Annotated in this window: 49 protein-coding genes and 1 tRNA gene (1 of these 50 running past the window's edge); 25 read left to right on the plus strand and 25 right to left on the minus strand. The window is 63.1% G+C overall.

Features of this window, described 5'->3' with window-relative positions; genetic code table 11:
- Positions 1-275 precede the first annotated feature (275 nt).
- The 10 genes from NTA49_RS14555 to NTA49_RS14600 all read right to left on the minus strand — a co-directional run bounded on the left by NTA49_RS14555 (position 276) and on the right by NTA49_RS14600 (position 9468).
- Positions 276-695: a hypothetical protein gene (locus tag NTA49_RS14555; protein ID WP_258295530.1), complete on the minus strand. Its 420-nt coding sequence runs from the start codon at positions 693-695 to the stop codon at positions 276-278.
- A 309-nt stretch (positions 696-1004) separates the two neighbouring features.
- A complete protein-coding gene (locus NTA49_RS14560; RefSeq protein WP_258295531.1) occupies positions 1005-1307 on the minus strand; it encodes a hypothetical protein in 303 nt (100 codons plus the stop codon).
- Between the two features lie 191 nt (positions 1308-1498).
- The gene (locus tag NTA49_RS14565) at positions 1499-2026 is read right to left on the minus strand and encodes a PA14 domain-containing protein (RefSeq protein ID WP_258295532.1); all 528 of its coding nucleotides are present in this window, start codon (positions 2024-2026) and stop codon (positions 1499-1501) included.
- Positions 2027-2152: 126 nt separating this feature from the next.
- Positions 2153-2890 (minus strand): polysaccharide deacetylase family protein, encoded by a 738-nt coding sequence (locus tag NTA49_RS14570; RefSeq protein WP_258295533.1) that lies wholly within the window; start codon positions 2888-2890, stop codon positions 2153-2155.
- Complete coding sequence (locus tag NTA49_RS14575) at positions 2874-4004, minus strand: glycosyltransferase family protein (RefSeq protein WP_258295534.1); 1131 nt, start codon at positions 4002-4004, stop codon at positions 2874-2876. Before NTA49_RS14575 ends, NTA49_RS14570 begins: the two co-directional genes overlap by 17 nt.
- The gene (locus NTA49_RS14580; RefSeq protein ID WP_258295535.1) at positions 4001-4582 is read right to left on the minus strand and encodes a histidine phosphatase family protein; all 582 of its coding nucleotides are present in this window, start codon (positions 4580-4582) and stop codon (positions 4001-4003) included. Before NTA49_RS14580 ends, NTA49_RS14575 begins: the two co-directional genes overlap by 4 nt.
- Complete coding sequence (locus NTA49_RS14585) at positions 4579-5646, minus strand: glycosyltransferase family 4 protein (protein WP_258295536.1); 1068 nt, start codon at positions 5644-5646, stop codon at positions 4579-4581. Before NTA49_RS14585 ends, NTA49_RS14580 begins: the two co-directional genes overlap by 4 nt.
- A complete protein-coding gene (locus NTA49_RS14590; RefSeq protein WP_258295537.1) occupies positions 5643-6887 on the minus strand; it encodes a glycosyltransferase family 4 protein in 1245 nt (414 codons plus the stop codon). The genes NTA49_RS14585 and NTA49_RS14590 overlap by 4 nt, the downstream gene beginning before the upstream one ends.
- Positions 6884-8119, minus strand: coding sequence for a glycosyltransferase family protein (locus tag NTA49_RS14595; RefSeq protein ID WP_258295538.1), 1236 nt, complete (start codon positions 8117-8119; stop codon positions 6884-6886). The genes NTA49_RS14590 and NTA49_RS14595 overlap by 4 nt, the downstream gene beginning before the upstream one ends.
- A gap of 23 nt (positions 8120-8142) precedes the next feature.
- On the minus strand, positions 8143-9468 hold the full coding sequence (locus NTA49_RS14600) for a nucleotide sugar dehydrogenase (RefSeq protein ID WP_258295539.1): 1326 nt from the start codon (positions 9466-9468) through the stop codon (positions 8143-8145).
- 171 nt (positions 9469-9639) lie between these two features.
- Between NTA49_RS14600 and NTA49_RS14605 the strand changes: the two genes are divergently transcribed.
- Both NTA49_RS14605 and NTA49_RS14610 read left to right on the plus strand, forming a co-directional pair.
- A complete protein-coding gene (locus NTA49_RS14605; RefSeq protein ID WP_258295540.1) occupies positions 9640-12045 on the plus strand; it encodes a mechanosensitive ion channel family protein in 2406 nt (801 codons plus the stop codon).
- Positions 12046-12271: 226 nt separating this feature from the next.
- Positions 12272-14548 carry a DEAD/DEAH box helicase gene (locus NTA49_RS14610; RefSeq protein WP_258295541.1) on the plus strand — a complete coding sequence of 759 codons (2277 nt, stop codon included), beginning with the start codon at positions 12272-12274 and terminating at the stop codon, positions 14546-14548.
- Between the two features lie 6 nt (positions 14549-14554).
- Here the strand turns inward: NTA49_RS14610 and NTA49_RS14615 are convergent, their stop codons facing one another.
- From NTA49_RS14615 to NTA49_RS14630, 4 genes are read right to left on the minus strand one after another with little or no spacing between them, the layout of a single operon-like run.
- On the minus strand, positions 14555-15709 hold the full coding sequence (locus NTA49_RS14615) for an ABC transporter permease (protein ID WP_258295542.1): 1155 nt from the start codon (positions 15707-15709) through the stop codon (positions 14555-14557).
- A complete protein-coding gene (locus tag NTA49_RS14620; RefSeq protein ID WP_258295543.1) occupies positions 15706-16734 on the minus strand; it encodes an ABC transporter permease in 1029 nt (342 codons plus the stop codon). Before NTA49_RS14620 ends, NTA49_RS14615 begins: the two co-directional genes overlap by 4 nt.
- Positions 16731-18671: an ABC transporter substrate-binding protein gene (locus NTA49_RS14625; protein WP_258295544.1), complete on the minus strand. Its 1941-nt coding sequence runs from the start codon at positions 18669-18671 to the stop codon at positions 16731-16733. The genes NTA49_RS14620 and NTA49_RS14625 overlap by 4 nt, the downstream gene beginning before the upstream one ends.
- Positions 18664-20433: an ABC transporter ATP-binding protein gene (locus NTA49_RS14630; protein ID WP_258295545.1), complete on the minus strand. Its 1770-nt coding sequence runs from the start codon at positions 20431-20433 to the stop codon at positions 18664-18666. The genes NTA49_RS14625 and NTA49_RS14630 overlap by 8 nt, the downstream gene beginning before the upstream one ends.
- A gap of 162 nt (positions 20434-20595) precedes the next feature.
- On the opposite strand from NTA49_RS14630, the gene NTA49_RS14635 reads away from it, so the two are divergent.
- The 7 genes from NTA49_RS14635 (at position 20596) to NTA49_RS14665 (ending at position 28380) form a co-directional block, all read left to right on the plus strand.
- Entirely contained in the window at positions 20596-21087 is a 492-nt protein-coding gene (locus tag NTA49_RS14635) for a class I SAM-dependent methyltransferase (protein WP_258295546.1), read from the plus strand.
- 198 nt (positions 21088-21285) lie between these two features.
- Positions 21286-23385: a 3-hydroxyacyl-CoA dehydrogenase NAD-binding domain-containing protein gene (locus NTA49_RS14640; protein ID WP_258295547.1), complete on the plus strand. Its 2100-nt coding sequence runs from the start codon at positions 21286-21288 to the stop codon at positions 23383-23385.
- Between the two features lie 20 nt (positions 23386-23405).
- The gene (locus NTA49_RS14645; RefSeq protein WP_258295548.1) at positions 23406-24605 is read left to right on the plus strand and encodes an acyl-CoA dehydrogenase family protein; all 1200 of its coding nucleotides are present in this window, start codon (positions 23406-23408) and stop codon (positions 24603-24605) included.
- Positions 24602-25699 carry an acyl-CoA dehydrogenase family protein gene (locus NTA49_RS14650; RefSeq protein WP_258295549.1) on the plus strand — a complete coding sequence of 366 codons (1098 nt, stop codon included), beginning with the start codon at positions 24602-24604 and terminating at the stop codon, positions 25697-25699. Before NTA49_RS14645 ends, NTA49_RS14650 begins: the two co-directional genes overlap by 4 nt.
- A 1-nt stretch (position 25700) precedes the next feature.
- The gene (locus tag NTA49_RS14655) at positions 25701-26117 is read left to right on the plus strand and encodes a PaaI family thioesterase (RefSeq protein ID WP_258295550.1); all 417 of its coding nucleotides are present in this window, start codon (positions 25701-25703) and stop codon (positions 26115-26117) included.
- A complete protein-coding gene (locus NTA49_RS14660; RefSeq protein WP_258295551.1) occupies positions 26114-26890 on the plus strand; it encodes an oxepin-CoA hydrolase, alternative type in 777 nt (258 codons plus the stop codon). The genes NTA49_RS14655 and NTA49_RS14660 overlap by 4 nt, the downstream gene beginning before the upstream one ends.
- Positions 26887-28380 (plus strand): class I adenylate-forming enzyme family protein, encoded by a 1494-nt coding sequence (locus tag NTA49_RS14665; protein ID WP_258295552.1) that lies wholly within the window; start codon positions 26887-26889, stop codon positions 28378-28380. The genes NTA49_RS14660 and NTA49_RS14665 overlap by 4 nt, the downstream gene beginning before the upstream one ends.
- A 12-nt stretch (positions 28381-28392) precedes the next feature.
- Here NTA49_RS14665 and rpe read toward each other — a convergent pair whose 3' ends face one another.
- A complete protein-coding gene (rpe, locus tag NTA49_RS14670; RefSeq protein ID WP_258295553.1) occupies positions 28393-29082 on the minus strand; it encodes a ribulose-phosphate 3-epimerase in 690 nt (229 codons plus the stop codon).
- A 104-nt stretch (positions 29083-29186) separates the two neighbouring features.
- A complete protein-coding gene (locus NTA49_RS14675) occupies positions 29187-30191 on the minus strand; it encodes an SDR family NAD(P)-dependent oxidoreductase (RefSeq protein WP_258295554.1) in 1005 nt (334 codons plus the stop codon).
- A 102-nt stretch (positions 30192-30293) separates the two neighbouring features.
- Here NTA49_RS14675 and xylB point away from each other — a divergent pair, with 102 nt between their 5' ends.
- Positions 30294-31745, plus strand: coding sequence for a xylulokinase (xylB, locus tag NTA49_RS14680; RefSeq protein ID WP_258295555.1), 1452 nt, complete (start codon positions 30294-30296; stop codon positions 31743-31745).
- Between the two features lie 49 nt (positions 31746-31794).
- The gene (locus NTA49_RS14685) at positions 31795-33105 is read left to right on the plus strand and encodes a cytochrome-c peroxidase (protein WP_261368350.1); all 1311 of its coding nucleotides are present in this window, start codon (positions 31795-31797) and stop codon (positions 33103-33105) included.
- Here the strand turns inward: NTA49_RS14685 and NTA49_RS14690 are convergent.
- Together NTA49_RS14690 and NTA49_RS14695 are read right to left on the minus strand one after the other, a co-directional pair.
- A complete protein-coding gene (locus tag NTA49_RS14690) occupies positions 33099-34598 on the minus strand; it encodes a CRTAC1 family protein (RefSeq protein ID WP_258295557.1) in 1500 nt (499 codons plus the stop codon). The two genes, NTA49_RS14685 and NTA49_RS14690, sit on opposite strands and share 7 nt — an antisense overlap.
- Positions 34588-35787, minus strand: a complete 1200-nt coding sequence (locus NTA49_RS14695; protein ID WP_258295558.1) for an ROK family transcriptional regulator — start codon at positions 35785-35787, stop codon at positions 34588-34590. Before NTA49_RS14695 ends, NTA49_RS14690 begins: the two co-directional genes overlap by 11 nt.
- 180 nt (positions 35788-35967) lie before the next feature.
- Here NTA49_RS14695 and NTA49_RS14700 point away from each other — a divergent pair, with 180 nt between their 5' ends.
- From NTA49_RS14700 to NTA49_RS14715, 4 genes are all read left to right on the plus strand, one after another.
- Positions 35968-36996, plus strand: a complete 1029-nt coding sequence (locus NTA49_RS14700) for a substrate-binding domain-containing protein (RefSeq protein WP_258295559.1) — start codon at positions 35968-35970, stop codon at positions 36994-36996.
- A 120-nt stretch (positions 36997-37116) separates the two neighbouring features.
- A complete protein-coding gene (locus NTA49_RS14705) occupies positions 37117-38445 on the plus strand; it encodes a sugar ABC transporter permease (protein ID WP_258295560.1) in 1329 nt (442 codons plus the stop codon).
- Complete coding sequence (locus tag NTA49_RS14710) at positions 38442-39209, plus strand: ATP-binding cassette domain-containing protein (protein WP_258295561.1); 768 nt, start codon at positions 38442-38444, stop codon at positions 39207-39209. The genes NTA49_RS14705 and NTA49_RS14710 overlap by 4 nt, the downstream gene beginning before the upstream one ends.
- Positions 39210-39211: 2 nt before the next feature.
- Complete coding sequence (locus NTA49_RS14715) at positions 39212-40093, plus strand: glucokinase (RefSeq protein ID WP_258295562.1); 882 nt, start codon at positions 39212-39214, stop codon at positions 40091-40093.
- 20 nt (positions 40094-40113) lie between these two features.
- Here the strand turns inward: NTA49_RS14715 and NTA49_RS14720 are convergent, their stop codons facing one another.
- The gene (locus tag NTA49_RS14720; protein WP_258295563.1) at positions 40114-41508 is read right to left on the minus strand and encodes a pyridoxal phosphate-dependent decarboxylase family protein; all 1395 of its coding nucleotides are present in this window, start codon (positions 41506-41508) and stop codon (positions 40114-40116) included.
- 200 nt (positions 41509-41708) lie between these two features.
- On the opposite strand from NTA49_RS14720, the gene hpaR reads away from it, so the two are divergent.
- From hpaR to NTA49_RS14765, 9 genes are all read left to right on the plus strand, one after another.
- Complete coding sequence (hpaR, locus tag NTA49_RS14725; protein ID WP_258295564.1) at positions 41709-42149, plus strand: homoprotocatechuate degradation operon regulator HpaR; 441 nt, start codon at positions 41709-41711, stop codon at positions 42147-42149.
- 141 nt (positions 42150-42290) lie between these two features.
- Positions 42291-43088: an IclR family transcriptional regulator gene (locus NTA49_RS14730; protein ID WP_258295565.1), complete on the plus strand. Its 798-nt coding sequence runs from the start codon at positions 42291-42293 to the stop codon at positions 43086-43088.
- Positions 43085-44440 carry an aminotransferase class III-fold pyridoxal phosphate-dependent enzyme gene (locus NTA49_RS14735; RefSeq protein WP_258295566.1) on the plus strand — a complete coding sequence of 452 codons (1356 nt, stop codon included), beginning with the start codon at positions 43085-43087 and terminating at the stop codon, positions 44438-44440. Before NTA49_RS14730 ends, NTA49_RS14735 begins: the two co-directional genes overlap by 4 nt.
- 109 nt (positions 44441-44549) lie before the next feature.
- Positions 44550-45542, plus strand: coding sequence for an NADPH:quinone reductase (locus NTA49_RS14740; RefSeq protein WP_258295567.1), 993 nt, complete (start codon positions 44550-44552; stop codon positions 45540-45542).
- A complete protein-coding gene (locus NTA49_RS14745) occupies positions 45539-46852 on the plus strand; it encodes a mechanosensitive ion channel family protein (RefSeq protein ID WP_258295568.1) in 1314 nt (437 codons plus the stop codon). Before NTA49_RS14740 ends, NTA49_RS14745 begins: the two co-directional genes overlap by 4 nt.
- Positions 46853-46924: 72 nt before the next feature.
- Positions 46925-46999, plus strand: a tRNA-Gln gene (locus NTA49_RS14750).
- A gap of 369 nt (positions 47000-47368) precedes the next feature.
- Entirely contained in the window at positions 47369-48376 is a 1008-nt protein-coding gene (locus NTA49_RS14755) for an ABC transporter substrate-binding protein (RefSeq protein ID WP_258295569.1), read from the plus strand.
- 52 nt (positions 48377-48428) lie between these two features.
- Positions 48429-49217, plus strand: coding sequence for an ABC transporter ATP-binding protein (locus NTA49_RS14760; protein ID WP_258295570.1), 789 nt, complete (start codon positions 48429-48431; stop codon positions 49215-49217).
- Positions 49217-49981, plus strand: a complete 765-nt coding sequence (locus NTA49_RS14765; protein WP_258295571.1) for an ABC transporter permease — start codon at positions 49217-49219, stop codon at positions 49979-49981. The genes NTA49_RS14760 and NTA49_RS14765 overlap by 1 nt, the downstream gene beginning before the upstream one ends.
- Positions 49982-50212: 231 nt before the next feature.
- On the opposite strand, the gene NTA49_RS14770 is transcribed toward NTA49_RS14765, so the two are convergent.
- From NTA49_RS14770 to NTA49_RS14795, 6 genes are read right to left on the minus strand one after another with little or no spacing between them, the layout of a single operon-like run.
- The gene (locus NTA49_RS14770) at positions 50213-51349 is read right to left on the minus strand and encodes an alpha-hydroxy acid oxidase (RefSeq protein ID WP_258295572.1); all 1137 of its coding nucleotides are present in this window, start codon (positions 51347-51349) and stop codon (positions 50213-50215) included.
- Positions 51349-52092 (minus strand): SDR family oxidoreductase, encoded by a 744-nt coding sequence (locus NTA49_RS14775; RefSeq protein WP_258295573.1) that lies wholly within the window; start codon positions 52090-52092, stop codon positions 51349-51351. The genes NTA49_RS14770 and NTA49_RS14775 overlap by 1 nt, the downstream gene beginning before the upstream one ends.
- An 11-nt stretch (positions 52093-52103) precedes the next feature.
- On the minus strand, positions 52104-52868 hold the full coding sequence (locus NTA49_RS14780; RefSeq protein ID WP_258295574.1) for an SDR family oxidoreductase: 765 nt from the start codon (positions 52866-52868) through the stop codon (positions 52104-52106).
- 2 nt (positions 52869-52870) lie between these two features.
- A complete protein-coding gene (locus tag NTA49_RS14785) occupies positions 52871-54169 on the minus strand; it encodes a M24 family metallopeptidase (RefSeq protein ID WP_258295575.1) in 1299 nt (432 codons plus the stop codon).
- Positions 54170-54229: 60 nt separating this feature from the next.
- The gene (locus tag NTA49_RS14790) at positions 54230-55039 is read right to left on the minus strand and encodes an SDR family NAD(P)-dependent oxidoreductase (protein WP_258295576.1); all 810 of its coding nucleotides are present in this window, start codon (positions 55037-55039) and stop codon (positions 54230-54232) included.
- Positions 55040-55061: 22 nt separating this feature from the next.
- On the minus strand, positions 55062-56801 hold the full coding sequence (locus tag NTA49_RS14795) for an ABC transporter substrate-binding protein (protein WP_258295577.1): 1740 nt from the start codon (positions 56799-56801) through the stop codon (positions 55062-55064).
- Between the two features lie 313 nt (positions 56802-57114).
- Here NTA49_RS14795 and NTA49_RS14800 point away from each other — a divergent pair, with 313 nt between their 5' ends.
- Positions 57115-57671 carry the 5' portion of a sugar ABC transporter substrate-binding protein gene (locus NTA49_RS14800; protein ID WP_258295578.1) on the plus strand. It continues 391 nt past the right edge of the window, so the window shows 557 of its 948 coding nt (coding positions 1-557); it begins with the start codon at positions 57115-57117; the stop codon falls past the right edge of the window.

Genomic DNA, 57671 nt, shown 5'->3' on the forward strand with positions numbered 1-57671 from the left:
GAGAGCCCCAAGCCCTTCAAATGGACCAAAACCGCCGAGGATATTCTCACCCGGGAACGCCGCGCCTTGGATAAGCTCGATCAAATCCGAGGGAACCGGTAAGATACGTCAGACTCAGAGCACTAGATGAAAGAACTTTATTCAAAACCCTGCCAAGAAGAAAAGCTGTTAAAATTCCTAATCCTGCAATTGACGCGCCAAGTATTAGCGGGCGAAATCTGTTAAACGTATTTATTTCCTCGCTAGAAACGTAAAGTGCTTCACCTATGTGATTTTCAGATCTCAATTGTATAGTGGGTGTTACGACTGTTTTTGCTTTGGCAAAAGTTTGTATCCTTACAACTTCCCCAGTACGCAACTCCGGAAATGAAATTTTTTATTTGACTATTTTCTAGTGTAGCCTTTGAGAGCTTGTAATCAGTATTGCCTACCCATGCTACTTGTATGTCATCAATACTATCTGAATATCGCAAAAAAATTTCGATCGCGCTAATTTTCTCGGGTAGTAGGTTTTCAACTCGAAATGTTTGAGAGGAAAGTATCTCCCCGGTGTACTCAAGTGAAGCAGTGGCTTCGGTTGTAAGAATCAGACGCTCCTTTGGTTTAACCCAATCCGTGTAGTGGAATATGAAGAGTCCACCTAACACTGCGACGATAAGTGGTGCTATGAGATACGAAATGATTTTGTTAAACATTTTTGACGGCTTTCAGAAAATATAGTGCTAATGCTAGCTTAATAGCTTCGCACCGGAAACTAGTAAATTTTCTAATTTGTCGCGCCTAAATTATCATCATCTTGCGAAGAGCATGGATGTTGCGTAACGCGAGTGATTTAAACGCGCTCAGGTTCCACTCGAAACGCCCCCCTCAGTTCCAACGCACCCAACAGCACCCACACCCTAAACCTCCGCCAGTTCGACCGTGAAACTGTCCTCCGGACAGTTTTGCGAGGTGGGTCTTACCCCACCCACACCCCGTCACCGCTCCCCACTTCACCCCTCCACCTACTCGACGACCGGATAGGTCCACGCCTCCCCCACCACCTCCATCCGGTCAAAGGCGCTGTCCAGCCGGGCCGCCGCGACACGGCGGTTCGTGTCCACCTGCAACCTGTGGATCAACTCGTTGACGTCGCGCCCCTGCACCTCGCCCAGCACATGCGCGTCGCGCATCGGGATCACCGCGCAGACCGGGCGGCGGTAGCGGGTCAGCCACAGGTTGCCGCCGTCGCGGATCACGAAGCGCAGCAGCGGGCCGCTGTTTGCGCGGAAATCTGAAAAAGAAACTGAGTGAATGGCCGGTAGCATATCGTCGCACCTCGCGCGGCTGTTGCGGTTTCGTACAAAACCGGCCCGAATATGTACAAGACCCTGAAAACGGGGCCAAAACGCCCCGTCTCGCCCCTTCGGTCCTGTACGTATCTCGCCCGGATATGTACGCAATCCACCCTACAGCGGCGGCCTGCGCGTGCGGTTAACCCACCGTGCGCCCGGTTAGGTCAGTGACCAAAGGCCGCGTCTTCCATCCATTCCATTTCGCCCTGTCCCGCGCGCATGTGCAGGCAGGCAGAGCCGGTGCGCTGGAAGTAGAGCGCCTCAATTTCATACCATCCGGGGACGGGCACATTGACCTCGACGGCCTCGGATTCCTCGCAGGGATGACGCCCGTCAAAGTACACGACTTCCTGCCCTCCGATGCTGGCCTGAAGCCCATCATTGCTCAGGAAATCAATGACATAGGTGCCGGACGCGTCGAACCTGACATAGCCCGAAATCCCCGCCACAACATTGTGCGCCTGGGCAGACGTCAGGGTCAGATCCCCGTCCGCGGTGTCGCGGTAATCCAGCCCGCTCAGCGGCGTGCCGGGCGTCGCATCCTCGACCAGCCGCGCGGCCTGCTCCAGCGACTTCACGTCCGGCGGATAGGCATAGCGCACCGCAAGACCGGGGTTCAGATCGCCAGGCTGCGGGTCGGCAGGCACCAGTTCCAGCGGCGCGGACCAGAGGGTGGATGCAAGGCAAGTCATTGTTATCGTGGAAAGAAACAGCTTCATCTCGGGCCCCTCGGCGGATCGGAATGCCCCCAGATTACGCGGTTGCAGGGGCCGCGCAAAGCACTTCTTCAAGGCGCTGGCGAAATGAATCGCGACGCATCACACCAGTGCCCCGGCAATGTCGAATTTGGTGGCGCCACCGTCCTGCAATTCCGCGATGAAACGGGCGGCAAATTCCCACACTTCGGCGGTGTGAACCAGGTGATGGGTCAACAGGCCCAGCGGCTCCTCGCTGCCCGATTCCATATGTTTTACAGCGGCTTGGATGATCCAGTCGGTGTCCGCCAACCCCTGGTCGCCCTTCCAGAATATCGGATCAACATGGGTGTTGAAGACGCGCAGACCTCGCACGTTTTCGGCCCCGCGCGTCCCGAATGTCGACAGCCCCCGATACCCCTGCGTCGCCAGCTGCGCGGTCAGCCTGTCCCCGATCCGATTCCACGGCGGCACGAACATCGGCACCAGCCCCGATACGAAAAATTCCCCCATACGCACAAGGCTTTTTGCAGTCTCTTCGGCGGCCTCTGGACGGTCCCGCTGGAATTCGGATTTCTTCGCTCCGGGGGCCGATGTGTCGGCATGTGCCCAGCCATGGACCAGCGGGATCAGATAGGGCGAACCTGCTGAAAACGCAGCCAATTCCCGCGTTGCATGGGCCGGGATAACCGCGATGTGAACGGGCACATCCGCAGCGCGTGCCATCGCCTCCAGCCGCTCCAGATCAGGCGTTACCGCCACCGCATCATCGTCGCGCCACCAGAATTGCAGGGGGCGTTTCTGCGCCCGCCGGTCGCGCAGTGCTACGCGCAAAGGGTGCCAGTCAACCTGCATTTCCACTCACAATCTCCCGTGCAATCCGCACAGTTTGCGCTGCCCCGTCTATACCGGTCGTTAACGGCGCGCGCGGTGCTGCGGCAAGCGTTTCATTCACCGCATCCAGCAGGCGCTGCGGCGTCATAACCCCCGACCGCAAAACGGAAATTCCCGATTGTTCCGCCAGCGCATCGGCGCGCAGGCCCTGCTCAACCTCATCGCCCTTGTCGAAGGGGACAAACACCGCGCGCACCCCGGTTTGCAGCACGTCCAGCGCGGTATTATAGCCGCACATCGACACGGAAACCGCCGCCCCGCACAGCATCTGGCGAAAGTCGGGGCGGGCCGGTTCGACGGTGCAATTCGCGGGGGCCTGTGCGCGCAATTCAGCGATGCCTGTCGCGCCTCCGCCCACCAGAATGCGCCAGGCGCGGACCCCGTCCAAAGCCGCAGCGCCCAGGGCTGCGGCAAAGAGGTCACCGCCCACGCTGCCGCCTCCTGCGCTGACCAGAACCTCGCCCTGGCCGGTGCCATCGGGATGGGGCAGGGGCGCCGCAGGGGCGACAAAGCCTGTATAAAACAGATGCTTGCGCAGCGCGTCCGACACCGGCCAACTGATGTCGAGCGGTGCGATGTCTGCGACCGAATGGACCAGAACACCGCTGTAGAACGCAGCGATCAGCGTTTCGGCAAGCGCCGCCTTGGCGGGTTTCGAAGGCGGGGCAAGGATGTCGCGGACCGACGACAGCACGGGGATGTCTGCCTCTCTCGCGGCTTCAAGCAAGGCCGTGAATTCAGCGCGCAGGATGCGGCGGCCAAAGGGGAAAAGCTCGGTGATCAGCAGCTCGGGCGCGGCCCCGGCAAAGGCGTCCAGCAACATCTGCCGACGTGCCGCCAGATAGGGCGCATCGGCCTCGATGTTGTCCACGGTCAACAACCGGCTGAAGTCGACGCCATCGGACTTCAGCGGCGGCAGTTGCACCAGATCGACACCGGCAAAATCCAGATGTGCGACAGTCACACCACCGCTGACCAGCACCACGCTGTCGCCCGCCGCGGCAAAGGCACGGGCCAGTGTCAGGGCGCGGGTCAGATGGCCTGTGCCCAAAAGATGCGTGACGACGATCATCACCTTCATGGCCGCGCCTCCAGCCGGATAGGTGTGCCGTCGTAGGTCCAGTCGGCACCGGAAATATTGATCATATACAATCGGTTACGCTTGATGGAAAACGGTGCAGGCCCGTCGAAATTCCAGCCCGTCGCATGGGCCAGCAGCACCCGCATCACGCCGATATGGCAGACGGCAACGCTGTCGCGGGTCAGCGCATTGGCCCATGGCACCAGCCGTGCGCGCAGCTCTGCGGGGCTTTCGCCACCCGGCGGCGCATAGGACCAGCCCCAATCCTCGATGTCGCGAAACCCGCTGTCGGGGTCGGCGCGCAGATCGGCTCCGCGCTGTCCTTCCCACGCGCCCCAGTCCATCTCCATCAGTGCCGGATCGGTCAGCGGCGCATGGCCTGTCAGCAGTTCGGCGGTCTGCACGGCGCGTTGCAGGGGGCTGGACCACAGTTGCGCATCGTCCCATGGGGCGGGCAGGCGCAAGGCGCGCAGCCCCGCGATGGCGTCGTCGTCCAGCGCGATATCGGTGCGCCCCTGAATGCGGTGGGCGCGGTTCCACGCGGTGTGTCCGTGGCGCAAAAGGGCAAGACGGATCATGGTGCGCAGTCCCTCAAGGCCTGGTCCAACACGCGCGCGGCAGCAGGCAGCAGGTGGTGCGCTGCAACCTCGGCACGGGCCGCGGCCCCTGCGGTGGCGCGCACGTCAGCATCGGCCAGCAGTGCGTCAACGTCGCGCGCCAGCGCGGCGGGGCCATCATCGGGCGCGGGGTGCCGACCCACCACCACGTCGCGCACGCCGTCGCGGTCTTGCGCGACGACGGGAATACCTGCGGCCTGCGCTTCGAGATAGGTCAGCCCAAAGGCTTCGTTGACGCCGGGCCACAGCAGCAGCGACGCCCGCGCATAGAAGGCATCAAGGTCCGCACCGGTCTTGAGCCCATGCAACTGCACACGGTCGCCAAAGGGTGCCATCAGGGCGGCGACATCGTCACGGGCAGTGCCGTCGCCCACGATATCCAGCCGCCAATCCGGGTGCTGCATCAACGCAAGTGTCTGGGAAATCAGCGTATAACTGGCCAGCTTGTCGCCGTGCCGCATCATGCCCACCGACAGCATCGGCCCCGACAGGTCTGACGCCGCAGGCAGCGCGGTGCGGGCCAGAAACGGCGGCAGGTGGGTCAGCCGCTGCCCTTCGGGCGCATCCCGGCGCAGGGTCTGGCTGTCGCGTTCGGTCAGGTACAGCACCGCGTCGGCGGCATCGCAGGCCGCTTCGGACGCGGCGGCAAAGGCGGCCCAAGGGCCGACCAGCCGTTTGCGCGCACGGGTCGATTCCACTTGCAGATAGGGAATGCCAAGCGCGCCGCAGACCACCGGACCGATCAGGTCGGGAGCCTTGTAATAGTTGTGATAGGTCAGCCAATGGGTCCAGCTCGCCGCCTGGTCCGAGGTCAGCAGGCGGTCGATTTCCATCTGCGCCTTGGCCATCAGATCGGCCTGAAGCTCGGCATCGCCGCGCCCGTCGTAAAGGCGCAAGCCCGATACCACCTGCGTGTCATGGCCCGCCATCTCAAGCGCCGCGATCAGCGCCCGCGCCATCGCCCTGTCGCCCGACGGCACCGGATGATCCGGTGCCTTGAGCGGAGCATAGACAGCGACGGTCACGCAGCCCCCGCCAGCAGGGCGCGCAGGCGTGTCGCCAGATGGTCGATACCGGGCTGCATGGTGAACTCGGCGCGCAGGCGGGCGTGGGCCGCCTCGGCCAGCTTCGGCCCCAGCGCAGGCTCACGTGCCACGCGGGTCATCGCATCGGCAAGCGCCTGGGGCGCGTCGTCGCTCAGGATGCCATGGGTGCCGTCGGTGATGAACTCGGGGATGGCCGAGACCGGCGTGGACAGGATCGGCAGTTTCTGGCTGGCGGCTTCCATCAGCACGTTGGGCAGCCCGTCGCGGTCGCCGTCATCCGCCACGCGGCTGGGCAGCACGAACAGATCGGCGTCGCGCATGGCGGCGATGACTTCGGGCTGGTCGCAGGCACCGCGCCATGTGATCCGGTCATCGACGCCTGCGGCCTCTGCTTGCGCACGCAGCGTGTCTTTCAGCCCGCCGCCGCCGATATGGGTCCAGTGCCACGCCATATCCTTGGGCAGCAGCGCCAGCGCCGCGATCAACCGGTCAAAGCCCTTTTTCTCGACCAGACGCCCGACGCTCATCATCCGCAGCGGGGCATCGGCAGCACGCAAGACCCGATCGGGGGCAGGCGGGAACCGGTTCAGGTCCAGCCCGTGATAGACCAGATCGACAGGGGTGCCAGCCGACAGCCCGTTCAGATGGTCCGCGCCGAAAGCGGTGCAGGTGGCACCAAGGGCGGCGCCATGGGTTGCTGGCGAAAGCTTGTCGCGCAGATCCCATTCGGGCGAGGTCCAGATGTCCTTGGCATGGGCCGAAAAGCTCCAGGGCAGGCCGCGCAGGATCGCGGCATAGCGCGTGACCGATGCAGGCGTGTGCAGGAAATGCGCATAAAGCGCGCCAGTGTCTTCGGGCAGTTCATGCGCCATGACGCAGGCCTGACCGAAACGGCGGATGCGGTTGCGGGTGGCGTCTCGTTTGTAGTCGGCACGGAAGGCCGCCCAGGCCGCCGCCCATCCCGGCAATCGGCGCGCATGCAGCAGGGCACGGGCAACGCGGGATGGCTCATTGCGCAGGTATTCCGGCAGATAGCGCACCGGCCCGCCGAAACGGTCGTGCAGCGGGTGCGTCTTGGTGTCGGTCGGATGGCGCAGCGACCATATATCGAGCGCAAGGCCAGCCGCCTCAAGCGCCACCAGTTCCTGGGCGATGAACGTCTCGGACAGGCGCGGCCAGCCCTTGACCACCACCGCAAGGCGGGCAGGCGGCTGGGTCATTCCGCGGCGGACCGGGTATAGCTGCGCGACATCAGGATGTGGGCGCGTTCGTTGACGCAATCCAGCCCGTCCAGCAGTCCGTCTGCGCCTGCGTCCGACGGTTTGCCCTGCGATGGCAAGGCGCGGATGGCGTCGATCATCGACTGCGCGGTCATGCCGTCGCGGGTTTCATCCAGCATCCGCACAAGGCCCAGATCCTCGGCGCGGCTGGCGCGTATCCATTGTTCCAGGCGTGGCACGGTGCGCGGCACGATCACCGCGCGTTTGTCAAAAGACAGCACCTCGCAGAAGGTGTTGTAGCCGCCCATCGACACCACGCCCTCGGCCTTGGCAAACAGCGCCTCGATCCGGCTGTCAAAGCCCAGGGCGGTCACGCGCCCGTCCAGCTTGTCCACGCGCGCCTCGAAATCGTCGCGCACCTCGCCGGACAGGAACGGGCCGTAGACCAGCATCGCGCGCGGCTCCAGCGTCGGGTCCTGCTCGTAGGCGGCCAGCACCAGATTGACCATCGCCGCGCCGTCGCCCCCACCGCCGGGGGTTATCAGGACATAAGGATCGTCCGGCACCTCGTCGGACTCGACGCCCTCGCGGCGCAGGTAGCCGGTCCAGTACATCCGCGCGCGCAGATCGTCGGACAGGGCCAGCCCTTCTGTCGGATCATAGACGGAACGGACGCCGTAGACCCAGACCTCGTCATAGAATGTCTCGGTTGCGACCAGCGCGCCCTTGCGGTCCCATTCGGCGGCCAGAACCTCGGGTTCGTCCAGCACATCGCGCAGGCCCAGAACGGTGCGGGCGTGACCGGTCTCGCGGATCATCTCCAGCGTCGGCAGCAGCTCGCCGCGAAAGCCTGTGGGTTCCTTGTCCACGATCAGCAGATCGGGGTCATATTGCTCGACCGCCGCGCGGATCAGCGCCGCACGCAGGTTCGTGGTCTCGTCGATGTCCAGACCCAGCGTCTGGCTGACATATGATCCGTCGACCAGCTTGGTCACGCCGGGCAGGCGGATGTGGTCGACCCGCTCGGGAAAGGTGAACCGCCCAGCCACGGGCGATCCGGTCAGGATTATCGCAGAGGCATCAGGATTGGCCTGTGTCAGCGCCGCGGCCAGCGTGCGAGAGCGGCGCAAGTGGCCAAGACCAAAGGTGTCGTGGCTGTAGAGAACGATCCGTCGCGGACGATCGGGGGATCTGCTATGTGCCGGAGGCAGTGTCGTGTCGTGCGCCATCATGAGCCACCTTTGATATTTCGTGGTTACAGGCGCAAGTCGCTTCCGGATCGGCCAAACACCCCCTTGATGTCATAGACCAACGCACCCGGTTTGCCAAAGCTTCGGATGCCATCTGACCCCAGAGCGACGAATTCGCGGTGCCCAACTGCCACGATGATCGCATCGTAGGCACCTTGTTCAGGCACGGCGACGGTGTCGATGCCATGGCGGGCGCGCATCACCTCGGCGTCGACCCAGGGCTCGTGCACGTCCACCTGAACCGAATAATCCTGCAATTCGGCCACGATGTCCGCCACGCGGGTGTTGCGGGTGTCGGCGCAGTTTTCCTTGAACGTATAGCCCATGACCAGCACCCTCGCGCCCTGCACGACGTGACCCCGGCCCAGCATCGCCTTGATCAGCGATTGGGCGACATGCGCCCCCATGTGGTCGTTGATGCGCCGTCCGGCCAGGATGACTTCGGGATGATAGCCGACCTGCTGCGCCTTGTAGGTCAGGTAATAGGGATCGACCCCGATGCAGTGCCCGCCGACCAGTCCGGGCCGAAAGGGCAGGAAGTTCCACTTGGTGCCCGCCGCTTCCAGCACCTCCAGCGTGTCCAGGCCCAGCCGGTCGAAGATCAGCGCGAATTCGTTGACCAGTGCGATGTTCAGGTCGCGCTGGGTGTTCTCGATCACCTTAGCCGCCTCTGCCGTGGCGATGGAGGACGCACGATGCAATCCCGCCTTGACCACAGGGCTGTAGATCGCGTCGAGCCTGTCGAGCGTCTCGGGGTCCTGTGCCGCGATGATCTTGACCACGTTTTCCATTGAATGTTCGGCGTCGCCGGGGTTCACGCGTTCGGGGCTGTAGCCCAGCTTGATCTGGGTGCCTACGGTCAGGCCGCTGCCCGCGGCAAGGGCTGGGCCGCAGACCTCTTCGGTCACGCCCGGATAGACGGTGCTTTCCAGTACGACCAGCGCGCCGTCGGTCAGATGCGGCGCGATGGTGGCGCAGGCACCCAGCACGGGCCGCAAATCAGGTGTCTTGGCATCGGTGATGGGGGTCGGCACCGCGATGATGAAGTTGCGCGCGCCTGCCAGATCGGCGGCATCGGCGCTGAACCGCGCCGTGGTGTCGGCCAGCGAGGCATCGGCCACTTCGCCGTTGGGATCGTGACCGGCGCTTAAGGCTGCGATCATGTCCGCGTCGGTATCCAGACCCAGCACGTCGAACCCCGCACGCGCCAGTGCCAGTGCCAGCGGCAGGCCGACATAGCCAAGCCCGAGGACCGCGATTGGTCCGGTTTGGGCAGGATCGGCTTTTGCGGGATGGGCGGTTGTGGGGCCGGGCTGCGGGGCGTCTGTCATGGTAAGTCCTTGGTTAATGCGCAGGCGATGCCGCCCGTTTGAAAAAGAGCCCGCATAACAGGCAGCAATACATGCGTCACCGAAAACCACAGTTGGGGCCTTGCCATGCGAATTGCAATGAAGCCTGTTGTCCGCTAACATCTTCGTCAATAATATGACAAGGGCTTCAAGATGCGGCTGATCCTATGCTTGTGGCTCTTTGCGCTGACGTGCATCGGGGTCGCCCCGCACCCTGCCCAATCCCAAAGCCTGTTTTCGCCTCCCTCGGAAGACACCAGCGCCGAAGCCGATCCGCTGGCCGAGACCCTGCGTCAGGCGCGCGAGGCGGGGTTGAGCGTGATCGTGGTGGATGCCCAAGGCAACCTGATCACGACGCCAACTGCGGGCCTTAATGCAGGCACCATCGCAGACGCGCCTCCGGTCAACGCCGAAGGGTCGGCCCTGATGATGGCGCAAAAGCGCGGCGCAGAGTTTCGCGCCACCCTTCGCGAGCGGCTGGACGCATTGCCGGATTCCCTGAACGAAGTCCGCTATATCCTGCGCGCGACAAGCCCCGATGGCCGCATCATGACCTACGTGGAGGTGCTGGTCTTTGGCGCCTTGCTGTTCATTTTCGGCAGTCTGGTCATGCGCCATTTCCTTGGGCCATATGTGTTCAAAAGCGTGGTCACCTCGCGGGTCAGGGAAAACCCCCAAGGCTACCGTGAAAAGATGCCGTTCCTGGTGTTCCGGTTCTTTATCGGCATCGTCGGCACGCTGATTGCGATGATCATCGCCTATGCGCTTGGGGCGCTGATCTTTCCGCCGGTCACCGACACGTCAGTGCAGGTCACGATTTTGGCCATCAACGCCGCGTTTTTCGCCTGTCGGACGGTGGGGGATGTGTGGCGCATGGTGCTGTCGCCGTTCCTGACGCAATACCGCATCCCGCGTCTGTCCGACCGCGATGCCAAAAGGCTGTACCGCTGGGCCTTTTACGTGGGGGCGCTGGACATCTGCGTCGTCACCTTTGCCACCTGGCTGGAAGATTTCGGGCTGAACTACAACGTCTATGCAATCGTCTACGGCATTCTCAGCCTGTTCATGGCGCTGCTGAACATCCTGTTCCTGACGGTCAACCGCCGCATCATATCCGACGCCATCCGCAACGGGCGCAGCAAGGCCGAGGTGTCCTGGCTGATCCGCACCGTGTCGGTGGGGTGGCTGCCGGTGGCCATCGTCTATGTCATCTTCGGCTGGCTCGAACTGGCGTTCGACCTGGTTCTCGAAGTGCCCACGTCGATCCCGCTGATCGCGGGTGCCTACGGCGTGCTGGTCACGATCCTGGTGGTCTACGGGGTCACCAACTACGCGATCGAAGCCTACTTCGAGCGCGCGCGCCAGATTGCCGCGATGAACGCGCGAGACGACGACGAGGGCACGCCAGAAAACACGCCCGAAACCACATCCGAAACCATCGGGCCTGCCGCGGCCCACGCAGAGGATGCAGTTCCCGAACCCGCCTACAGACCCCGTCACGTGATGCACACCTACGAGCAGCTGGCGCGGCGGGTATCGGGGATTCTGGCCTTCGTCGCGGGGGCCTATGCGCTTTTGATGATCTGGGGCAGCGCCAACGACATGGTGGGCGACACCCTTCTGGGCAAGTCGCTGCTGGACATCATGGTGATCATATTCATCGGCTACATCATCTATCATGTGTTCCGCATCTGGATCGACCGCAAGATCGCGGATGAGCAGGGCGACATGGTCGAGGCCGAGCTGGGCGACGAAGGCAGCGGTGCGAGCAGTGCCAGCCGTCTGGCGACGCTGCTGCCGCTCTTTCGCAACATGATGCTCAGCGTGGTGCTGGTGACCATCGTGCTGATCATCCTGCTGGAAGTCGGCGTCAACGTCGGACCGCTCTTTGCGGGCGCGGGCTTTGTCGGGGTCGCCATCGGCTTTGGCAGTCAGTCGCTGGTGCGCGATGTCTTTGCCGGTGCGTTCTTTCTGTTCGACGATGCGTTTCGCAAGGGCGAATATATCGACGTGGGCGGGGTCAAGGGCACGGTGGAAAAGATCAGCGTGCGGTCGTTCCAGTTGCGCCACCATCTGGGGGCGCTGCACACCATGCCCTTTGGTGAAATTCAGGTCATCACCAACTATTCGCGCGATTGGGTCATCATGAAGCTGCCCTTGCGCGTCACCTATGACACCGACGTGGAAAAGGTGCGCAAGCTGATCAAGAAACTGGGCGTCGCACTGCTTGATGATCCGGTGATCGGCGAGAATTTCATCCAGCCGCTGAAATCCCAGGGCGTGATCCAGATGGAAGACAGCGCCATGATCATCCGGGTCAAGTTCATGACCAAGCCGGGCGATCAATGGCTGGTCCGCAAGAAGGTCTACGAGGAAATCCGCGCATTGTTCGAGCGTGAGGGCGTCCGCTTTGCCCACCGCGAGGTGACCGTGCGTCTGGCCGACGGCAAGGCCGCCGATCTGGATGATGATCAGCGCGAGGCGGTGACCGCCGCAGCACAGGCCGTGATCGACGAGGACATGCTGGACGCGGGCCAGCAGATGGCGGACGACAGATAAGCCAGGCGCGCAACGCGGGTTCCGAGCTGCAAACTGCACAAACCGCTTTGCATCGGGGCGCGTTGGCTCTATTGCTCGGGCAATATTGCATTCAGATGCGACAATGATGATGTTCTTCGATGCGCCGCAGCTTCTGCGGGCGCTGGAATGACGCAATTAAATCCCCTCGACAACACCTGTCAAAAGGCATAGGTCGCGTGCCTTACGCAAACGAAAGCCAAAACCTTTGAAACAGAGCCTTGCCGATGCGCTGACCCAGCGCGGATATGAAACCCTAACACCCGTACAGGAGGCCGTCACCGACCCGGCCCTCGAAGGGCAGGATCTGCTGGTCTCGGCCCAGACCGGATCGGGCAAGACCGTGGGCTTTGGCCTGGCGCTGGGCGAGACCCTGCTGGGCGAGGGCGAGAGTTTCGACCCGGCAAGCGCGCCGCTGGCCCTGGTGATCGCGCCGACCCGCGAGCTTGCCATGCAGGTGAAACGCGAACTCGCGTGGCTCTATGAAAAGGCGGGCGTCGTCATGGCGTCCTGTGTCGGTGGCATGGACATGCGCGACGAACGTCGTGCACTGGACCGCGGGGCACATATCGTTGTCGCCACGCCGGGCCGTCTGCGCGACCACATCATGCGCGGCTCGATCAACCTGGGTTCGATCCGTGGCGTCGTTCTGGACGAAGCCGACGAGATGCTTGATCTGGGGTTCCGCGACGATCTGGAATACATCCTTGGCGAATGCCCCGAGGATCGCCGCACCCTGATGTTCTCGGCCACGGTGCCGAAGTCCATTGCCGGTCTGGCGCAGAAATATCAACGCAACGCGCAGCGGGTCACGACCCTTTCGGGCACCTCGCAGCACGCCGATATCGAATATCGCGCCATGTCCGTGGCCAACCACGACGGCGAAAGCGCTATCATCAACACCCTGCGGTTCTTCGAGGCACCCAATGCCATCGTGTTCTGCAACACCCGTGCGATGGTCAACCGGATCACCACGCGCCTGTCGAACCGGGGTTTCTCGGTCGTGGCGCTGTCGGGCGAGCTGACACAGGCCGAACGCTCGCACGCGCTGCAGGCGATGCGTGACGGGCGCGCCCGTGTCTGCGTGGCGACAGATGTGGCCGCGCGCGGCATCGACCTGCCGAACCTCGATCTGGTCGTGCACGCCGAACTGCCGTCGAACCACGAGACACTGCTGCACCGCTCGGGCCGGACCGGCCGCGCCGGGCGCAAGGGTGTCAGCGCGCTGATCGTCACCGCCAAGGTGCGTGCGAAAGCGACGCGCATCCTGAAGATGGCCCAACTGGAAGCGACATGGGGCGAAGCGCCCGGTGCCGACGCCGTGCGCGCCGAGGACGAGGCACGCTTGCTGGCCGATCCGATGTGGTACGAACCCATCGTCGAAAGCGAAACTGATCTGGTCGCCAAATTGGTCGAGACCTATTCGCCCGAGCAGTTGGCCACCGCCACGGTGCGCGTACTGGCGCAACGCTATACCGCGCCCGAAGACCTGTCCGCTGCCACCAACGAGGCCCCCAAACCCCGCGCGGCCTTTGGCCCCAGCGTCTGGTTCTCGGTCTCAGGTGGGCGCAACCAGGGCGTCGAAGTGCGCCGCCTTCTGCCGATCCTGTGCAAGGCCGGTGACGTGACCAAGGACGACCTGGGCGCGATCCGCATTTCGGATGACGCATCTTTCGTCGAGGTTCTGCAATCCAGCGCCGACGGTTTTGCCGCTGCGCTGGGCAATGACATGACGGTCGAGGGTGGCCTGAAACTGGAACGTCTGGCGACACCGCCCGCCGAAGCCAACCGTCCGAAACCTGCATATAAGCCGCGCGAAGACCGCCCGCCCTACAAGGGCAACAAGCCCGACAACAAGGGTGGCAAGCCTGCGTACAAGGCCAAGGACCGCGACTTTGGCACGGCACCGGATCGCGCACCGCGTCCGCCCCGTGACGAAAAGCCGAAAAAGCAGTGGGACGACAAACCCAAGGCAGAGCCGGTCCTGAGCCGCGCGCCCGAGCCGAAGACGGAAAAGCCGAAATCTGATTACAAACCGAAGTCGGAGCATACTCCAAAGTCCGACTACAAGGAAAAGTCGGACTACAAACCGAAATCCGATTACAATCCGGACGACAAACCCGCGCGCAAGGGTCCGCCCAAGTCCGCTGGCCCAATCGACTGGAACGACACGTCGACCCCGCGTCGCAAGAAGCCCAAGGGCGACGGCAAGCCTACAGGCCCGCACAGCGCACACAAGAAAAAGCCGCGTTCGACCATGGACAACGCCCGTGCAGACGGTGCCGTGACCAGCCCGCGTGGCAAGCCGCGCTTTGGCGACAATGCGGGCGGTACGGGTGGCAAACCTGCCTACAAGGGCAAGGGCGCGCCTTCGGGTGGTCCGTCCAAGGGAAAACCTGCGGGCAAACCGACCGGAAAGCCTGCGGGCAAGCGTGGCTTCAGCGGTCCGGGCGGCAGCCAGCCGCCGCGCAAGCCGCGCGGGTAACGGCGTTCAAGACTTGTAGGGGTCGAGGCTGTCCCGCAGCCCGTCGCCCAGAAAGTTGAACGCCAGAACCACGATGATGATCGGCAGCATCGGGATCGCCGTCCACGGATAGATCTCGATGCTTGCCAGGTTTTGAGCGTCGTTCAGCATCACGCCCCAGCTGACCGCAGGCGCACGCAGGCCCAGCCCCAGAAACGACAGCGCGGTTTCGCCCAGGATCATCGCGGGGATCGACAGCGTGGCGCTGGCGATCAGGTGCGACGAGAAATTGGGCAGCAGGTGTCGGCGGATCACGCGGCCCGGTTTTGCCCCCATCATCTCGGCGGCGCGCACGTATTCTTCCTCGCGCAGGCTCAGGAATTTTGACCGCACCGCCCGTGCCAGTCCTGGCCAGTCAAGGATGCCGAGAATGATCGAGATGATGAAAAACACCGCCACCGGCCCCCAGTTCGACGGCACCGCCGCCGACAGCGCCAGCCACAGCGGCAATTCCGGCAGGCTGCGCAGGATTTCGATGGCGCGGTTGATGATCCAGTCGGTCTTGCCGCCGAAATAGCCCGCGATCGAGCCGAAAAAGATGCCAAGCGCGAACGACACGGTGATGCCGATGATGCCCACCGTCAGCGACAGTTGCGCGCCGTATAGGATGCGGCTGAATACGTCGCGGCCCAATCTGTCCGATCCAAAAAGGAACACGGTGGCTCCTTCGGGCGCGCAGAAAAGATGCGTGTCCGAGGGGATGAACCCGAGCAGATTGTAGGTGCCGCCCTCGCAGAAAATCTCCAAACGCATCGGGCGGTCAGTGTCGGCCTGGTATTGCCAGCGGAAATTGACCAGATCGGCCTGTCCGCTGGTGGCATAGACATAGGGCCCGATCAGCGCGCCGTCATGAAACCAGTGCACGGCCTGCGGCGGATGATAGAGGTTCTCGGCGCTGCGCTCATTCGGCGTGTAGGGGGCGATGAACCCCGCGAATGGCAGCATCAGATAGCTGAGCAGCAGGAACACCCCCGAGATCAGCCCCAGCTTGTGCCGCCGGAACCGCCGCCAGACCAGCAGCCACGCAGGCGCGTCCATGTCCTTGCGGTCAGGCGCGCTGAGGTCGATGTCGGGATCATAGGGCGCGTCATCGACATAGTGGGCATCGGGGGGCATGGTCATCCTTCGCGCGCTCCGTAGCGGATGCGCGGGTCAAGCAGCACCAGCAGCAGATCGGAAATCATCGTGCCGATCAGCGTCAGCAGCGCTACGAACATCAGCACGAAACCGGCCAGGAACTGATCCTGTGATTTCAGCGCCGCCAGCAGCGCGGGGCCGATGGTTTGCAGGCCCAGCACAACCGACACCAGTACCGACCCCGACACCATTGCGGGCAGCAGGTTGCCGATGTCGGCCACGAAGGGGTTGAACGCCATGCGCAGCGGATATTTCGCCATCAGACGGGCGGGGGCCATGCCCTTGGCTTTTGCGGTCTCGACGTAGGGTTTGCTCAGCTCGTCCAGCATGTTGGCGCGCAGCCGCTGCATCATCGCCGCCGCGCCCGAGGTGCCGATGACGAAGGTTGGCACGATCAGGTGGATCAAGATCGACTGCACCTTGGCGGGGCTCATCGGTTCGCCCTCGAACTCGGGGGCCATCAGCCCGCCGATGGGGAGGCCCATGTATTTGTTCCCGTAATAGAACAGCATCAGCGCCAGCAGAAAGTTCGGCGTGGCAAGACCCAGATAGCCGATAAAGGCCGCCGAATAATCCACCCAGGTCTCGGATTTCGCCGCCGCCAGCACGCCCAGCGGCAGGGCCACCACATAGACGAACAGAACCGCCGCAAGATTGACCAGAACCGTCAGCCACAGCGCATCACCGACGATTTCCGACACGGGCTGGTCGAACTCGAACGACCAGCCAAAGTCGCCCTGCAACATGCCGCTGAACCCTTGGGGCCCCGGTGCTGCACCGATCCAGATCAGGTATTGCATCCAAAGCGGGCGATCCAGCGCGTATTCGGTGCGCAGGAATTCGGCCTTGGCAACGCCCTCGGCCTGGCCGGTGGCGCGCAGTTCCGCGATCTGGTTCGACAGGTAATCGCCGGGCGGCAGGTTGATGATCGCAAAGACCAGGATCGACACCACCCCGAGCGTCAGCAGCATGGTCAGCAGACGGTAGCCTGCGTATTTCAGAAACATCATTCGCTTGCCCGTGCTGTCTGCGCAGGCAGATCGAACCAGAATTCATCCATCCGGTGCACGCCGAAATGCGCCCCCGGCTCCCACGACCATATCGCCACTTCGGGCACATTGCGCAGAGCATTGTTGACGACGACAGGCTGCGGCGCTTCGGCCAGTACGCCGATGCCGTATTGCTGGCTGGCGTGTATCTTCAGCATCTCGCGCCAGATCATGCTGCGGGTCTCGTCATCCTCGGCGGCGGTCCATTGCGCGGACAGAACCAGCAGCCGCTTGGCCGGTTCCATGTCCACCGCTTCGCCTGCGCCGCCGCGCGTCTGGTAGTGCTGGCCCCACATCGGCCAGGCCATGAAGTCCTGCTGCGTGGGTGCCAGATAGCCCGGCGGCGTATAGGGCTGGGGGAGGCCGTTGTCCCAACCGAACCAGACCGCTGCCATTGTGACGCCCGCATAGACACGGTTGCGCAGGATGTCGCGGTCAAGCGGGCGCATCACCAGCTTGATCCCAATCTCGCGCCAGGTGTCGGTGATGATGGCCAATGCGTTTTCGACCTCTTGCCGTTCGCCTGCCGTTTCGATCACGAACTCCATCGGGCGACCATCGGGCAGCTTGCGCAGGCCGGCAGGGGTGCGTTCGGTCAGGCCCATGTCGTCCAGCAGGGCGTTCGCGGCATCGGGGTCATAGGTGGCCCAGGCGTTCAGGTTTTCTGGGTCGAAGAAGGCACTTCCGGAAAGGGCCGCCATGCCGCCCTCCTTGCCCAGTCCGAAGTACAGCGCGCGGTTGATCATGTGCCGGTCGATCCCCATCGACAGCGCCCGGCGAAAGCGCACGTCGCGGATCACCTCGCGCCAGACCGGATCGGCAAAGTTCAGGTTGGGATAGATCGCGATCTGGCTGGCGGCTCCGTTGCCCCAGAGCAGCGTATGATAATTCTCGCCGTCGCTTTCGCCCTTCTTCAGGATCGAGATGTCGCGAAAATCAATGCCGCGCGCTTGCAGATCGGCCTCGCCCGCGTTGGATTTGGCCGCGATCAGACCGGCGCCCACCACGGTCATCTCGACCACGTCAATATAGGGCAGTTGCACCCCGCGCGCGTCGATCCGGTGGAAATAGGGATTGCGCACGAACAACTGCCGCGACGAACTGGTGGCGGTCGCGCTCATCCACGGCTGCAAGGTCGGCAGATCGGGGACGTCGAACTTATACATGTCGTCCAGACGGTTGTGCAGCGCCGCCCAGCTGCGCACGCGGCGCTTGTCGATTTGGGTCTGCAGGGTGTCGGGGTCCGCGTAGTCGATGTGGAACTGCTTGAGGAACTTTGACGGACGGTAGATGAATGGCGGGCGCGCTGCCGCAAGCTGTTGCAGGAATTCGGGGTTCGACACGGGCCATTCGATCACGACGGTCAGCGGATCAGGAAAGCGCATCGTGGCCAGTTGTTGCCCCACGCGCATCACGTCGGGGGGGCCGTTCGGGCTTAGCTCGGGGTGATTGGCGACGTCGTTCCACCAGTATTCGAAATCCGCCGAGGTGAAATCGGACCCGTCCGACCATTTGTGCCCTTCGCGCAGGTGCAGCGTAAAGCGGCGGCCTTCCTCGATGGTCACATCGCGCAAGATGTCCGGTTGCAGCTCGTAATTCTCGTCATAGCCCACCAGCCGCGCATAGCCATAGACCACCATCTGCCGCACGTCCTTGGACCGCGAAATCATGGTGCGCAATGTGCCGCCCTGGGTGCCGAAACTTCGGCCCTTGGCCTCCAGATCGACAATCAGTGGCTCGGCGGGGATGCGCCAGACGGCGGGGGGCATCAGGCCGCGTGAGACCTCATCGGCCCAGAACGTGCTTTCCTGTACGTCCGGTTGCGGAGTTTGGGCCGACAACGGGCTGGCCAGGACCAGCACAAGGGCCAGCAAAAGGGGGCGCAGGCGATCAAACATGGCAGCGCACCTGATGTCCGGGGCTTACTTCGGTCAAGGCAGGCGCGTCCGTGCCGACAAAGCGGAACATCTCGGGCCATGTTGCCGGCGCGCCAGCCCCACGGGCGACCAGCGCCAGATCAATGGGGCGCGACAGGTCGGGTTCGGGCTGCGCTGCGATCAGCGCCTTGGTGTAGGGGTGTTGCGGGCTGTAAAACAGCGTGTCGGGCGGGGCCTGCTCGACGATGACGCCCTGTCGCATCACGGCCACTTCGTCGGCGATGCGCGAGACCACGGCCAGATCGTGACTGATGAACAGATAGCTGAGGCCCATGCGCGCCTGGATGTCTTCGAGCAGGGTCAGGATCTGGTCCTGCACCGACACATCCAGCGCCGAGGTCGGCTCGTCGCAGACCAGCAGTTGCGGGTCCAGTGTCAGGGCACGGGCAATCGACAGGCGCTGGCGCTGGCCGCCGGAGAACGCATGGGGAAAGCGGCCCAGCATATCGGGCGAGAGACCTACCCAGCGCAGCATCTCGGCGGCCTTTTCGCGGCGGTCGGCGCGGGTGCCCAGCCCGTGAATTTCCATCGGCTCGGTCAGCGCCTCCTGAATGCGCATGCGCGGGGACAGCGACGAATAGGGGTCCTGGAACACCATCTGCGCAGACCGCTGAAACTGTGTGCGCTGGGCGCGGTCCATCGCGTGCACCGGCAGGGGGGCGTCGCTGCCCTTGCCGCGAAACAGCACGCGGCTGCCTGCGTCGGGCTTCTCTGCCCCCAGTGCGATGCGCGCGCATGTCGTCTTGCCCGAGCCGCTTTCGCCGACCACGGCCAGCGTGCGCCCACGCGGCAGCGACAGGTTCACGTCGATACAGGCGTGCACGTGCACCGGCGCTTTCCACGCACCGCCGCGCATCTGGTAGGTCTTGCTGACGCCCTGCATGTCCAGGATCAGATCGTCGTGCATCTGGGGCGCCGATGGGGCGGCAACCTGTGGGATCATCGGGGCTGCGGCAATAAGCCTGCGGGTATAGCCGTGCTGCGGCGCACTCAGGACCGCGGCGGCCGGGCCGCTTTCCATCACGCGGCCCTTGTTCATCACCACGACCTTTTCGGCCATGTTGGCGACCACGCCCAGATCGTGCGTGACCAGAATGACCGCCATGCCGGTGGCGCGCTGCAGATCCTTGATCAGCCCCAGAACCTGCGCCTGCGTGGTCACGTCCAGCGCCGTGGTCGGCTCGTCCGCGATCAGCAGATCGGGTTTCGCCACCATCGCCATCGCGATCATCGCGCGCTGCCGCATCCCCCCCGACAGCTCGAACGGATAGGCGCGAAAGACACGTTCGGGGTCGGCAAAGCCCACCTGCTCGAAGGTTTCGAGCACCTGTTTGCGCGCATCCGAGCCTGATTTCGAGCGGTGCAGTTTCAGCACCTCGGTCACCTGATTGCCGATCCGGTGCAGCGGCGACAGAGAGCGCATCGGCTCTTGGAAGATCATCGAGATGTGGTTGCCGCGAATGCTCCTCATCTTGCGCTCGGGCAGGCTCAGCAGGTCTTGCACCGCGCCCTCGCGGCCAAAGCGGATGCTGCCCGACCGCAGTTGCGCCGACCCCGGCAGGATGCGCAGCACCGACCGGCAGGTCAGCGTCTTGCCCGAGCCGCTTTCGCCGACCAAGGCCAGCGTCTCACCGGGGCGCACAGAAAAGCTGACGCGCTGCACCACGGGCTGGGCAGTGCCGAACCCGATGCTTAGATCTGCCACGTCAAGAAGTGGTGTCATGCCGTCCCCTGTCATGCCGGATAAGGCACACTGTGGTTTACAGTGAAACCTGATTTCGTGCCACAGGTCCAGTGATGGCGCGATTGTGTCGCGCTTGTGCTACACATTCGCCGCCAACTGCCCCATGTAGTCATGATCGCACCGCACGAGAGGACCGCGCGCATGAGCCGACTGGATATGTTTATCGACCGCATGGTGTCGCAGCGCGCCTGCATCGACCACGCCGCCGCGCTGCTGGCGGATGTGGCGGGGCCCGCGTTCGAGCTGGGTCTGGGCAATGGGCGCACCTATCACCACATGCGCAAGGTGCTGGACCCGCGCGACATCTACGTGTTCGAACGCGCGGTCGCGGCGCACCCCGACAGCACACCGCCCGACGACAGGCTGATCCTGGGCGACGTGTTCGAGACCCTGCCGCAGGCGCTGGACCGGTTCGGCCCTACTGCTGTATTGATCCATGCCGATCTTGGGGGGCACAACCGCGCCAAGAATGACGTGTTCGCGCGCAGCATCTCGCCCTACGTGCAGCCGCTGCTGGCGCCGGGTGGCCTGATGGTGTCCAGCGACCAGATGTATTTCGACGGATTCGAGGAATTGCCCCTGCCGGAACATGCGGTTCCGGGGCGCTGCTTCATCTACCGCGCGCCGCGCTGACATCCCGGTCTCGGCAGGTCGCCGCTGCGACGCCGTGGCGCGCCCCTTGTGACGTGGCGGCGTTTCATCTCCCGCCTATGTTCTCCTTGCAGGGTGTCGTACCCTGTGGCTATCTGGCCGCGCTGGAGCGGAATGCAGTTTCGCATCCCGAAACAGCGGCCAGCCCACACGTTGGTCGAACCGGAGGAGAGCCCACACATGAGCGACAAGATTGCATATTCACGCCACGGTGACATCGCCGTGCTTACGGTACAGAACCCGCCCGTCAACGCGCTGAGCCATGCCGTGCGTCAGGGGCTTTGGGACGGTATGGACCGCGCCGAAGCGGACGATGGTGTGAAGGCGGTCTTGATCGTCGGAGAGGGCCGTGCGTTTTTTGCCGGTGCAGACATCAAGGAATTCGGCAAGACGCCGAAAGAGCCGCACCTGCCGGTGCTGATCAACCGCATCGAGGCTTCGCCTCTGCTGGTGGTCGCGTCGATGCACGGCGTCAGCCTGGGTGGCGGGCTTGAGGTCGCGCTGGGGTGTCATTACCGCATCGCGGTGCCGTCGGCCCGCGTCGGCCTGCCCGAAGTGCACCTGGGCCTGATCCCCGGTGCCGGTGGTACGCAGCGGATGCCGCGTCTGACAGGTGTCGAGGCGGCGCTGGAAGTCATGACGACCGGCCGTCAGGTCAAGGCGGATGAAGCTGCCAAGATGGGTCTGATCGACGAGGTTCGCGACGGCGACCCCAAGCAGAACGGGATTGACTATACACAATCGCTGCTGGACGCGGACGCGCCGCGCCGCCCGGTATCAGAGATGGACACGCCCGCCGCGATCGACTGGGACGGTGCCTATGAAAGCATCCTGGCGCGAGGCCGCGGCCAAATTTCGCCCGCGCAATGCGTGCGTGCCGTGCAGGCCGGTGTCGAGCATCCCTTCGCCGAAGGTCTGGCCGCCGAGCGCAAGATCTTCATGGACCTGATGCAGACAGACCAGCGCGAGGGCATGATCCACGCCTTCTTCAGCGAACGTGCCGTGGGCAACCTGCCCGAGTTGAAGGACGTCGAGCCCCGCGCCTTGCAGCATATCGGTGTGATTGGCGGCGGCACGATGGGGGCGGGCATCGCCACATCCGCATTGCTGTCGGGTCTGCAGGTCACCCTGCTGGAGATGACGGCCGACGCGGGCGAAGCGGCGCGCAAGCGGATCGCGGGCAACCTCAGCGGCGCGTTGAAGCGCGGCAAGATCAGCCAGGACCAGCACGACAAGATCCTGACCAACATCCTGACGGTCGTGACCAACTATGACGCGCTGTCCGACGTTGATCTGGTGATCGAGGCGGTGTTCGAGGAAATGTCGGTGAAAAAGACCGTCTTCGGCGAGTTGGACCGCGTCTGCAAGAAGGGCGCGATCCTTGCGTCGAACACGTCCTATCTGGATGTGAACGAGATTGCCGCCAGCACCAGTCGTCCCGAAGACGTGATCGGGCTGCACTTCTTCTCGCCCGCGCATGTGATGAAGCTGCTGGAAATCGTCGTGGCCGACAAGACGGCTGCGGACGTGGTCGCCACCGGCTTCGAACTGGGCAAGCGCATGAGCAAGATCAGCGTGCGCGCCGGGGTCTGCGACGGCTTCATCGGCAACCGCATCCTGTCGACCTATCGCACCGCTGCCGATCACATGATCCTGGACGGCGCATCGCCCTATGAGATCGACAAGGCGCTGGAAGAGTTCGGCTTTGCAATGGGGCCCTTCGCGGTGGCCGACCTTGCCGGTCTGGATATCGGCTGGGCCGTGCGCAAACGCAAACGCGCCGAAGGCATCGACCCGGCGGCGCGCGACAGTTCCTATGCTGACAAGCTTTGCGAAGAGGGTCATTTTGGCCAGAAGACCGGCAAGGGCTATTACGACTATTCCGCCGGTGCCAAGGCGCGCGTACCGAACCCCGACGTCATGCCGCTGATCGAAGAGGAACGCGCGAAACAGGGCATCACCCCGCGCGACTTTACCTCGGAAGAAATCGTGCGCCGCTATATGGCGGCGATGGTCAACGAATCCGCCAAGGTGGTGGGCGAGGGCATCGCGCGGCGTCCGCTGGACGTGGATATGACGCTGCTCTTCGGCTACGGTTTCCCACGCTATCGCGGTGGTCCGCTCAAGTGGGCAGACATCGCGGGCCTGCCCGGACTGCTGGCCGACATGAAGGAATACCAGAAGGAAGATCCCCACTTCTGGCAGATCGCGCCGCTGTTCGAAGAGCTGGTGGCCGAAGGCAAGACATTCGACGACCTCAACAAGGCCGCTGCGGCCTGAACCCGATAAGGAGACCGGATATGGACCTGAGCTATACCGACGAAGAACTGGCATTCCGTGACGAAGTGCGTGCGTTCATGCGTGACGAGCTTCCCAAGGAGATGTCTGACAAGATCCGCCTTGGCGACGAGTTGGGCAAGGAAGGTCAGGAGAAATGGCACGCCATCCTGAACAGCAAGGGATGGCTTGCCCCGAACTGGCCCAAAAAGTTCGGTGGTGCCGAATGGAACGCCGTGCAGCGCCACATCTTCGAGGAAGAAGCTGCCGCACATCACGCGCCGCGCATCGTGCCGTTCGGTCTGTCAATGCTGGCCCCCGTGCTGCAAAAGTTCGGTTCGAAAGAGCAGCAGGATTACTGGCTGCCACGCCTGCTCGAGGGTAAGGACTGGTGGTGCCAGGGCTATTCCGAGCCGGGTGCCGGCTCTGACCTTGCATCGCTGAAAACCCGTGCCGTGCGCGAGGGCGATCATTATATCGTCAACGGTCAGAAGACCTGGACGACACTGGGCCAGCACGCCAACATGATTTTCTGCCTGGTGCGCACCGACCCCGACGTGAAGCAGCAAGAGGGCATTTCCTTTCTGCTGATCGACATGAACACCCCCGGCATCGAAGTGCGCCCGATCATCCTGCTGGATGGCACGCACGAGGTGAACGAGGTGTTCTTTGACGACGTCAAGGTGCCGGTCGAAAACCTTGTCGGCGAAGAAAACAAGGGCTGGACCTATGCCAAGTACCTGCTGACCCACGAGCGCACCAACATCGCGGGCGTCGGTTTCTCGCAGGCCGGCCTGAACACCGTCAAACGCATCGCGCGCGCCGAAATGGCCGGGGGCAAGCCGTTGATGGCGAATCCGCATTTCGCCGCCCGTGTGGCACAGGTCGAGATTGACCTGAAGGCGATGGCGACCAGCAACATGCGGATCATCTCGGCTGCAGCTGCCGGCGGTGCACCTGGCGTCGAGGCGTCGATGCTGAAGGTCAAGGGCACGATCATCCGTCAGGAAATCAACGATCTGGCACGCCGGGCCGTCGGCCCCTACGCGATGCCCTTTGCGTCCGAGGCGATCGAAGGCAGCAACGAAGCACTGCCCGATCCGCACGAGGCCGGTCCGGTCGCGGCGCAATATTTCAACAATCGCAAGCTGTCGATCTTTGGCGGCAGCAACGAAATCCAACGCGGCATCATCGCGAAGGTCATGATGGGAGGCGGTCAATGAACTTTGATCTGACGGAAGAGCGGCAAATGCTGCAAGACAGCCTGCGGCGCTACCTGCGGGAGAAATATTCGACGGCCACGCGCAACGAGATTCTCGAGCGCCCAAACGGCATGTCGGAAGAAGTCTGGACGCAACTGGCTGAACTGGGCGTCATTGGTGCGATGTTCACCGAAGAGCAGGGCGGTTTCGGCGGTGCGGGCTTCGACATCGCCGTGGTGTTCGAGGAGTTAGGCCGCGCGGGCGTGATCGAGCCGTTCATGGACAGCGCCCTGATCGGGGGCCGCATCCTGGCCGCTTGTGACAAGACCGATCTGGTCGAAGAGATGATCGGCGGTGGTCTGCAACTGGCCGTGGCGCATGGTGAGCCCACCAGCCGCTATGACATGAGCCATGTGCGTACTTCCGTTGACGGCGGCAAGCTGAACGGTCGCAAGGCCGTGGTGATGAACGCCGAAAACGCCGATCATCTGATCGTGTCGGCTCGGGCGTCGGGCGACGTGGCGGACGAGGCGGGCATCGCGCTCTATCTCGTGGCCAAGGATGCCGCGGGTCTGACCATCCAGGGCTATCCGCTGTTGGCCGGTGGCCGCGCCGCCGAAGTCACGCTGGACGGTGTCGAAGGCGAATTGCTGACCGAAGACGGCTTTGCCGTGCTGAGCGATGTGATGGCGCTGGCGACGATGGCACAATGTGCCGAAACACTGGGGGCGATGGACACGGCAACGCGGCTGACCAACGACTATCTGGGTACGCGCAAGCAGTTTGGCCGCCCGATCGGGACGTTCCAGGCACTGGCACACCGGATGGCCGACATGCTGATCGAAATGGAACAGGCGCGCAGTGCGGTGATCAATGCGGCGGGCAACCTGCGCGAAGAGACCCGCATCCGCGACATGAACATCTCGGCGGCGAAGAACCTGCTGGGTCGCGCCGGTCGTCTGATCGCAGAGGAATCGATCCAGATGCACGGTGGCATCGCCATGACGCAGGAATATGAGCTTGCCCATATCGCCAAGCGTATCACGATGGCCGATCACCGCTTTGGCGATACCGATCACCATCTGGAACGCTTTATCGCGCTGAGTGCAGCCTGATATGACGGACGGGCCAGGGATCATCCGCGACGAGACGGGCGCGCAAACGCTCTTGGGGTATGTGGTTGATATTTCGGCCGACGATGGAAAAGGACGCTGCGTGCTGGATATCGGCGCGCAGCACGGAAACCGACACGGGGCGCTGCACGGTGGCATCATCGCCTGCTTGCTCGACAATGCGATGGGCTACGGTGCCGCGATGCACACGTCCGAGGATGGCAGCGACAAGTTTCTGACCATTTCGATGAACACGCAGTTTATTGCCCCCGCGATGACGGGCCGCGTGATTGCCACCGGCAAGGTGACGGGGGGCGGGCGCAGCCTGATGTTCGTCGAGGGCGAATTGCACGACGACGATGGGCGTTTGCTGGCCACAGCCACAGGCGTCTACAAGAAAGTGCCGGAGGGGCGGGGATGAGCGATCCATATCTTGAGGATGCGGGCGACCGTCTGATCGTCTGGAACGGCAACGAGGACATGCGCGGTGCCCTGTCGCCCGAGCTTTACGCGGTGATCACGGACGCCTTTGCCAAGGCGCAGGAGCCACGCATTCGGGCCGTCGTGCTGACCTCGACCGGCGGGTTCTTTTGCGCTGGCGGCAACCTGAACGTGCTGATCGCGCGGCGCGACATGGCCGAGGACGCACGCCGCGCCAAGATCGACGAATTGCACGACCTGATCCGCCTGATCCGCAGCAGCCCGGTGCCGGTGATCGCCGCCGTCAAGGGCGGTGCCGCAGGGGCAGGCGCGTCGATTGCGCTGGCCTGCGACATGATCGTGGCCGAAGCGGGCGTGAAATTCACTGCATCCTACGTCAACGCGGGGCTGGTGCCCGATGGCGGGCTGACGGCGCATCTGGCGCGCATGGTGCCGCGTCAGCTGGCGATGGAAATGTGCGTGCTGGCGCAGCCAGTGACGGCGGACCGGATGCACGATCTGGGTGTGGTGTCGCAACTGTGTGCAGCGGGTGATGTTGTGGCTGCGGCGCTGGCGCTCGTCGACCGCATTGCCAAAGGCCCACGCGTCGCCCAAGGGCGCATTCGCGCGATGGTCTCGCGCGCCTACGATCAGGACGAGGCCGCACAACTGGACATGGAACGCGATGGTATGGCCTGGGCCGCAGGTGCTGACGAAGCCGCCGAGGGCATCGCCGCCTTCCTCGAAAAACGCGCACCGGAGTTCGATAGATGACAGGCCGTGTCGAGCATTATCTGTCCCACCAGGTCGCCACGCGCCCCAATGCGCTAGCGTTCGAGGACAACACCGGCGTGCGCGTCAGTTATCTAGAGCTGGACGTCTCTGCCAATGAGATCGGCGCGCGGCTGACTGATTTGGGTGTTGCGCCGGGCGACCGCGTGCTGATGCTGGCGGAAAACTGCGTCGCTGCCGTGGCGCTGTTGTTCGGGGCTTGGAAGATCGGGGCGACCGTGGTGCCCTTCAACGCGCGCCAGACGGCGGGCGAGGTGCAAAAGATCATCGACCATGCAGAACCGCGCGTTCTGGTCTGCACCAGTGCTGCGTCGCCCGATGCGGCCAGCCATGGCGCGCGGTTCGGCGCGATCGAGGCTGCGGGGCGCTTTGGCACGTTGGCCTTTGCTGCACTGGATGGCGGCATGCCGGAAGTTGAGACCGATGTGGCGATCCTGCTCTATACGACCGGGACCACTGGCACGCCGAAGGGCGTGATGCTGACCCATGAGAATGTACGTTTTGGCGGGCTGACTTCGGCCAATCTGCGGCGGATGACGCCCGACGATGTGATCTACGGCGTGTTGCCGCTGACCCATGTTTTCGGCATGTGCTCGGTCATGGCGGCGGCGGTTTATACCGGCGCACCGGTGCGGCTGGCTGCGCGGTTTGACGTGGCCGCGACCTATGAAGCCTTGCGCAGTGGCGTGACGCTCTGTTCGGCGGTGCCGCAGATGCATGCGCTGCTGATGGCCTATACGAAAAAGATGGGCTACGCGCGGCTCGACAGCCCGACGCTGCGCTACGTCTCGTCCGGTGCCGCTCCTCTGGACCCTGCGTGGAAACGGCAGGCTGAGGCGTTCTATGGCGTGGCCTTGCAAAACGGCTATGGCATGACCGAAACCAGCGCAGGCACCGCTGCCACCAGCAACGTGATCGGTGACCCGGACATCTCCGTGGGCCCCGCCCTGCCGGGGGTCGAAGTCGCGTTGGACATGGACGCGCCCGGATCGGGCGATGGCGTGGGCGAGGTGATCACCCGCGGCCCGCAGATCATGAAGGGCTATTACAAGAACCCCGAAGAGACCGCGCGCGTGCTTTCGGCGGATGGCTGGCTGCACACCGGCGATCTGGGGCGCATCGACGACAAGGGCCATTTGCACATCGTGGGTCGCTCGAAAGAGCTGATCATTCACGGCGGCTTCAACGTCTATCCACCCGAGGTCGAGGCGGCGCTGAACGATCATCCGCAGGTCATCCAGGCGGCGGTGATCGGTCACAAGGTCGGTGCCGATGAGAAGGTGCTGGCCTTCTGCCAAGTGGCGGACGACAGCGATGTCACCGTCGAAGAGCTGCGCGCCTTCGCCGCCGAACGGCTGGCGGGCTACAAGCGGCCCAGCCAGATCATTTTGGCGTCGTCCCTGCCTGCGGCACCCACGGGCAAGATCCTGAAACACAAGCTGCTCGAGGCCTTCGCCGATCAGATCGGCTAAGGCTTCGGGCTGTTACGTCCAGACACCTTCGGCGGCGGTGCGGATGGCGCGGATGTTCTCGCCGTATGGTGCCGGGTTCTGGACCGAGCCGCCCTTGAACACCGCAGAGCCTGCGACCAGCACATCGGCCCCGGCCTGCGCCACCAGCGGCGCCGTCCTGGGATCGACGCCGCCGTCGATTTCAATGTGCACGGGGCGGTCGCCGATCATGTCGCGCAGGGATTTGATCTTGGCGGGCATGTAGATGAACTTCTGCCCGCCGAAACCGGGGTTCACCGTCATCACACAGACCAGATCGACCATGTCCATCAGATCGGCAACTGCTGAAGCGGGCGTGCCGGGGTTCAGCGCCACACCGGCTTTGCAGCCCGCCGCGCGGATCGCCTGAAGCGTGCGGTGGATGTGAGGGCCTGCCTCGACGTGGGCGGTCAGAATGTCGGCACCGGCCTGCGCGAAGGCGTCGATATAGGCATCGACAGGAGAGATCATCAGGTGCACGTCCATCACGCCCTTGATGTGGGGCCGGATCGCGGCGCAGGTGGCAGGGCCGAACGTGATGTTGGGCACGAAATGCCCGTCCATCACGTCGACGTGAATCCAGTCCGCTCCTTGCGCTTCGGCAGCGGCGCATTCGGCCCCGAAGTTGGCGAAATCGGCGGCAAGGATGGAGGGGGCGATTTTGATGGCGCGGTCGAAGGTCATGAGGCAGCCTTTGTGGAGTTTTGGGGGTCGGACCTGTCTATAGCGGGCCGTACGATCTGTGGAAAGGGGCCCTCCGGGGGGAGTTTACCCGGCAAGATGAACTGTCAGATCTGGTAGTAGTCGCGATACCACGCGACGAAGGCGTCGATGCCGGTCTGGATCGGCGTGGCGGGGCGCTTGCCCGTCAGGGTTTCCAGCAGGGTCGCGTCGGCCCATGTGGCGGGGACGTCGCCGGGCTGCATGTCCTGGAAGTTGATCTGTGCGCGGGTGCCGCAAGCGGCCTCGATGGCCGCAATGAAATCCATCAGCTTGACCGGTGCGCCATTGCCGATGTTGACGATGCGGTGCGGCGCGACTGGGCTGAGGCTGTCGCCTGCCACTGGCGCGTCGCGTTGGGGCACCGCGTCAATCAGGGCGCTGATCGCGGCGGTGAGGTCGTCGATATAGGTAAAGTCGCGCATCATGTCGCCGTGGTTGTACACGTCGATGGGTTCATCGTTCAGGATCGCGCGGGTGAATTTGAAGTGGGCCATGTCTGGGCGGCCCCAGGGCCCGTAGACGGTGAAAAAGCGAAACATGGTGATCGGCAGATCGTAGAGATGCGCATAGCTGTGTGCCATGTTCTCGGTCGCCTTCTTGGTGGCGGCATAGAATGACATCTGGCTGTCGACCTTGTCGGCCTCGGTATAGGGCATCTGCGTGTTGGCGCCGTAGACCGATGAGGTCGAGGCCAACAGCATGTGGGCGGGCGGAAAGGCGCGGGCGGCTTCCAGCAGTTCGAAGGTGCCCACGAGGTTCGCCTCGACATAGGAGCGGGGATTGTCGATGGAATAGCGCACGCCTGCCTGAGCAGCCAGGTGAACGACCGCGTCGGGGCGGTGTGTCTGAAAGAGATCCATCAGCGTGCCGGGGGTTTCCAGCCGGTCGGTCACCGCCGTAAAGTCCGCGCTTTGGTTCAGCATCGCGTGGCGGCGTTCTTTCAGCGTGACATCGTAGTAATCGGACATTGCATCCAGGCCGATCACCTTCCAGCCTTCGTCGAGAAGACGGCGGGAGGTGAAGTAACCAATGAAGCCGGCCGAACCGGTGACGAGTGCTGTGCGTGTCATGGCCGGACTTTGCCGCAGTGCGGCGTCGATTGCCAGCGGTAGGTATTAGTTTGACAATAAAATTTATTGGGGGTCAGGATGCGCGAAAAAGGGGAGTGCGCCATGTATATCGGTTTGGATCTGGGAACGTCCGGTGTGCGGGCGTTGTTGGTGCGCGCGGATGGCGTGCCGGTAGGATCGCAGGAGGCGCATTATCAGGCCGCACATCCCGCACCCGGCTGGAGCGAACAGGACCCTGCGACCTGGGTTGCGGGGTGCAGATCCGCGCTGGCTGCGTTGCGGGCGGAGCATCCTGTGGAATACGGTGCCGTGCGCGGGATCGCGGTGGCGGGGCATATGCATGGTGCGGTCTTGCTGGACGCGGATGGCACGGTGCTGCGCCCTTGCATCCTTTGGAACGACACGCGCAGCCATGTTCAGGCGGCACGGCTGGACGCGGCGGATGGCGTGCGGGACATCAGCGGCAATATCGTCTTTCCGGGCTTTACCGCGCCCAAGCTGGCCTGGGTCGCGGAACACGAGCCGGACATCTTTTCCCGCGTCGCCAAGGTGGTCTTGCCGAAGGATTACGTGAGCCTGTGGATGAGCGGCATTTGCGCCAGCGAAATGTCGGATGCGGCAGGCACCGCCTGGCTGGACGTGGGCGGGCGCGACTGGTCCGACAGGTTGCTGGACGCTGGCGGAATGCGCCGTGATCAGATGCCTGCGCTGCACGAGGGGACGGGCGTTATTGGCCTGCTGCGTGACGCATTGGCGGACGAGATGGGCCTGCCGCGCGGTGTACAGGTGGTCGCGGGGGCTGCCGACAATGCGGCGGCGGCCTGCGGTGTCGGCGCGCTTAAGGAAGGCGACGGGTTCGTCTCGCTTGGCACGTCGGGTGTCGTGCTGGCGGCGCGGGATGGCTTTGCCCCCGATGCGGGCAGCGCGGTGCACACGTTTTGCCACGCGGTGCCGGGGCGCTGGTATCAGATGGGCGTGACGCTGGCCTGTACCGACAGTCTCAACTGGCTGGCGCGGATCACGGGGCAGGGCCCTGCAGCGCTGACCGCGGCCCTTGGCGACGCGGTGCGCGCGCCCGGCAGTTTGCGGTTCTATCCCTATTTGTCGGGCGAACGCACGCCGCACAACGACGCGCAGGTGCGTGGTGGGTTCAGCGGGCTGGACATCGGCCACGACGCGCCGGACATGACCCGCGCGGTGCTCGAAGGGGTGAGCTTTGCGCAGGCCGACAGTCTGCTTGCCCTGCGCGCGACGGGGGCCGATCCGCAGACGCTTCTGGCCATCGGGGGCGGGGCTGCGTCGTTGCATTGGGTGCAGATGCTGGCCAATACGCTGAACCTGCCGCTGGAAATCCCGGCGCGGGGCGAGTTCGGGGCGGCGCTGGGGGCTGCACGTCTGGCCATCTGCGGGGTGACGGGGGCCAATCCGTCCGAGGTGATGACCAAGCCCGAGATTGCGCGCACGGTCTATCCCGATGCGGCACTTGTCGGCGCGTTCGCCGAAGGGCACCAAGCCTATCGCGCCGCATATCCGATGCTGAAAGCATTGCAATGACGGGACATCCGGGGTGCACTGGTCGAAGCTAGGGAGGGATACTATGGCAATGGGTTGGTGTGACATGATGCGCGGGTTTTACGCGCTGGCGCTGTCGGGCGGCATAGCCATCGCGCAGGACCTGCCGTCGCCCGATGCCGTGTTTCCCGAGCCTTCGATGCCGCAGATCGAATTGGGGCGCTTGCTGTTCTATGATCCCATCCTGTCGGGCGGCAAAACGGTCAGTTGCGCCAGTTGCCACCACCCTGCCCATGCCACCGGCGATGCGGTGTCGCTGGGGCTGGGGGACGGGGCCGCAGGTCTGGGACCTGACCGCAAGGCTGATCCAGCCAACCTGCCCGAACAGCGCATTCCGCGCAACGCGCCTGCCCTCTTCAACGTCGGAGCGCTGGAATACCGGACGTTCTTTCACGATGGCAGGCTGGAGGTCGACGAGACCCGCAAGGGCGGCATCCGCACGCCGCTGGGCGCGGAGATGGAACAGGGATTTGCCAGCCTGCTGAGCGCGCAGACCATGTTTCCGGTGCTGTCGGGCGATGAAATGGCGGGCCACCTGGGCGAAAATGACGTGTCGAAGGCAGTGCGCCAAGGCGTGCTGACCGGCCCCGGCGGTGCCTGGGATATCCTGGCGCAGCGGGTGTCGGGCATTCCAGAGTACCGCGCGAGGTTCGATCAGGTCATCGGCAACAAGCCTGTGCATTTCACGGATATTTCGGATGCTATCGCTGCCTTTGTCGCCTTTGAATGGCGCGCGACGGACAGTGATTTTGACAGGTTCTTGCGTGGCGAGGGCGATCTGAGCGGTAACCAGAAGGTCGGGCTGGATCTGTTTTACGGCAAGGCGGGCTGTGCCAAATGTCATTCGGGTCTGTTCCAGACCGACCACGGGTTTCACGCCATCGCCATGCCGCAGATTGGACCCGGCAAGCGTGCCTCGTTTCAGCGGGGGGCGGCGGACGAGGGCCGCATGTTGGTGACGGGCGATCCCAAGGACGCGTTCAAGTTCCGCACGCCGTCCTTGCGCAACGTGGTGCAGACGTCACCGTATGGCCACGCGGGTGCTTACGCGCGGCTGGAGGACGCGGTTCGGCACCATTTGAACCCCCGTAAGCACCTTGCCGAATACGACCCGTCGCAGGCGGTGCTGCCCACGCTGGACACCGTCGATACCACCGTGATGGATGATCCGGCAGAGGTTGCGCGGATTTCTGCGGCGAATGAGTTGGCACCCAGCGCGCTGAGCCATGCGCAGGTGGATGCGATCCTCGCGTTTCTGGGCGCGCTGACCGATCAGGACAGCCTTGATGGCCGCTTGGGGGTGCCTGCGACCGTGCCAAGCGGGTTGCCCGTCGATCAGTAAGCCGCGGGTGCTGCATCGGGGCGCAGCATATAGCGCGCATTCGTCCCGACCGTGACCCAGTCCGACAGGGGCGCGTCGGGCCACTTTACGCGCACCCTGACCGAGGTTGCAGCGCCCAGGCCAAAGTGCTGCGGCGCGTCCGATCCGCCCGCGTGGCCGCCGCCCACCACCAGTTCGCGCGATTGCACCGATGTGCCGTCGTCTACCTCGATCCAGGCGCCGATGGCGCGGGTGTTGGGCGCGGGCTGGGTCAGATCCAGCGCCAGCCAGTTGCCGGTTGTGCCGCTGGTGTTCTGCCAGACCTCCATCGCGGCGCGGCGGTTGACCACGGCCAGATCCAGAAGGCCATCGTTGTTCAGATCGACCAGCGCCGCCCCGCGCCCGCGATGCAGCGATGCGACGCCAGCAGTCTCGCCAGCCTCGGCGAACGTGCCGTCGGGCTGCGCGATCAACAGGTTGTTGGGGTCTTCCATCGCCATTCCGGGCATCTGCTGCACGTTGCCCTTGGCGATGAATGCGTCGTCCAGCCCATCGTTCTGCACATCGCCGAACGCGATGTGCCAGCCTGTCGATGGCCGCCCGTCGCCACCGGTATAGGGCCGGTGCGCGGTCGATCCCACGTCGAAGGGCACGTCGGCATATCCGGGCCCGTCGCCGGTGGGCCGTTGCAGGCGTTGGTCGCCCATGGAACTTAGAAACACCTCGTCGCGGCCATCGCGGTCAAGGTCGCGGGTTGCGATGCCCATGCCCCAGATGAGGTGCGTGGCCCAGCCGTCTGCCTCGGTGTAAAGCCGTGGTTCAGGACCCATTTGCCACAGCTGTTCGGAACCACCGCTGACATAGTAATGCCGGTCGTTCGACAGCCGTAAATCGGCCTGCCCACTGCGAGCCCAGTCAGTAAACAGCGCCGAAAGGGGGCAATAGCCGGGTTCCAGTATCGTGTGCGTCCAGCCGTCGCCCTCGGGCCGCCAGAGGCTGTTGGTGTCGCAGGCCTGAAACGGGCCGTCGGGGTCAAAGCGATCGACGTAGTGGCCCATGGCCAGGGTCGGGCGGGTCTGGTCCTGTTCCCACGTGGCCGAGAATGCCGTGGTCCATTTGTCGGGAAAGTCGATCATCTCTGCGGGCGCAAAGCCGCAGGTGCCATCGCCCAGCCAGATCTGATCCGGCCCGACGCGCAGCAGCACCAGGTCAAGATGCGTGTCGTTGTCGATGTCCAGCGCATAGACACCCGTGGTGCCGGTGACGGGCAAGGTTTTCATTCGCAGGCGAATGGCTTCATCGCTTTCATTGACGAAGACGGCCGCCAGATTGCTGCCGCCTGCTGCAACCAGATCGGTGCGCCCGTCCGCGTTGCAATCCAGGGCGGCTAGACCGCCGCCCACAAAATGCTCCCAACCGCCGTCATACTGATGATGCGGCACCGCAACGGGGGTGAACTGCGGTTCGGCATGGGCCACGCCCACGCTCAGGATCAATGCCAGATTAGCCCGCATCGACACGCCCCTCGCGCGCGGCGCGCTCTTGCACGAACTCAAGCGCATAGGCGGCAGCGCCGCGCGCCCACATCAGGTTGCCCCATTTGTGAACCACGACCTCGGGCGGGGCAGCGTCGACCTGCACGATAGACTTGCGCAATTCGGCCATCACGGCGTCGGAATAGAGGTAATCGAACTGCATCTGCTCGCCTGCCAGTATGATCAGCTCGGGGTCGAAGATGTTGACGATGTTGGCGAGACCCATCGCAAACATGCGGCCTGCGCGCGCGACAATGGATGCGGCGGCGGCGTCGCCCCCTTCTGCGGCCTCCAGCAAGCGTGCGATCTGGTTGGCGACAGTGGTGTCCGGCCCCAGCGCGGTGTCCGCCTCGCGCAGCAGGGCGTATTCGGCGACATAGGCCTCAAGACAGCCGCGTTGTCCGCAACGGCACAACGCACCCTCAAGCTGAACCTTGGTGTGACCGAACTCGGCGCCGCAGCCGCGTGTTCCGCGATAGATTTCACCGCCAAGGATGATGCCCATGCCGACGCCGGCCTCCAGCGTGACGACGATGAAATCCGACCGCCCGCGCCCGAGGCCAAAGGCCTTTTCCGCCATCGCGACCAGGTTCGCGTCGTTGTCGAGATAGGCGGGCACGCCCATGCGGTCTGTCAGTACGGCAGCCAGATCGACATTGCGCACGTTCAGCGAGGGCGACCAGTGCACCGTGCCGGCACTGACATCGACGGTGCCCGCAAGGCCGACACCGACACCGGACAGGTCGCTTGTCGCATACCCCGCTTTGGCGGCAAGTGCTGCAACCGCATCGGCGATATGTCCGGCAAGGGCCGCAGGGCTGTGCCGCCCGGCGGGCAGGGGCACCTCGTGATCGGTCAGCTGCGTGCCCTCGAAGTCCATCAGGACCAGCGAGATCCGGGTGCCCGAAATCTTGACGCCCGCGACCAGATGGGCAGCACCTGCGATTTTCAGATCCACGCGGGGGCGGCCACGGGTCGCGGCTGCGCTGTCCTCGCGGGGGATTTCCTCGATCAGGCCGTCGCGCAGCAGGTCGGCGGTGATGGTCGTCACCGTCGCGCGACTGATTCCCGTGCGCTCTGCCAGGTCGATGCGCGGGATGCGGCCGCCTTGGGAAATCTCGCGCAGCAGGATCAGGCGGCTGTCTTCGCGTTGGTGTCCGAATGCCATTTATCTATCGCTTTCCCATGGGGTTAGATCCTGAATCCCACCCCGGTATGACCAGCAGGATGACGGTATTCTCCCCGCATGTCCAATTTAATTTGCTTTCCGAATTTAAATGCCTAATGATGACGACACCCAGATTGCGCATCCGGTGCGGCAGTTGGGCAAAAGTCTTGGGAGGACACAATGACATTTCTGAAAACGGTCGCCTTGGCGGCGACGATCTCCGTGACGGCCGTGGCCGCCTGGGCGCAGGACACCACCATCGGTGTCAGCTGGTCGAATTTCCAGGAAGAACGCTGGAAGACTGACGAAGCCGCGATGCAAGAGGCCATCGAGGCCGCCGGGGCCACCTATATTTCGGCAGACGCGCAGGCGTCGGCCGCCAAGCAGCTGACCGATATCGAGGCGCTGATCGCCCAAGGGGCCGATGCGCTGATCATCTTGTCGGTGGACAAGGATGCGATAGGGCCCGCCATCAACCAGGCCGAGAACGAAGGTATCCCGGTCGTGGGTTATGACCGTCTGATCGAAGACCCGCGCGCCTTTTACCTGACCTTCGACAACAAGGGTGTGGGCCGGATCATCGCGCAGACCGTCGTCGAAGCTCAGCCCGAGGGCAATTTCGCCATTCTCAAGGGCGACAAAGGCGACCCTAACGCGCTGTTTCTGCTGGAAGGCATGATGGAAGTCATCGGACCCGACGTGGAATCCGGCAAGATCAACATCGTCGGTGAAGCGTTCACCGATGGTTGGAAGCCCGACAACGCGCAGCGCAACATGGAGCAGATCCTGACCGCCAACGACAACAACGTCGATGCCGTTCTGGGCCAGAATGACGGTATCGCCGGTGGTGCGATTGCAGCCTTGCAGGCGCAGGGTCTGAACGTGCCGGTGGGTGGTCAGGACGGCGACCACGCGGCTCTGAACCGTGTGGCACGTGGCACACAGACCGTGTCTGTCTGGAAGGATTCGCGTCAGCTGGGCAAGAAAGCCGCCGAGATCGCATTGTCGCTGGCCGATGGTGCCGCGATGTCTGACATCGACGGTGCCGAAAGCTGGTCCGGTGGTGAAAAGGGCGTCGAGATGAGCGCGATCTTCCTCGAGCCCACACCCGTCACCAAGGAGAACATCTCTGCCGTGATCGACGCGGGCCACATCGAAAAGGATAAGGTTTGTGCCGGTGCGATGGACGGCGTCGACGGCTGTAACTAAGGGCTTTTCGGCACCGGCGGCGTGATCCGCCGGTGCCATCTTGCAAATTCTCATGACACTTCAGCCTGGTCCGCTGCGCAGCCTGCGCAAACAGGATCGGCTTATCTGACGGGTGCGGACATGACCGACACGAACGAACACGGCGCGAAATCGGCTGCCAAGAGCAGCAGGCCCGGACTAGTCCAGCGGTTCATGCGCGACACCGAACTGGACACACGGCTGCTGGGGATGCTGGGCGCGCTGGCGCTGATCTGGGTCGGCTTTCACGTCTACGGCGCACTCAGAAACGGCTTTGGCGCGTTCCTGACGCCGCGCAACCTGTGGAACCTCAGCGTTCAGACATCCTCTATCGGGATCATGGCCTGCGGCATGGTTCTGGTCATCATCACCCGCCACATCGACCTGAGCGTCGGGTCGGTTCTGGGCTTTTGCGCGGTGATCATGGGCATCACCCAGGTCTGGTTCCTGCCGCAACTGGTCGGGCTGGAGCATTGGAGCATCTGGATCATCGCCTGCATCGTCGGCATGATCGCGGGCACGATTGTGGGGGCCATCCACGGCTGGTTGATCGCCTATCTGTCGATCCCGGCCTTTATCGTGACCCTCGGCGGCCTGCTGGTCTGGCGCGGGGCTGCGTTTCTGATCACGCGCGGCGAGACGATTTCGCCGCTCGACAGCACGTTCAAGCTGCTTGGCGGCGGCCCGAACGGCGCGGTTGGCGCGATGGGCAGCTGGATCGTCGGCATCATTGCCGCGGTTGCGGTGATTGCACTGATCGTCATGGGACGGGCCAAGCGCAAGAGGTTCGATTTTCGCCTGCGGCCGCTCTGGGCCGAATGGTTCATCGGCATCTTCAGCGTCGGTGCCGTGATCGGGGCGGTTCTGCTGGTCAATTCCTATCCGTGGCCGCGCGGCATCGTGCGCCGTTACGCCGAAGCCAACAACATTGAGATCCCTGAAGGGGGCCTGTTCATCAGCCACGGATTTGCCATTCCGGTGCTGATCCTGCTGGTCGTGATCGTTGTCATGACCGTAGTGATGAATCGCACACGCTTTGGCCGCTATGTCTATGCCATCGGCGGCAATCCCGAAGCGGCGGCATTGGCGGGGATCAACACCCGGTGGATGACGGTCAAGATCTTTGCATTAATGGGCTTTCTGACCGGTCTGTCGGCTGTCGTCGCCTCGGCGCGGCTTGGCTCCGCGACCAACGCGCTCGGCACCCTTGACGAACTCTACGTGATCGCGGCAGCGGTCATCGGGGGCACCTCGCTTGGCGGCGGTGTCGGCACCATCTACGGCGCGGTTCTGGGGGCCTTCGTCATGCAGTCGTTGCAGACCGGCATGGTTCTGATCGGCTTTGACGCGGCGGTACAGCAGGTCGTCGTGGGTGGCGTTCTGGTGCTGGCGGTCTATCTAGACAATCTCTACCGGAGGTCTTCGAAATGAGCGATATCAACCGATCCGGCACGCCGCTTGTCGATATGCGTGACATCTGCATCAGCTTTGGCGGAGTTCATGCCGTCGATCATGTCTCGGTCGATCTCTATCCCGGCGAAGTCGTGGGCCTGCTCGGTCACAACGGCGCGGGCAAGTCGACGCTGATCAAGATCCTGTCGGGTGCCTACAAGATGGACAGCGGCGAGATCTATGTGAATGGCGAGCGTTCGGATATCCGCAGCCCCCGCGACGCGCGGCGCTACAACATCGAGACGATCTATCAGACGCTGGCTCTGGCTGACAATCTGGACGCGGCGAGCAACCTGTTTCTGGGGCGCGAGCTGACGTCGCCGATGGGGCTGGTGGACGATGATGCGATGGAAAGCGAAGCGCGCAAGATCATGGCGAGGCTGAACCCTAACTTTCAAAAGTTCAAGGACCCGGTCAGCGCCCTGTCGGGTGGGCAGCGCCAGTCGGTCGCCATCGCGCGCGCCGTCTATTTCAATGCGCAGATCCTGATCATGGACGAGCCGACGGCGGCGCTTGGCCCGCACGAGACGCAGATGGTCAGCGAGTTGATCACCCAGCTGAAGGCCGAAGGCATCGGGATTTTCCTGATCAGTCATGACATCCACGACGTCATGCAGCTGTGCGACCGCGCGTCGGTGATGAAGAACGGCAAGCTGGTCGGCACCGTCGATGTGGCGGATGTGACTGACGACGATCTGCTGGGCATGATCATCCTGGGCAAGCAACCCGCCAAGGCGGTGTGACGATGCGATGGGTCGTGGCAGATGTGGGCGGAACCAACACGCGCATGGCCTTTGCGCAGGATGGCAAGTTGGTTACCGGGTCGGTGCAGTGGTTTCTGAACGATGACTATCCGACCTTTGCCGACGTGCTTGTTGATTTTGTGCAGGATGCACCGGTCGACGGCCTGTGCGTGGCCATCGCGGGGCCGGTGATGCCGGGACACGTGCGTCTGACCAACCGCGACTGGTCGTTCGACGCGGATCAACTCAGCATGGTTCTGGGCGGTGCAAAGGTGCGCATCATCAACGATCTGGCGGCGGTGGGGCATGCGCTGCCGTATCTAGCGCCCGACGCGGTGGTGCCTGTGGTGCCCGGACGGGCGGCCCCCGGCGGGCAGTCGCTGGTCGTGGGCATCGGCACCGGGTTCAACGTCAGCCTTGCGCATGGTAACGGCGTGATGCTGGCCGAGGAGGGGCACACGGGCCTGTCCATCGGTGTCTGGCGCGTGTTGCAGGACCATCTGGGCGAGAAGGCGGCGGCGTTCGAGACTGTCGAACAGGTGTTCTCAGGCTCTGGCCTGCGCGCGCTACATCTTGCCTTGGGCGGGGTCGAGATGCCCAGCCAGCAGATTGTGCGGGATGCGCGCCTGACGATGGGGGTGTTCGTAACGGCGCTGGCCGCGCTGGTGCGTGACATGACGTTTCAGTTCATGCCGCTGGGCGGGATTTATTTCAACGGCGGGCTGGCGCGCGCGGTTGTGGGGCTGCCCGAGACCGGCGAGATACTGGCCGCTGCGCGCGTGCAGGACATGTTCGAGGGCACGTTGTCCGACATACCGATGTGCGTGGTCGTGGACGACGCAGCGGCATTGGCCGGTTGCGTCGCCTGTCTGGAACGGACCTGATGGCAGGCTGATTGCCGGTCTCAGCGTTTCGCGATCTCGGTTATGGCCTCGAATGCCGTGTCGAAATCGCGCTCTTCGCAGTCGAATTGCCCTGCGGTGAAACGGATCACCTTGACCCCGTCGACGATGGTTTGGGTCAGATAGATGCGCCCGTCGGAATTGATCGCCTCAACCAGTGCTTGGGTCGCGTCGTTGTCGGCCCCCGCCACCTTGAACGTCCACAGCGACAGGATCGGGTCGGTCACGATCTCGAACTCGGGCAGGGCGCGCAGGCGTTCGCACAGGGCCTGCGACCATTTTACGTGGTTGCTGATGCGACGGCGCAGCCCTTCCATGCCATAGCTGCGCATCAGGAACCACAGCTTGAGCGCGCGGAACCGGCGGCCCAGCGGGATCGACCATTCGGAATAGTCGATGATTTCGCCTTGCGCGTGGGTCTTGAGGTATTCGGGCCGGATCGCAAGGGTCTGGCGCAGCACATCAGGGTTGCGCAGGAAATGCGCGGCGCAGTCGAACTGCGCGCCAAGCCACTTGTGCGGGTTGAACACGATGCTGTCGAAACGCTCTGACCCGGTCCACAGGGGCCGGAATTCAGGGCAGATCATCGCGGTGCCGGCCCATGCGGCATCAAGGTGGGTAAAGAGTTCCTCGGCCTCGGCGATGTTTGCCACAGCCTCCAGATCGTCGCACGCGCCCATGCCTGTGGCACCGGTGGCGGCGATGATGCCTGCGGGCACAAAGCCTGCCGCGCGGTCGCGGGTGATCGCGTCTTGCAATGCAATCGGGTCCATCCCGCGCAGGTCGCCGGTGCTGCGGATTTTGACCAGATTGTCCTGCCCGATGCCCGCCACCCAGATGGCGCGGTCGATCGAGGTGTGGACCTGATCCGAGCAATAGATGCGCAAGGTCGGCTGACCCGAAAGGCCCTGCACGTTGCCCTGCCAGTTCAGCGCACGCTCCCGCATGGTCAGCACGGCGGCCAGCGTCGCGCTGCTGGCACTGTCCTGGATCACACCCTGATAGCCGTCGGGCAGGCCCAGACCCTGACGCAACCAGTCGAGCATCTTGGTTTCCATCTCGGTCGCGGCGGGCGAGGTCTGCCACAGCATGCATTGCGGCGCGATGATTGAGGCCACGAATTCCGCCAGCACCGACGCAGGGGCGGCGTTCGAATTGAAATAGGCAAAGAAACGCGGGTGCTGCCAGTGGGTGATCCCCGGCATCACGATCTTTTCAAAGTCGGCCATGACCGCGGTCATGTCGGTGCCGCTTTCGGGCGGGCTGTCGGGCAATTGTGCTGCGACTTCGCCGGGGGCGGTCTGTGCGCGCACCGGACGGTCGCGTATGGTTTTGTGATAGTCGGCGCCCCAATCGGCGACGTCCTTGGCGTGGGCGGCAAAGTCATCCCAGTTCATGTTCAAGCGTCCTGTCTGCCTCGGGGGCTGGATTGTTTGTGATGGCTGTCTTAGGTCGAAGGATAGATTTCAGCGTGGTGGCGGCTGCGGTCAAGTGCAGAATCCGACACGTCGGCGCTTCGAACCTCTGCCAATTTTGCCCTGATATCAAATTCGTTTTTCTGTTAAGTAATTTTTGACATATCTTTTAAGGAATCCTCATGACCCGCAAACTTCCCAGAACCGGCCGGTCGTTGCCGATTGCGTTGATGCACGCCCGCGAGGCCGTGATGGGCCCGATCCGCGACATGCTGAGCGCGTCGAACGTGACTGAACAGCAATGGCGCGTGCTGCGGGTTCTGGACGAAGCCGGTGCGCTGGATGCCAGCACGCTGGCGCGCCGCGCCGCACTTTTGCAGCCGTCACTGACGCGGATCGTCAAGAGCATGGTGGCCAAGGGGCTGGTCACGCAGGTTCAGGGCGCACAGGACCGTCGGCGCCAAGAGGTCGCGATCACCGCTGCCGGGTCCGCGCTGATCGCCGACAATGCCAGCCGCGCGGCCGAGATCGCCGAAAGCTGGCGCGCGCATCTGGGGACCGAGCGGTACGAGGCGCTGTTGGACCTGCTGGCCGATCTGGCCGACAACGACGCCAAGCAGTAGCGGACGTTCCTGTCGTATTGGCGGATTCGGCTGTGCCATGGGTCCTGTCGGTTCGACATATGAACCGACGGTATCGAAAATATGTTGCATTGTGCAACACTTTGCGCCAATCTGGTATCTGCGCCAAGGAGGGCGCTTCTTATGTCGACCATCGCCAAAGCCCTGAACCTGCTGGATCTGTTCACGCCGGCGCGCCCTGCCATCGGGCTGAGCGACGTGCAGCGGCTGGCGGGGCGCGACAAGGCGACGGTGCATCGCCATCTGGTAGCACTCAGCGATGCGGGCTTTCTTGAACAGGACCCGGCCACCCGCGCCTATCGTCTGGGCCACGCGCTGACCCGGCTGGCGGCGATGCGGGCGCAGACGGTGCCAGCGGGCGATATGGTGTCCTCGCTGGTCGAGGATATCTCCCGGCAGGCGGGCGAACTGGTGCACCTGTCGCAACTGCGCGGTTTCGATCTGGTCAGCATCAGCCACGCCGAAGTGCACGATCATCCGGTGCGTGTCACCTTCGACGCCGCCGGTCTGCCGCCGCTCTTCAACACATCGTCGGGCAAGGTGATCCTGGCCTATTCGGCACAGCCCTTCGTCAGCGCCGCGATGGCAGAGCATCAGGTGCGCAGCGGTGCGCCACTGCAAAACGATGCGGTTTTACGGGACATCGAAGCCGTGCGCGCGCAGGGCTATGCCGCCACCCGCGACGCGCTTGAACAGGGGGTGTCGTCAGTCGCCATTCCGGTCTTTGACGCGCAGGGTGGCGTGATGGGGGCCTGTTCGGTCGCCTATCCGACGGCGCGGGGGCATGACCCGAAGGAAATCGCCGCGCTGCTGATCGCGCGCGGCCCCGATCTTACGGCGCGGCTGGGCGGCATCGTGCCCACAGCGGTGGCCGATATCTGGAACGAACGGCACGCGGTGCCAGAAAGGCGTCAGCCATGAAGGACAGCAATTTTTTAAAAGAGAACAACGCGCGGCACATGTGGCACCCGATGGCCCATCCCGCCGACAGCATGGCCAATCCGCCCGCGATCATCACCGGCGGCGAGGGCGTGCATATCGTCGATGTAGACGGGCACCGGGCCATCGATGCGGTGGGCGGTCTGTGGAACGTCAACCTGGGCTATTCCTGCCAGCCGGTCAAAGATGCGGTCACCGCCCAGATGGAGGCGCTGCCTTATTACTCGACCTTTCGCGGCACCAGCAACGACAAGGCGATCGAGCTGAGCTATCTGCTGCAGGAGTATTTTGCCCCTGACGGGATGACGCGCAGCTTTTTCACCTCGGGTGGGTCCGACAGCGTCGAGGTCGCGTTGAAGCTGGCGCGGCAATACCACCGCATTCGCGGCGAAGGTACGCGAACCAAGTTCATCAGCCTGGAAAAAGGCTATCACGGCACGCATTTCGGCGGCGCGTCGGTCAATGGCAACGCCAAGTTCCGCAACAGCTACGAGCCGCTGCTTGCAGGCTGCTACCACATTCCGGGGCCCTATCTCTACCGCAATCCATTCGGCATCACCGACGCCGAAGCACTGGCGCAGCAGTCCGCCGCGATGCTGGAGCGCGAAATCGGCTTTCAGGGCGCGAACACGGTCGCGGCCTTCATCATGGAGCCGGTTCTGGGCGCGGGTGGCGTCATGCCGCCGCATCCAACATTCATGAAGCTGGTGCGCGAAATTTGCGACAAGCACGGGGTGCTGCTGATTGCGGACGAGGTGATCACCGCCTTTGGCCGTACCGGCGATGAAAGCGGCAGCCGCCACTGGGGTGTGCAGCCTGATTTCATGTGCACCGCGAAGGCGATCACCAACGGTTATTTTCCCTTCGGTGCGCTGATGATCAATGGCCGCGTGGCCGAAGTGTTTGAATCGAGCAAGGGTGAGGGGTCGGTCGACAGCGGCTATACCTATTCGGGGCATCCTGTGGGTGCCGCTGCCGCCGTGGCCGCCGTCGAGGAGACCATGCGGATCAAGCCATGGCAAAATGCGGCGACGCTGGGTCCGAAGCTGAAGGCAGGTTTGCAGGATCTGGCCAGCCGCCACGACATCATCGGTGACGTGCGCGGCGAGGGGCTGATGTGCGCCATCGAATTCGTGACTGACCGCCAGACCAAGGCGCCGGCCACGGGTGCTGCCCCGCTGGCATTCCAGAAGGCCGCTTATGAAGATGGCGTGATGATCCGCGTGTCGGGCAACAACGCGATATTCTCGCCGCCGCTGGTGATCGACGAAAGCCACGTGACCCAGATCCTGTCGGCGACGGAAACCGGGTTGAAGGCAATGGTCGCAGCGTAAGCCATAAGGTTTCAGGCCCCCTTCGCCTGATCCAGAACACCTGCGCAGCGCTGGCAATTCGCGGCTGCGCAGGTAGTCTGTGCCGAAGACATTGAAGGGAATCAAAATCATGCGTGCAATCACCTATGACCGCTTTGGCCCGGCGGCAGACGCCTTGAGCCTGACAGACATGCCCAAGCCCCAACCGGCGGCGGGCGAAGTGCTGGTCAATTTGGCGTTCTCGGGCGTGAACCCTTCGGACGTCAAGGCGCGGGGCGGCACCCGTCCGGGCGTGACCAAGCCGCCGTTCCCGCAGATCATTCCGCACAGTGACGGCGCGGGCACGATCTCTGCTGTGGGCAAGGGGGTCGATCCCGGCCGCATCGGGCAACGGGTGTGGATCTGGAACGGCCAGTGGCAGCGCGCTTTCGGCACCTGTGCGGAACAGATCGCGGTGCCTTCGGATCAGGCGGTTGAGTTGCCGGACGGGACTGACATGCAGACCGGGGCCAGCCTGGGCATTCCGGGCCTCACGGCTTGTCACGCGGTGTTCGGCGGCGGCGACGTGCGCGGCAAGACCGTGCTGGTGCAGGGCGGTGCGGGCACGGTCGGGCTGCTGGCGGTGCAACTGGCCCGCTGGGGCGGCGCGCATGTGATCGCCTCGGCACGCGGGGCAGGGGCGGATCATGCCCGCGCCGCAGGGGCCAGCGCGGTGGTGGATTTCACCGAAGCCGACCTTGCCAACAAAGTTCTGGCTGCCAATGACGTCAAGCTGATCGACCGCATCATCGAGCCTGAATTTGGCGTCAACATCGCCACCGACATCGCGCTGGTGGCCCAGAACGGCACCATCGCCGCCTATGGGTCGGCAGCGCAGCCAAAGGCAGAGTTCAACTTTCTGGAACTGATGTTCAAGGCGGCGACGGTCGATGCGATCCTGATCTATCTGTTGCCGCTGGAACAGCGTCGGCAGATCATCGAACGGCTGCACGCCGCCCTGATCGACGGCGCGCTGACCATTCCGGTCGAGACGGTCTATCCGCTGTCCGACACGGCAAAGGCACATCAGGCCGTCGAGGCAGGGGCGCGTCATGGCGCGATCCTGGTCGAGGTCGGCAAATGAGCGCCTTGCGCCATGTGCTGACCGCACTGGCGCTGGCCTTGGTTCTATGGTCCCCGGCGGCTCACGCCCAGACCCAGCCACAGGGCGAGATCACCGTCGAGGACAGCGCCCAGCAGGATGCGGCGATCGCGGTGCGCATTCGCGATATCTTGTCAGAGTTGCAGGGCTATTCCAACGTTACGGTGACCGTATCTTCGGGCATCGTGACGCTGCGCGGCACCACGCTGGACGCCGCTGCCGCCATCAGGCTGAACGACCTGGTGGGGCGGGTGCAGGGGGTCGTCGCGATTGAAAACGAGGTGCTTGAAACCACCGACGTAGCCGAACGTCTGAACCCCGCCTACGAGCGGTTCAAGGGGCGGGTGCTTCAGGCCCTTGCCATGGTGCCCCTGCTGGGCGTGGCGATATCGGTCTTTGCGCTGGTGGTGCTGCTGGGCGTGCTGCTGGCCCGCGCGAAATACCCTTGGGACAGGATCGCGCCCAACGCGTTCATCGCGGACATCTACCGGCAACTGGTGCGGCTGTTCTTTGTCGTGGCGGGCATCGTGATCGCACTGGACGTGCTGAATGCCACGGCGCTGCTGGGCACGGTCCTGGGGGCCGCAGGCCTTGTCGGTCTGGCCATCGGTTTTGCAGTTCGGGATACGGTCGAGAATTTCATCGCCTCGATCATGTTGTCCTTTCGTCAGCCGTTTCGCCCTAATGACACCGTCGAGATCGAAGGCGATGTCGGCAAGGTCATCAGCCTGACCAGCCGCGCCACCATATTGCTGAGTTTCGACGGCAACCACATCCGCATCCCCAACGCGACCGTCTTCAAGAGCCGGATCATCAACTACACGCGCAACACCGAGCGCCGGTTCGTCTTTGACGTGGGCGTCGCCACATCTACCGATCTGGCTGCGGCCAAGCGACTGGCGCTGGACACGGTGACCGCGCTGCCTTTCGTGCTGACCACCCCAGCCCCCGCGATCTGGATCGAAACCATCGGAGACAGCACCATCAGCATCCGCGTCACCGGCTGGATTGACCAGCACGAGACCGGCTTTGCCCTGGCCCGAGGCGAAGCGATCCGCCACGTGCTGATCGCCTTTGATACCGCGGGCATCCAGATGCCGGAACCCACGTTCCGCGTCGTCTCGCACGCCGACCGCGCCGCTGCCACGCCAGAGGTTTCGCCCACGATCAGAGAGGTCGAAACCCAGGATGTGCAGTCGACCCAGAACGCGGAACTGGAGAAGATCGTGGACCAGGAACGCGCCGAGCGCGCCGACAAGGACCTTCTGACCAGAGAGGCCAGGGAAGAATGAGCACATCACATACGATTTGCCGGTTTTTGGGCTTGCACCCGCGCCAAGTGGGCATTAATTAGCGCGACACGTTGGGATGTAGCCAAGTGGTAAGGCAACTGTTTTTGGTACAGTGTACCGTAGGTTCGAATCCTACCATCCCAGCCACTTCTTCTTGAAACAGTAAACCAAGCACCCGGAGCACCCCCGTCGCCGGGAATGCCCCTGTTTCATGCCCCAGCAACCTATGCGGGTGCTACGGGTAGCCAAAAGCCATAACCAGCGCGACGGTAGGTCTCTTACTCTGATTTGACGTGCTGCTAGCCGGCCTCAGAAAGGCTGAGAGCGGTTATCTGCCACCACATCAAGCATTTTTCATGGCACCGATTAACCCAAGCTTCGGAACTCGCGGCAGCCTTCTGCACAAAAAACACTCACGCAACGCCTCAGGATCGGATATTCCGGTGGTAGTCGGGCCGGAGGACTGGTTTTTGTCCACGCGCCGGAGGAAAAAGAATTCTCCAAGAGGGAAAGACCATGACAGCCAAACACATCATCTTCGCCGGCGCCATCACTTTTGCAGCGGGCACCGCCTTCGCGCAAACCGAGATGCCTTTCGCACTTGATTGGAAATTCGAAGGCCCCGCCGCACCCTACACCTATGCGGTCGATGCCGGCCTTTTCGAGGCGCAGGGCCTCACGGTCACGATTACGGAAGGTGCCGGATCCCTCGATGCCATTCCGAAAGTCGCGACTGGCGCCTTCCCGGTGGGTTTCGCCGACATCAACTCGGTGATGCGTTTTCTTGACCAGAACCCGGACGCGCCAGTGATGCCGGTGATGATGGTCTACGACAAACCGCCTTTTGCGGTGGTGGGCCGGGTGAGCCAAGGCGTTTCGGAACCCGCTGATCTCGAAGGCCGCATCCTCGGCGCGCCGCCGCCCGATGGGGCCTGGGCGCAGTTCCCGATCTTCGCCGCCGAGAATGATCTCGACATTGACGCGATCACCGTTGAGCCCGTCGGCTTCCCCACCCGCGAGCCAATGCTGGCGCAGGGCGAAGTGGATGCCGTGACCGGCTTTTCCTTCTCTTCGACACTGAATTTGATCCGTCTGGGCGTGCCCGAAGAGGATATCTCGGTGATCTTGATGGCCGATTACGGCGTGGAACTCTACGGGAACGCTATTATCATCAACACGGATTTCGCCGAGGCCAACCCCGAGGCGGTGACCGGCTTCCTGACAGCCATCGCGCAGGGCTGGCAGGCGGCCATTGACGAGCCTGACGCGGCGATCGAAGCCCTTCTCAAGCGTAACCCCGCAGCAGATGCGGATCTCGAGAAGCGCCGCCTGCAGTTGTCGATCGACGCGAACGTCCTGACCGATTTCGTGCGCGAGAACGGCATGGGCAATATAGATCCCGAGCGCTTCGCCGCGGCCATTGAGCAGACCAAGACGGTCTATGAATTCCAGAACGAGCCCGACGCGGCGGCGTTTTTCGATGACAGCTATCTGCCTGGGGATGATGTGCTGATGCTGAAGTAACAAGGATCGGGTGCCGGGCAAGTGTCCGGCATCCGATACATTAGCGCACTGAATGAAAAACCTTATTGAAATCAAAGGCGTGCGACACGCCTACAAGACCAGGACGGGACCCCTGCCGGTGCTCGACGGGCTCGATATCTCCGTGCCGGAGGGAGAGTTCTGCGCGGTGGTTGGTCCCTCGGGCTGCGGCAAGTCAACCCTCACCCGCCTTGTGGCGGGCCTGATGAAGCCCGATGAGGGCGAGGTCTGGCTGGACGGCAAGAAGGTGAGCAGCCCGCGAAAGACGGTCGGCATGGCGTTTCAGAACCCTGTGCTGCTGGAATGGCGCACGATCCTCGACAACGTGATCTTGCCCTTGGAGATCGTAGCGCCTTCCATGCCACGCCGGGACCGTGTCGTGCGCGCCGAAGAGCTGCTGGAGATGGTGGGCCTGTCGGGCTTCGAGGGCAAGCGCCCGTCGGAACTGTCGGGCGGCATGCGGCAGCGCGCCTCGCTGTGCCGCGCGATCGTGCATAAGCCTTCCGTGCTCATCATGGACGAGCCGTTCGGCGCGCTCGACAATTTCACCCGCGAGGATCTGTGGCAGACGATGCGCGATTTGCGCGCCAAAGAGCCCTTCACTGCCGTTCTCATCACTCACGACCTGCGCGAGAGCGTCTTTCTCGGCGATCAGGTTGTGGTGCTGTCGGGCCGCCCGGCGCGCACACAATACATCCTCGACGTTGACCTGCCGCAGGACCGGACCATCGACGTGCTCTATGCCCAGAAGGCCGCGGACATGCTGCAAACCCTGCGTGACCAGATCAAGATTGCCCAGGGCCGAGACCCGGAGGCCGCGTGATGGAAATCCTGCGCAAAATTGCCGTTCCCGTTATGGCCATCCTCGCCTTCCTCGCGGTCTGGGAAGCGCTGGTGCAGATCAACGATTGGCCCAATTACGTGATGGCCTCGCCCTCGGACCTGCCGGCGGCCTATGCGCAGTTCTGGGAGCTGTTCCTGGTCGGTTCGTGGCAGACGCTGTGGCGCACGGTGGCGGGGCTCGGTCTCGCGGTGGTCTTCGGCCTGCTTCTTGGGATGGTCATGGGCTTTTCGCGGATCATGCGCGATGCGCTCTATCCGCTTCTGGTGGGTTTCAATGCCATCCCCAAAGCAACGTTGGTGCCGGTTCTGGCGCTGCTCTTCATCGGTCAGCATGATTTCAACACAGTGTTGATGGCGTTCCTGATCTCTTTCTTCCCGATCGCGGTGTCGGTGGGGATAGGTCTGTCGACCCTCGAACCGGAATATCGCGACATCCTGCGGTCCTTGGGTGCGAGCCGCTTCACTATTTTCCGCAAGATCGCCCTCCCCAAGACGCTGCCCGAGTTCTTTGGTGCACTGAAAGTCTCGGTGACGCTGGCCTTCATTGGCACCAACCTTGTCGAGATCGTCTCGCCTCATGGCCGTGGGTTGGGCGCCTTGTTCCTATCGGCTCAGACGAATTCTAACTACCCGCTGATGTTCGCAGTGCTGATCGCGCTCGCGGTGCTCGGTATCGTACTTTACTATGCCGTTGTCGCGCTTGAACGGATATTCGCGGGCTGGGCGGAACGGCAGGCGACGTGATCCTGAAGTCTGTTCCGTGCAAGGAGCGGCAGCGCGCGGCAATAGTGAGACAAGTGGAAGCCGGCAGCTTTTAGAGGTCGAATTTTTAAGCCGCGCGCGGATCCCTTGAGGTCGTGGCGCTGTCTGCGGCTGCCCTCTTCTGGTCCGGCAGCTTCATCGCGGGCCGCGCGCTTAGGACTGGGCGCTTAAAATTAGCCTGAATTTGTCAGGTATTCTTAGGTGCTCAATCTATCAAATCTGAGTGAGCTCCGACAATCCCACATCCCTGAAAGAAGATACCCCGAGTTGGCCCAATGCGCGGACAAGCTCCAGGTTTAGGATCTCCATGGCACGCTGCGCACCTTGAGCACCGCCCGCGCCGACCCCGTAGGCCAACGCGCGCCCCGTAAGGGTGAAATCAGCGCCCAAGGCCTTGGCACGCAGAATGTCCGCACCTCGGCGTATCCCACTGTCGAGAATGATCTTCATGCGCCCGTTGACGGCCTCGGCGATCAGGGGCAGCGCCTCGATTGTAGGAGGCCCGAATGCGACCTGGCGACCACCGTGGTTGGACACGACGATGCCGTCACAGCCCAGCTCGGCACATTTGATCGCATCTGATGGATGCAGTATCCCCTTGACCAGAAGCGTACCCGTCCAGCGGTCGCGCAGGCGCTTCAGATCTTCCCAGGTGAAACCCGGCGTGATCAGTGTTTTCTGCACATCGGCGTAGGACGTGGCCGCCTGCAGCAGATCGGCGTAATTGGCGATATTGGGTTTTCCATGCCGCAGGGTCGCGAGCGACCAGGCCGGATTGGCGATCAGGCCCGCGACCACCTCTGGGGTGATCTTGAACGGCACGGCCAGCTGATTGCGAATGTCGCGGTCGCGCTTGCCGGCGGCGGGCACGTCTGCGGTCACCATCAAGACCTTGTAATCGGCGGCTTCGGCCCGCGCGATCAACCCCTCGGTCACCGAAGCATCGCTGGAGACATAGAGTTGGAACCAGCCGTTGCCGGATGCCGCCTCGGCCAGTCTTTCCATCGTTGTGGAGGCTGCAGAGCTTGCGACATAGGGAAAGTTCTCCCGGGCGCAGAGCCGTGCAAGGATCAGATCAGCATCGGGCCAGAAGGCATTCAGCATCCCGATTGGAGCCATGCCGAAGGGCGCGTCGTATGTCTGGCCGAACAACGTGACGCGCGTGTCAATCCTGGAGACATCGACCATGTATCGTGGGGTAAGCTCGATCTCCTCGAATGCCTCGCTGTTGCGCCGCATGTTGCGCTCAGATTCCGCACCGCCGTCCACAAGATCAAAGGCAAAGCGCGGGATGCGGCGTTTGGCGCGGGTCCGCAGATCATCGATGGATGCGGCGCGGTCCAGTCCCATCAGATCGACCAACCGCCGTCGATGGCAAAGGCCTGTCCGGTTGTGAACGCGGACATATCACCCGCAAGATAACACACCATCTCAGCGATCTCGTCCGGTGTGCCAAAACGGCCCATCGGTTGGCGCGCCGTGAACGCGGAGTGCGCCTTGTCGAAATCCCCGGTGGCTTTCAGACGATCCTTCAGCGAAGGGCTTTCCACCGTGCCGGGGCAGATCGCATTGCAGCGGATGCCGCTTTGCACATAGTCGGCGGCGATGGATTTGGTCATCCCGATGATTGCGGCCTTCGACGCGCCGTAGACAAAGCGCCGCGGCACGCCTTTCTCGCTCGATACGATCGAGGCAATGTTCACGATCGAGCCCGAGCCGTGAGTGAGCATGCCGGGCAGCACTGCCTTGGTGACCTGATAAAGCGACTTGGAGTTCAGGTTGAAGGCCCGGTCCCAATCCGCATCTTCGCAATCAAGGATCGTACCATCATGGACCCAGCCTGCGCAGTTCACCAGGATCTGCAGTGGGGGCAGCGATCCGATCAGCGCCGCGATGGCGTCGGTATCGAGAACGTCCAGCGCGTGACCTTCGATATTCTGTGTGCCTTCGGCAACGGACCTGATGGCCGCAGCGTCGATATCGGTCGCGATGACGGTCGCCCCGCGATTGACCAGCGCCTCGGCGCTGGCGCGGCCGATGCCGTTGGCAGCCGCTGTGACGAGGGCCGTTTTTCCTTCAAGTGACTGTTCCATAAATCCCTTTCTCAGCGTGCAAGCCAGCCGCCATCGACGGTAATCACGCTGCCGTGGCAGTAAGCGGCGGCATCCGACGCCAGAAAGACAGCGGCCCCAGCAATTTCGTCTGGCTGTGCAAAGCGACCTGCGGGGATCCGTTCGAGCAAGGCATTCGAGCGGTCCGGATCGTCCCTGAGAGCCTGGGTGTTGTCGGTCGCGGTGTACCCCGGTGCGATGGCATTGACGTTGACGCCCTTGGCCGCCCATTCGTTGCACAGCGCACGCGTCAGCCCGACCACGGCATGTTTGGCCGAGGCATAGGCAGGGACCATCAGGCCACCCTGCGCACTTAGAACCGACGCCACCATTATGATCTTGCCGCTGCCCTGGGCGACCATATGTTGCCCGGCGGCCTGCGACAAAAGCCACACGGAATCCAGATTGACCGACAATACACGCCTCCAGTCTTCCAGTGGCATGTCGGTGGATGCCTCGCGGTGGATGATACCCGCGTTGTTCACCAGAATATCGAGCCCGCCCAAGGCGTCCTTGGCAAAGCCAACGACGTCTTTGGCTGCGGCCTGATCCATCCCGCTGAAATCTGCCTGCACTGCGGCGGCGGTGCGGCCCATGTCCTTGATCTTTGCGAGCGTCTCTTCGGGTTGGTGACTGCGGTAGGTCAACGCCACATCGGCACCGGCGGCAGCAAGTACGAGAGCTATGCCCTCACCGATGCCTGTCGCCCCGCCGGTGACCAACGCCTTGCGGCCTGTCAGATCGAAAGGTTGTGTCATGCTCAGTACCTGTTTGCGATGGGCAGTTCTTCGGCGGGGAAGAGCGAGATAACCTCGCAGCCGGTTTCCGTGACCACGACCTCTTCCTCAATCCGGGCTGCGGAATAGCCGTCGGTGGCGGGGCAGTAGGTTTCCAGCGCAAAGACCATGCCGGTCTGGATTTCCATCGGGTGGTCCATACTGACGGCACGGCTGATGATCGGGCGTTCATGCAGCGCAAGGCCCAGACCGTGGCCGAACTGCAGGCCGAAGGCCTGGTCCTCGCTCGCGAAACCAAGGCTTTCGGCGGTGGGCCAGACTTCTGCCACCTTATCGGTGGACACACCCGGCTTGATCATTGCGATTGATGCGTCGATCCATTCACGCGCCTTGACGTAGGCGTCGTTCTGCGACGGGGTCGCGCGGCCCACGTTGAAGGTGCGGTAGTAGCAAGTCCGATACCCCTGATAACTTTGCAGGATGTCGAAGAACGCCTGATCGCCGGGCCGGATCAACCGGTCGGTAAAGTTGTGCGGATGCGGATTGCACCGCTCACCCGAAATCGCGTTGATCGCCTCGACGTCGTCCGAGCCCATCTCGTAGAGCATCTTGTTGCTGAGTGCGACGATATCGTTCTCGCGCACGCCGGGCTTAAGCTCTTCGTAGATCATGTGGTAGACACCGTCGACCATCGCGGCGGCTTGGGTCAGCAACTGGATCTCGTCCCAGTTTTTGATCTCGCGCGCCGCCAGCATGATCTGCTGGCCGTCCACGACGTTCAGGCCTTCCTCTTGCAAGGCGTGGAACATGGCGGTTTCGGCGTAATCGACACCGACGGGCATGTCCCCCATGCCTGCGTCGCGGATCAGGCCCGCGATCTGCTTGGCATATTTCTTCATCAACCCGAATTCGGGTGGAATGGTGCCGCGCATGCCGACAACACCGGCCAGACAATGGCTGGGTTCCAGCCAGTCGGAATGCCGCTTGTGGTGCTCGGCGGCGGATCCGAAGTCCCAGACATAGGGGCTGTCATCACCGGTCAGAAGGCAGAAGCGGCACATCTTGTCCCGCTCCCACTCGCCGATCTTTGTCGCAGAAACGTAGCGAATGTTGTTCACGTCGAACAGCAGCAGCGTGCCCGCCTCCGACGCCTGGAGCGACTGACGTGTGCGCGCCAGGCGGTAGCGGCGCAGGCGGTCGTGATCGACCCGGCGTTCAAAATCGACCGAGGTATGGCCCCATGCTGGGAGACGCTCGCGCCATTCCCAGTTTGGTTCCAGATCTTGGGGGGTAAGCAGGTTCGGCATCAAGGCACGTGACATAGTATTCTCCTCCGCAGGAGCGTGCCCCCGCGTTGTTTCAGGTGGTAAAGCGAAAAGCGGTTACTGGATGCACCAGCCCCCATCGATGTGGATCATCTGGCCGGTCATGTAGTCGCTGTCGTCCGAAACCAGGAACGAGGCGGTGCCCACGATATCCCTGGGGTAGGACACACGTTTGATCTGCAGGGCGTCGCGCACGATATCGTCGTAGGCCTGTCCCTCGCGGTCCTTGAACCCGATATCGACGAGATCCTTGTCGAGCTGTTCCCACAGCGGTGTGACGACGACGCCGGGCGCATAGCCGTTCACCGTGATCCCGTGTTCCGCCAGACCGATGGCACCGCAATGGGTCAGGGCAAGGCAGCCATATTTCGACGTGCAGTACACCGTCACGTCGACCAGCGGTTTGCGCGAGGCGATGCTTCCGACATTGATAAGCTTGTAGGGGTGGCCGTCCATCGGGCCCTGTTCGATCATCTGGCGCGCGGTTTCCTGCATGCCAAGCCACATCGCCTTGGTGTTGACGTTCATGATCATGTCCCAGTTGTCTTCGTCGATATCCATGAAGAACCGTGGCTTGTTCATGCCCGCGTTGAAGACGCCCACGTTGATCGAGCCGAAGGCATCGACGGTCGCCGCGACCGCAGCCTTGTTGTCTGCGCGCTTGGTGACGTCCATCCTGACCGCAATGGCCTTTCCACCACCTGCGGCATTGATCTGGTCGGCCATCTTTTGTGCTGCGTCCCCGTCCAGATCCCCCAGGCACACATTCGCACCCTGGGCGGCGAACGCCTCTGCATTCGCGGCACCCATGCCGCGTGCGGCTCCAGTGATCAGGATATTCTTACCTTCCAGGCGGTTGGGGTCCATTATCTTTCCTCCTTGGGTCGTACTACGGTGTGTTCGGGGGCATCATCAGCGCATCAGCTCTTGCCTGTGCCGCGCGCAGCGCCTCGCGCGGGGTGGTGATGCCGCGCAGCATGTCGTGAAATTCCTCGCCCAGGATCTGGGTGATATCGCTGATTTCAGGCACCGGCGGGCGCGGCCAGAATTGAAGCTCGTCGCGCCACGACATCTCGTCCATCGCCTCGAAGATGGTCGAGATGCTGCGGACTTCGGGATCGGCGCAGACGGAATAGCGCGCATTGGTCCGGCTGCCGTTCTGCACGTAAAGCTTTTGCGCGGCGGGCGATGTGAACGTGGTCAGCGCCTCGACCGCCGCTGGAATACGGTCCGGGGCAAGGTTGGCGGGTATGCCCAGCACGAACCCGCCCACGGGCGCGATGTTGCGTGCATTCGGTCCCGCAGGATGCGGCAGATAGCCGGTCTGCCCGTTTGCAGGAGACGTATCATCCTGTTCGAAGTAAGGCGCGAGCAAGGTATAGCCGTAAGCCATCGCAATATTGCCCGCTGCATAGGCGCGCACACGTTCGTACCATGACATCGACAGGATGTTGGGCGGGGAATACCGCAACAACTCCAGCAGGAACTCGGCCACGCGCAGGCCTGCGTCCGTGTCGATGACGGGGCGGAAATTCCTGTTTGCCAGCGTGGCAGTGTCAAACCCCCCGGCAATCACCGGCAGGTCCAGCACGGGTTGTCCGAAATCAGCCAGCGCCATCAGAACAGTGTGCCCCAGAGCCGTTCCGCGCGCCGCGTTCCATGCAAACCCGTACCGGCCACGTGCCGGATTGTGCAGGACCTTCGCCGCATCAAGAAGCTGGTCCGTCGTCTTGGGTGGTTCCAATCCAGCCTCATCCAGCAGATCGCGGCGGTAAAACAGCATCTCGGGCGTCGTTTGCGCAGGCACACCGTATGCCCGCCCGCCCCAATGCACTGCTTTCCATCCCGACGTGTGGAAATCCGCCGGATCGAGTTGGTCGAGATCCATTGCCTGATCGAGGGGCATCAGTACGCCCTTGCTGGCGAACTCGCCGATCCAAGGCAGGTCGACGGCCAGGATGTCGTAAAGGCTGGTCTCGCGCGAGGCGTTGCGCAGGGCTTCGGCGCGCAGCCGGTCGATGGAAAAAGCACGCTGGGTGATCTTGGTGCCGATCACCAGCTCGAACTGGCGCTTGAGATTGTCCATTACCATGAAGGTGGGATCGGCATGCACCAACACGCGGATGCCTCCCGGTGCCTTCAGTGGCGCGGCACGTGCGCGCAGCGGTGGGATCGACTGTGCGGCTTTGTAGCTGCCGCCGTAATAGTAGTCTTCCGCTCCGCGGGATCTGTTGACGCTCCCGAACCTGCTTTCAGCCAGGCGGCCAACACGCCCCGAAATCAGCTTCCATTGACCCAGCAATTTCTCGCTGGGATGCACTGAAAAGCTTTTGCCGGTCTTGGTGCGGGCGCGCTGTTCGATCAGCCCGGCTTCCTGCATCTCCTTCATGCGGCGGGTCGCCGTCGCATAGGGCACATCGCTTGAATTGATCAGAGAGGTCGGCGTGATCGCCTTGCCCTCGAGGTGACCCCGAATGAGGTGTATCGCCATACGCAGATGCGGGTTCGGCGCCATGACATCCAGGATGGACTCCAGCTCGTCGCTCAGTTCTTCAACGAAGGACAGGATATCCAGCATCTCGGTCAGCGCGGGGCGCGCAGCCGGTGTGCCTGGGGTATGTCTAGACATCGCATTCACTTCGGGTTCAGATCCTCTGCCGTTGCGCTGCGAAGGCAGCGCTGTCGTCCTGTCAGATTTGGATGACTTCCTGGTTTTCATCATGTGTCTCCCGATACTGTCCGCTTTCCCGACCGGAGCGTACGGCCAAAATATCCATATTGGTGTTTATATTGTTCAATGCGGATATTTTTTCCGGACTCCGCGCTGCGAAATATGGTCAGTATTTACGCAATCGCCGGACCAACCGGACGAGCAAACGACCAGCAACAGCGTCCGGGAGGGACGGCTGGATAATTCGCAGCCATCTTGGGAGGAGACCCGAATGACACTTCGTATGACACTTATCGCATCGACCGCCATCGTTCTGGCGGGTGCCGCTGGTGCCGAGACAATGAAGATCGGCATCACGCAGAACAACGTCGGCGTCGACAGCTACCAGACGACATATGAAAGCGCGTTCATCGCAGCCGCCGGGGAAAATTCGGATGTCGACGCGGTGGTTCTGGATGCTGGAGGCGACGTCGCGCGTCAGATTGCCCAGATCGAGGATCTGATCCAGCAGGAAGTCGACGCCATCATCATCTGGCCAACCAACGGCGAGGCGGTCATTCCCGCCGTGCGCAAGGCGCATCAGGCCGGTATCCCGGTCGTCGTAACCAACTCCAACATCGCCGAGGCCGGTTTCGATTTCGTCAAATCGTTCTCAGGTCCTGACAACATCACCCAAGGCGCGCGCTCGGCCGAGATCATGTGCGACAAGTTCAAGGACATGGGCATCGAGGGTGAGGCACAGGTCGTCCACATCACCGGGCAGCCGGGATACACCACCGCGATCGAACGGGCCAAGGGTTTTGAGGACCGTATGCCCGAAGTCTGCCC

Origin of the sequence: Pseudosulfitobacter koreensis, from assembly GCF_024733015.1 — a bacterium.
GTDB classification, from domain to species: Bacteria; Pseudomonadota; Alphaproteobacteria; order Rhodobacterales; family Rhodobacteraceae; genus Pseudosulfitobacter; species Pseudosulfitobacter koreensis.

Coding starts and splice junctions, on each gene's coding strand:
- xylB (WP_258295555.1), top strand. CDS start 30,294: ATGTATATCGGTTTGGATCTGGGAACGTCCGGTGTGCGGGCGTTGTTG.
- NTA49_RS14615 (WP_258295542.1), bottom strand. CDS start 15,709: ATGACCATGCCCCCCGATGCCCACTATGTCGATGACGCGCCCTATGAT.
- NTA49_RS14645 (WP_258295548.1), top strand. CDS start 23,406: ATGGACCTGAGCTATACCGACGAAGAACTGGCATTCCGTGACGAAGTG.
- NTA49_RS14635 (WP_258295546.1), top strand. CDS start 20,596: ATGAGCCGACTGGATATGTTTATCGACCGCATGGTGTCGCAGCGCGCC.
- NTA49_RS14660 (WP_258295551.1), top strand. CDS start 26,114: ATGAGCGATCCATATCTTGAGGATGCGGGCGACCGTCTGATCGTCTGG.
- NTA49_RS14555 (WP_258295530.1), bottom strand. CDS start 695: ATGTTTAACAAAATCATTTCGTATCTCATAGCACCACTTATCGTCGCA.
- NTA49_RS14700 (WP_258295559.1), top strand. CDS start 35,968: ATGACATTTCTGAAAACGGTCGCCTTGGCGGCGACGATCTCCGTGACG.
- NTA49_RS14740 (WP_258295567.1), top strand. CDS start 44,550: ATGCGTGCAATCACCTATGACCGCTTTGGCCCGGCGGCAGACGCCTTG.
- NTA49_RS14620 (WP_258295543.1), bottom strand. CDS start 16,734: ATGATGTTTCTGAAATACGCAGGCTACCGTCTGCTGACCATGCTGCTG.
- NTA49_RS14710 (WP_258295561.1), top strand. CDS start 38,442: ATGAGCGATATCAACCGATCCGGCACGCCGCTTGTCGATATGCGTGAC.
- NTA49_RS14765 (WP_258295571.1), top strand. CDS start 49,217: ATGGAAATCCTGCGCAAAATTGCCGTTCCCGTTATGGCCATCCTCGCC.
- NTA49_RS14755 (WP_258295569.1), top strand. CDS start 47,369: ATGACAGCCAAACACATCATCTTCGCCGGCGCCATCACTTTTGCAGCG.
- NTA49_RS14640 (WP_258295547.1), top strand. CDS start 21,286: ATGAGCGACAAGATTGCATATTCACGCCACGGTGACATCGCCGTGCTT.
- NTA49_RS14730 (WP_258295565.1), top strand. CDS start 42,291: ATGTCGACCATCGCCAAAGCCCTGAACCTGCTGGATCTGTTCACGCCG.
- NTA49_RS14720 (WP_258295563.1), bottom strand. CDS start 41,508: ATGAACTGGGATGACTTTGCCGCCCACGCCAAGGACGTCGCCGATTGG.
- NTA49_RS14675 (WP_258295554.1), bottom strand. CDS start 30,191: ATGACACGCACAGCACTCGTCACCGGTTCGGCCGGCTTCATTGGTTAC.
- NTA49_RS14655 (WP_258295550.1), top strand. CDS start 25,701: ATGACGGACGGGCCAGGGATCATCCGCGACGAGACGGGCGCGCAAACG.
- NTA49_RS14695 (WP_258295558.1), bottom strand. CDS start 35,787: ATGGCATTCGGACACCAACGCGAAGACAGCCGCCTGATCCTGCTGCGC.
- NTA49_RS14705 (WP_258295560.1), top strand. CDS start 37,117: ATGACCGACACGAACGAACACGGCGCGAAATCGGCTGCCAAGAGCAGC.
- NTA49_RS14785 (WP_258295575.1), bottom strand. CDS start 54,169: ATGTCACGTGCCTTGATGCCGAACCTGCTTACCCCCCAAGATCTGGAA.
- NTA49_RS14565 (WP_258295532.1), bottom strand. CDS start 2,026: ATGACTTGCCTTGCATCCACCCTCTGGTCCGCGCCGCTGGAACTGGTG.
- NTA49_RS14690 (WP_258295557.1), bottom strand. CDS start 34,598: ATGCGGGCTAATCTGGCATTGATCCTGAGCGTGGGCGTGGCCCATGCC.
- NTA49_RS14760 (WP_258295570.1), top strand. CDS start 48,429: ATGAAAAACCTTATTGAAATCAAAGGCGTGCGACACGCCTACAAGACC.
- NTA49_RS14775 (WP_258295573.1), bottom strand. CDS start 52,092: ATGGAACAGTCACTTGAAGGAAAAACGGCCCTCGTCACAGCGGCTGCC.
- NTA49_RS14685 (WP_261368350.1), top strand. CDS start 31,795: ATGGGTTGGTGTGACATGATGCGCGGGTTTTACGCGCTGGCGCTGTCG.
- NTA49_RS14665 (WP_258295552.1), top strand. CDS start 26,887: ATGACAGGCCGTGTCGAGCATTATCTGTCCCACCAGGTCGCCACGCGC.
- NTA49_RS14795 (WP_258295577.1), bottom strand. CDS start 56,801: ATGTCTAGACATACCCCAGGCACACCGGCTGCGCGCCCCGCGCTGACC.
- NTA49_RS14770 (WP_258295572.1), bottom strand. CDS start 51,349: ATGGGACTGGACCGCGCCGCATCCATCGATGATCTGCGGACCCGCGCC.
- NTA49_RS14595 (WP_258295538.1), bottom strand. CDS start 8,119: ATGATGGCGCACGACACGACACTGCCTCCGGCACATAGCAGATCCCCC.
- NTA49_RS14625 (WP_258295544.1), bottom strand. CDS start 18,671: ATGTTTGATCGCCTGCGCCCCCTTTTGCTGGCCCTTGTGCTGGTCCTG.
- NTA49_RS14780 (WP_258295574.1), bottom strand. CDS start 52,868: ATGACACAACCTTTCGATCTGACAGGCCGCAAGGCGTTGGTCACCGGC.
- NTA49_RS14630 (WP_258295545.1), bottom strand. CDS start 20,433: ATGACACCACTTCTTGACGTGGCAGATCTAAGCATCGGGTTCGGCACT.
- rpe (WP_258295553.1), bottom strand. CDS start 29,082: ATGACCTTCGACCGCGCCATCAAAATCGCCCCCTCCATCCTTGCCGCC.
- NTA49_RS14790 (WP_258295576.1), bottom strand. CDS start 55,039: ATGGACCCCAACCGCCTGGAAGGTAAGAATATCCTGATCACTGGAGCC.
- NTA49_RS14605 (WP_258295540.1), top strand. CDS start 9,640: ATGCGGCTGATCCTATGCTTGTGGCTCTTTGCGCTGACGTGCATCGGG.
- NTA49_RS14715 (WP_258295562.1), top strand. CDS start 39,212: ATGCGATGGGTCGTGGCAGATGTGGGCGGAACCAACACGCGCATGGCC.
- NTA49_RS14580 (WP_258295535.1), bottom strand. CDS start 4,582: ATGATCCGTCTTGCCCTTTTGCGCCACGGACACACCGCGTGGAACCGC.
- NTA49_RS14590 (WP_258295537.1), bottom strand. CDS start 6,887: ATGACCCAGCCGCCTGCCCGCCTTGCGGTGGTGGTCAAGGGCTGGCCG.
- NTA49_RS14650 (WP_258295549.1), top strand. CDS start 24,602: ATGAACTTTGATCTGACGGAAGAGCGGCAAATGCTGCAAGACAGCCTG.
- NTA49_RS14575 (WP_258295534.1), bottom strand. CDS start 4,004: ATGAAGGTGATGATCGTCGTCACGCATCTTTTGGGCACAGGCCATCTG.
- NTA49_RS14600 (WP_258295539.1), bottom strand. CDS start 9,468: ATGACAGACGCCCCGCAGCCCGGCCCCACAACCGCCCATCCCGCAAAA.
- NTA49_RS14735 (WP_258295566.1), top strand. CDS start 43,085: ATGAAGGACAGCAATTTTTTAAAAGAGAACAACGCGCGGCACATGTGG.
- hpaR (WP_258295564.1), top strand. CDS start 41,709: ATGACCCGCAAACTTCCCAGAACCGGCCGGTCGTTGCCGATTGCGTTG.
- NTA49_RS14560 (WP_258295531.1), bottom strand. CDS start 1,307: ATGCTACCGGCCATTCACTCAGTTTCTTTTTCAGATTTCCGCGCAAAC.
- NTA49_RS14745 (WP_258295568.1), top strand. CDS start 45,539: ATGAGCGCCTTGCGCCATGTGCTGACCGCACTGGCGCTGGCCTTGGTT.